The organism is Acidovorax sp. SUPP2825 (genome assembly GCF_030158995.1).
In the GTDB taxonomy this organism is placed as follows: domain Bacteria; phylum Pseudomonadota; class Gammaproteobacteria; order Burkholderiales; family Burkholderiaceae_C; genus Paracidovorax.
On the sequence record NZ_BQXK01000004.1, the window covers coordinates 166,739 to 222,460 of the forward strand.

The 55,722-nt window shown below is 65.4% G+C and carries 56 protein-coding genes (2 of these 56 only partly in view); 26 read left to right on the forward strand and 30 right to left on the reverse strand.

What is annotated here, in order from left to right:
• The 8 genes from dnaK to leuB form a co-directional block, all read left to right on the forward strand.
• Positions 1-1,858 carry the 3' portion of a molecular chaperone DnaK gene (gene dnaK, locus AVAK2825_RS07250; protein WP_284395883.1) on the forward strand. It extends 98 nt beyond the left edge of the window, so 1,858 of the gene's 1,956 nt are visible here — the last part of the coding sequence; its start codon lies off the left edge, out of view; it ends in the stop codon at positions 1,856-1,858.
• 88 nt (positions 1,859-1,946) lie between these two features.
• The gene (gene dnaJ, locus AVAK2825_RS07255; RefSeq protein ID WP_272567922.1) at positions 1,947-3,092 is read left to right on the forward strand and encodes a molecular chaperone DnaJ; all 1,146 of its coding nucleotides are present in this window, start codon (positions 1,947-1,949) and stop codon (positions 3,090-3,092) included.
• A gap of 150 nt (positions 3,093-3,242) precedes the next feature.
• Positions 3,243-4,178, forward strand: a complete 936-nt coding sequence (locus AVAK2825_RS07260; RefSeq protein ID WP_284395887.1) for a LysR family transcriptional regulator — start codon at positions 3,243-3,245, stop codon at positions 4,176-4,178.
• A 39-nt stretch (positions 4,179-4,217) separates the two neighbouring features.
• On the forward strand, positions 4,218-5,639 hold the full coding sequence (leuC, locus tag AVAK2825_RS07265) for a 3-isopropylmalate dehydratase large subunit (RefSeq protein ID WP_284395889.1): 1,422 nt from the start codon (positions 4,218-4,220) through the stop codon (positions 5,637-5,639).
• Positions 5,640-5,706: 67 nt separating this feature from the next.
• Positions 5,707-5,805 (forward strand): entericidin A/B family lipoprotein, encoded by a 99-nt coding sequence (locus AVAK2825_RS07270; RefSeq protein WP_372588273.1) that lies wholly within the window; start codon positions 5,707-5,709, stop codon positions 5,803-5,805.
• 41 nt (positions 5,806-5,846) lie between these two features.
• Positions 5,847-6,251, forward strand: a complete 405-nt coding sequence (locus AVAK2825_RS07275; RefSeq protein WP_284395893.1) for a hypothetical protein — start codon at positions 5,847-5,849, stop codon at positions 6,249-6,251.
• 38 nt (positions 6,252-6,289) lie between these two features.
• Positions 6,290-6,955 (forward strand): 3-isopropylmalate dehydratase small subunit, encoded by a 666-nt coding sequence (leuD, locus tag AVAK2825_RS07280; protein WP_284395895.1) that lies wholly within the window; start codon positions 6,290-6,292, stop codon positions 6,953-6,955.
• A 90-nt stretch (positions 6,956-7,045) separates the two neighbouring features.
• A complete protein-coding gene (gene leuB, locus AVAK2825_RS07285; RefSeq protein ID WP_284395897.1) occupies positions 7,046-8,116 on the forward strand; it encodes a 3-isopropylmalate dehydrogenase in 1,071 nt (356 codons plus the stop codon).
• A 101-nt stretch (positions 8,117-8,217) separates the two neighbouring features.
• Here leuB and AVAK2825_RS07290 read toward each other — a convergent pair whose 3' ends face one another.
• Complete coding sequence (locus tag AVAK2825_RS07290; RefSeq protein ID WP_284395901.1) at positions 8,218-9,015, reverse strand: hypothetical protein; 798 nt, start codon at positions 9,013-9,015, stop codon at positions 8,218-8,220.
• 311 nt (positions 9,016-9,326) lie between these two features.
• On the opposite strand from AVAK2825_RS07290, the gene asd reads away from it, so the two are divergent.
• From asd to accD, 7 genes are all read left to right on the forward strand, one after another.
• Positions 9,327-10,457 (forward strand): aspartate-semialdehyde dehydrogenase, encoded by a 1,131-nt coding sequence (gene asd, locus AVAK2825_RS07295; protein ID WP_284395903.1) that lies wholly within the window; start codon positions 9,327-9,329, stop codon positions 10,455-10,457.
• 263 nt (positions 10,458-10,720) lie between these two features.
• Complete coding sequence (locus AVAK2825_RS07300) at positions 10,721-13,408, forward strand: motility hub landmark protein FimV (protein WP_284395905.1); 2,688 nt, start codon at positions 10,721-10,723, stop codon at positions 13,406-13,408.
• Positions 13,409-13,457: 49 nt separating this feature from the next.
• Entirely contained in the window at positions 13,458-14,297 is an 840-nt protein-coding gene (gene truA / locus AVAK2825_RS07305; RefSeq protein ID WP_284395908.1) for a tRNA pseudouridine(38-40) synthase TruA, read from the forward strand.
• Positions 14,294-15,043 (forward strand): phosphoribosylanthranilate isomerase, encoded by a 750-nt coding sequence (locus AVAK2825_RS07310; protein WP_284395910.1) that lies wholly within the window; start codon positions 14,294-14,296, stop codon positions 15,041-15,043. Before truA ends, AVAK2825_RS07310 begins: the two co-directional genes overlap by 4 nt.
• A complete protein-coding gene (trpB, locus tag AVAK2825_RS07315; protein WP_284395912.1) occupies positions 15,043-16,311 on the forward strand; it encodes a tryptophan synthase subunit beta in 1,269 nt (422 codons plus the stop codon). Before AVAK2825_RS07310 ends, trpB begins: the two co-directional genes overlap by 1 nt.
• The gene (gene trpA / locus AVAK2825_RS07320; protein WP_284395914.1) at positions 16,308-17,129 is read left to right on the forward strand and encodes a tryptophan synthase subunit alpha; all 822 of its coding nucleotides are present in this window, start codon (positions 16,308-16,310) and stop codon (positions 17,127-17,129) included. Before trpB ends, trpA begins: the two co-directional genes overlap by 4 nt.
• Before the next feature lie 63 nt (positions 17,130-17,192).
• Positions 17,193-18,065 (forward strand): acetyl-CoA carboxylase, carboxyltransferase subunit beta, encoded by an 873-nt coding sequence (accD, locus tag AVAK2825_RS07325; protein ID WP_272567902.1) that lies wholly within the window; start codon positions 17,193-17,195, stop codon positions 18,063-18,065.
• 103 nt (positions 18,066-18,168) lie between these two features.
• Here accD and AVAK2825_RS07330 read toward each other — a convergent pair whose 3' ends face one another.
• Positions 18,169-18,717, reverse strand: coding sequence for a YggT family protein (locus AVAK2825_RS07330; protein ID WP_272567900.1), 549 nt, complete (start codon positions 18,715-18,717; stop codon positions 18,169-18,171).
• An 81-nt stretch (positions 18,718-18,798) separates the two neighbouring features.
• Here AVAK2825_RS07330 and AVAK2825_RS07335 point away from each other — a divergent pair, with 81 nt between their 5' ends.
• The 3 genes from AVAK2825_RS07335 to AVAK2825_RS07345 are packed head-to-tail and all read left to right on the forward strand — an operon-like array spanning position 18,799 to position 21,959.
• A complete protein-coding gene (locus tag AVAK2825_RS07335) occupies positions 18,799-19,467 on the forward strand; it encodes an LON peptidase substrate-binding domain-containing protein (protein WP_284395922.1) in 669 nt (222 codons plus the stop codon).
• Positions 19,468-19,507: 40 nt separating this feature from the next.
• Complete coding sequence (locus AVAK2825_RS07340) at positions 19,508-20,626, forward strand: glycosyltransferase (protein WP_284395924.1); 1,119 nt, start codon at positions 19,508-19,510, stop codon at positions 20,624-20,626.
• A 7-nt stretch (positions 20,627-20,633) separates the two neighbouring features.
• Positions 20,634-21,959 (forward strand): exopolysaccharide biosynthesis polyprenyl glycosylphosphotransferase, encoded by a 1,326-nt coding sequence (locus AVAK2825_RS07345; protein WP_284395926.1) that lies wholly within the window; start codon positions 20,634-20,636, stop codon positions 21,957-21,959.
• 13 nt (positions 21,960-21,972) lie between these two features.
• Here the strand turns inward: AVAK2825_RS07345 and AVAK2825_RS07350 are convergent, their stop codons facing one another.
• A complete protein-coding gene (locus AVAK2825_RS07350; protein WP_284395929.1) occupies positions 21,973-22,689 on the reverse strand; it encodes a class I SAM-dependent methyltransferase in 717 nt (238 codons plus the stop codon).
• Here AVAK2825_RS07350 and AVAK2825_RS07355 point away from each other — a divergent pair.
• The 6 genes from AVAK2825_RS07355 to AVAK2825_RS07380 all read left to right on the forward strand — a co-directional run bounded on the left by AVAK2825_RS07355 (position 22,688) and on the right by AVAK2825_RS07380 (position 29,214).
• Entirely contained in the window at positions 22,688-23,731 is a 1,044-nt protein-coding gene (locus AVAK2825_RS07355) for a glycosyltransferase (RefSeq protein ID WP_284395931.1), read from the forward strand. The two genes, AVAK2825_RS07350 and AVAK2825_RS07355, sit on opposite strands and share 2 nt — an antisense overlap.
• Positions 23,725-24,645, forward strand: coding sequence for a glycosyltransferase family protein (locus tag AVAK2825_RS07360; RefSeq protein WP_284395933.1), 921 nt, complete (start codon positions 23,725-23,727; stop codon positions 24,643-24,645). Before AVAK2825_RS07355 ends, AVAK2825_RS07360 begins: the two co-directional genes overlap by 7 nt.
• Positions 24,642-25,844, forward strand: coding sequence for a hypothetical protein (locus AVAK2825_RS07365; protein WP_284395935.1), 1,203 nt, complete (start codon positions 24,642-24,644; stop codon positions 25,842-25,844). The genes AVAK2825_RS07360 and AVAK2825_RS07365 overlap by 4 nt, the downstream gene beginning before the upstream one ends.
• A gap of 49 nt (positions 25,845-25,893) precedes the next feature.
• Positions 25,894-27,450, forward strand: coding sequence for a lysine--tRNA ligase (lysS, locus tag AVAK2825_RS07370; RefSeq protein WP_284395937.1), 1,557 nt, complete (start codon positions 25,894-25,896; stop codon positions 27,448-27,450).
• A 64-nt stretch (positions 27,451-27,514) separates the two neighbouring features.
• Positions 27,515-28,552, forward strand: coding sequence for a GGDEF domain-containing response regulator (locus tag AVAK2825_RS07375; protein WP_502870502.1), 1,038 nt, complete (start codon positions 27,515-27,517; stop codon positions 28,550-28,552).
• Between the two features lie 32 nt (positions 28,553-28,584).
• Entirely contained in the window at positions 28,585-29,214 is a 630-nt protein-coding gene (locus AVAK2825_RS07380) for a mechanosensitive ion channel family protein (protein WP_284396306.1), read from the forward strand.
• 75 nt (positions 29,215-29,289) lie between these two features.
• Here the strand turns inward: AVAK2825_RS07380 and AVAK2825_RS07385 are convergent, their stop codons facing one another.
• The 23 genes from AVAK2825_RS07385 to AVAK2825_RS07495 all read right to left on the reverse strand — a co-directional run bounded on the left by AVAK2825_RS07385 (position 29,290) and on the right by AVAK2825_RS07495 (position 51,292).
• Positions 29,290-31,059: a DUF3300 domain-containing protein gene (locus AVAK2825_RS07385; protein WP_284395939.1), complete on the reverse strand. Its 1,770-nt coding sequence runs from the start codon at positions 31,057-31,059 to the stop codon at positions 29,290-29,292.
• 535 nt (positions 31,060-31,594) lie between these two features.
• Positions 31,595-32,758, reverse strand: coding sequence for a beta-N-acetylhexosaminidase (gene nagZ / locus AVAK2825_RS07390; RefSeq protein ID WP_272567887.1), 1,164 nt, complete (start codon positions 32,756-32,758; stop codon positions 31,595-31,597).
• Between the two features lie 60 nt (positions 32,759-32,818).
• Positions 32,819-33,211, reverse strand: coding sequence for a holo-ACP synthase (gene acpS / locus AVAK2825_RS07395; RefSeq protein WP_284395942.1), 393 nt, complete (start codon positions 33,209-33,211; stop codon positions 32,819-32,821).
• Between the two features lie 57 nt (positions 33,212-33,268).
• Positions 33,269-34,048, reverse strand: coding sequence for a pyridoxine 5'-phosphate synthase (locus tag AVAK2825_RS07400; RefSeq protein ID WP_284395944.1), 780 nt, complete (start codon positions 34,046-34,048; stop codon positions 33,269-33,271).
• Positions 34,045-34,824, reverse strand: coding sequence for a DNA repair protein RecO (gene recO, locus AVAK2825_RS07405; protein WP_284395947.1), 780 nt, complete (start codon positions 34,822-34,824; stop codon positions 34,045-34,047). The genes AVAK2825_RS07400 and recO overlap by 4 nt, the downstream gene beginning before the upstream one ends.
• Before the next feature lie 146 nt (positions 34,825-34,970).
• Entirely contained in the window at positions 34,971-35,987 is a 1,017-nt protein-coding gene (gene era, locus AVAK2825_RS07410; RefSeq protein ID WP_284395948.1) for a GTPase Era, read from the reverse strand.
• On the reverse strand, positions 35,984-36,667 hold the full coding sequence (gene rnc / locus AVAK2825_RS07415; RefSeq protein WP_284395950.1) for a ribonuclease III: 684 nt from the start codon (positions 36,665-36,667) through the stop codon (positions 35,984-35,986). The genes era and rnc overlap by 4 nt, the downstream gene beginning before the upstream one ends.
• Before the next feature lie 3 nt (positions 36,668-36,670).
• Positions 36,671-37,036: a DUF4845 domain-containing protein gene (locus AVAK2825_RS07420; protein ID WP_284395952.1), complete on the reverse strand. Its 366-nt coding sequence runs from the start codon at positions 37,034-37,036 to the stop codon at positions 36,671-36,673.
• Positions 37,037-37,089: 53 nt separating this feature from the next.
• On the reverse strand, positions 37,090-38,064 hold the full coding sequence (gene lepB, locus AVAK2825_RS07425) for a signal peptidase I (protein WP_284395954.1): 975 nt from the start codon (positions 38,062-38,064) through the stop codon (positions 37,090-37,092).
• A gap of 1 nt (position 38,065) precedes the next feature.
• The gene (lepA, locus tag AVAK2825_RS07430) at positions 38,066-39,874 is read right to left on the reverse strand and encodes a translation elongation factor 4 (protein WP_272567874.1); all 1,809 of its coding nucleotides are present in this window, start codon (positions 39,872-39,874) and stop codon (positions 38,066-38,068) included.
• Positions 39,875-40,325: 451 nt separating this feature from the next.
• Positions 40,326-41,810: a DegQ family serine endoprotease gene (locus tag AVAK2825_RS07435; protein WP_502870503.1), complete on the reverse strand. Its 1,485-nt coding sequence runs from the start codon at positions 41,808-41,810 to the stop codon at positions 40,326-40,328.
• A gap of 141 nt (positions 41,811-41,951) precedes the next feature.
• Entirely contained in the window at positions 41,952-42,998 is a 1,047-nt protein-coding gene (locus AVAK2825_RS07440; protein WP_272567873.1) for a MucB/RseB C-terminal domain-containing protein, read from the reverse strand.
• Positions 42,999-43,068: 70 nt separating this feature from the next.
• A complete protein-coding gene (locus AVAK2825_RS07445) occupies positions 43,069-43,692 on the reverse strand; it encodes a sigma-E factor negative regulatory protein (protein ID WP_272567872.1) in 624 nt (207 codons plus the stop codon).
• Positions 43,693-43,745: 53 nt separating this feature from the next.
• Positions 43,746-44,372, reverse strand: coding sequence for an RNA polymerase sigma factor RpoE (gene rpoE, locus AVAK2825_RS07450; RefSeq protein WP_272567871.1), 627 nt, complete (start codon positions 44,370-44,372; stop codon positions 43,746-43,748).
• A 10-nt stretch (positions 44,373-44,382) separates the two neighbouring features.
• A complete protein-coding gene (locus AVAK2825_RS07455; RefSeq protein WP_284395958.1) occupies positions 44,383-44,880 on the reverse strand; it encodes a hypothetical protein in 498 nt (165 codons plus the stop codon).
• 54 nt (positions 44,881-44,934) lie between these two features.
• Positions 44,935-46,179, reverse strand: coding sequence for a beta-ketoacyl-ACP synthase II (gene fabF, locus AVAK2825_RS07460; protein ID WP_284395960.1), 1,245 nt, complete (start codon positions 46,177-46,179; stop codon positions 44,935-44,937).
• 40 nt (positions 46,180-46,219) lie between these two features.
• A complete protein-coding gene (gene acpP, locus AVAK2825_RS07465; protein ID WP_003058049.1) occupies positions 46,220-46,459 on the reverse strand; it encodes an acyl carrier protein in 240 nt (79 codons plus the stop codon).
• A gap of 103 nt (positions 46,460-46,562) precedes the next feature.
• Complete coding sequence (fabG, locus tag AVAK2825_RS07470; RefSeq protein ID WP_284396081.1) at positions 46,563-47,315, reverse strand: 3-oxoacyl-ACP reductase FabG; 753 nt, start codon at positions 47,313-47,315, stop codon at positions 46,563-46,565.
• Complete coding sequence (gene fabD / locus AVAK2825_RS07475) at positions 47,312-48,271, reverse strand: ACP S-malonyltransferase (RefSeq protein ID WP_284396084.1); 960 nt, start codon at positions 48,269-48,271, stop codon at positions 47,312-47,314. Before fabD ends, fabG begins: the two co-directional genes overlap by 4 nt.
• Positions 48,272-48,321: 50 nt before the next feature.
• Positions 48,322-49,299, reverse strand: a complete 978-nt coding sequence (locus tag AVAK2825_RS07480; protein ID WP_284396088.1) for a beta-ketoacyl-ACP synthase III — start codon at positions 49,297-49,299, stop codon at positions 48,322-48,324.
• Positions 49,299-50,351 (reverse strand): phosphate acyltransferase PlsX, encoded by a 1,053-nt coding sequence (gene plsX, locus AVAK2825_RS07485; protein ID WP_272567862.1) that lies wholly within the window; start codon positions 50,349-50,351, stop codon positions 49,299-49,301. The genes AVAK2825_RS07480 and plsX overlap by 1 nt, the downstream gene beginning before the upstream one ends.
• A 108-nt stretch (positions 50,352-50,459) precedes the next feature.
• On the reverse strand, positions 50,460-50,642 hold the full coding sequence (rpmF, locus tag AVAK2825_RS07490; RefSeq protein ID WP_092744121.1) for a 50S ribosomal protein L32: 183 nt from the start codon (positions 50,640-50,642) through the stop codon (positions 50,460-50,462).
• 98 nt (positions 50,643-50,740) lie between these two features.
• Positions 50,741-51,292, reverse strand: a complete 552-nt coding sequence (locus AVAK2825_RS07495; protein ID WP_272567859.1) for a YceD family protein — start codon at positions 51,290-51,292, stop codon at positions 50,741-50,743.
• Between the two features lie 25 nt (positions 51,293-51,317).
• On the opposite strand from AVAK2825_RS07495, the gene AVAK2825_RS07500 reads away from it, so the two are divergent.
• On the forward strand, positions 51,318-51,917 hold the full coding sequence (locus AVAK2825_RS07500) for a Maf family nucleotide pyrophosphatase (protein WP_284396095.1): 600 nt from the start codon (positions 51,318-51,320) through the stop codon (positions 51,915-51,917).
• Entirely contained in the window at positions 51,914-52,693 is a 780-nt protein-coding gene (locus AVAK2825_RS07505) for an SAM-dependent methyltransferase (protein ID WP_284396097.1), read from the forward strand. Before AVAK2825_RS07500 ends, AVAK2825_RS07505 begins: the two co-directional genes overlap by 4 nt.
• Positions 52,694-52,785: 92 nt before the next feature.
• Here AVAK2825_RS07505 and AVAK2825_RS07510 read toward each other — a convergent pair whose 3' ends face one another.
• The 4 genes in view from AVAK2825_RS07510 to AVAK2825_RS07525 are tightly spaced (at most 41 nt apart) and all read right to left on the reverse strand, a layout consistent with a single transcriptional unit that may run on beyond the window.
• The gene (locus tag AVAK2825_RS07510; protein ID WP_284396101.1) at positions 52,786-53,823 is read right to left on the reverse strand and encodes a S49 family peptidase; all 1,038 of its coding nucleotides are present in this window, start codon (positions 53,821-53,823) and stop codon (positions 52,786-52,788) included.
• A gap of 3 nt (positions 53,824-53,826) precedes the next feature.
• Positions 53,827-54,201, reverse strand: a complete 375-nt coding sequence (locus AVAK2825_RS07515; RefSeq protein WP_284396103.1) for a Rieske (2Fe-2S) protein — start codon at positions 54,199-54,201, stop codon at positions 53,827-53,829.
• Positions 54,202-54,242: 41 nt separating this feature from the next.
• Entirely contained in the window at positions 54,243-54,911 is a 669-nt protein-coding gene (locus AVAK2825_RS07520; RefSeq protein WP_284396106.1) for an HAD family hydrolase, read from the reverse strand.
• Between the two features lie 5 nt (positions 54,912-54,916).
• A protein-coding gene (locus AVAK2825_RS07525) for an RluA family pseudouridine synthase (RefSeq protein WP_284396109.1) crosses the window boundary here: on the reverse strand, positions 54,917-55,722 show its 3' portion. It continues 208 nt past the right edge of the window; 806 of the gene's 1,014 nt are visible here — the last part of the coding sequence; its start codon lies beyond the right edge, outside the window — the gene reads right to left on this strand; it ends in the stop codon at positions 54,917-54,919.

The following is a 55,722-nucleotide window of genomic DNA, read 5'->3' on the forward strand; positions in this document are numbered from 1 at the left end:
GCGCACCACGCCCTCCATCGTGGCGTACCAGGAAGACGGCGAAGTGCTGGTCGGCGCCTCGGCCAAGCGCCAGGCCGTCACCAACCCGCAGAACACGCTGTACGCGATCAAGCGGCTGATCGGCCGCAAGTTCACCGAAAAGGAAGTGCAAAAGGACATCGACCTGATGCCCTACAAGATCACGGCGGCCGACAACGGCGACGCCTGGGTCGAAGTGCGCGGCAACAAGATCTCGGCCCAGCAGGTCAGCGCCGACATCCTGCGCAAGATGAAGAAGACCGCCGAGGACTACCTGGGCGAGCCGGTGACGGAAGCCGTCATCACGGTGCCCGCGTACTTCAACGACGCCCAGCGCCAGGCCACCAAGGACGCCGGCCGCATCGCGGGCCTGGACGTCAAGCGCATCATCAACGAGCCCACGGCCGCGGCCCTAGCCTTCGGCCTGGACAAGCAGGAAAAGGGCGACCGCAAGATCGCCGTGTATGACCTGGGTGGCGGCACGTTCGACGTGTCCATCATCGAGATCGCCGACGTCGATGGCGAAAAACAGTTCGAAGTGCTGTCCACCAACGGCGACACGTTCCTGGGCGGCGAAGACTTCGACCAGCGCATCATCGACTACATCATTTCCGAGTTCAAGAAGGACCAGGGCGTCGATCTGTCCAAGGACGTGCTGGCCCTGCAGCGCCTGAAGGAAGCGGCCGAGAAGGCCAAGATCGAGCTGTCCAACAGCGCGCAGACCGACATCAACCTGCCCTACATCACGGCGGACGCCTCGGGCCCGAAGCACCTGAACATCAAGCTCACGCGTGCCAAGCTCGAAGCGCTGGTGGAAGAGCTGATCGAACGCACGATCGCCCCCTGCCGCACGGCCATCAAGGACGCCGGCATCAGCGTGTCGGACATCCATGACGTGATCCTGGTCGGCGGCATGACCCGCATGCCCAAGGTGCAGGACAAGGTCAAGGAGTTCTTCGGCAAGGACCCGCGCAAGGACGTGAACCCGGACGAAGCCGTGGCCGTGGGCGCCGCCATCCAGGGCCAGGTGCTGTCGGGCGACCGCAAGGACGTGCTGCTGCTGGACGTGACGCCGCTGTCGCTGGGCATCGAGACGCTGGGCGGCGTGATGACCAAGATGATCAGCAAGAACACCACGATCCCGACGAAGTTCGCGCAGACCTTCTCGACCGCCGACGACAACCAGCCGGCCGTGACGATCAAGGTGTTCCAGGGCGAACGCGAACTGGCCAGCGCCAACAAGCTGCTGGGCGAGTTCAACCTGGAAGGCATTCCGCCGGCAGGCCGCGGCGTGCCGCAGATCGAGGTGAGCTTCGACATCGATGCCAACGGCATCCTGCACGTGGGCGCCAAGGACAAGGGCACGGGCAAGGAAAACAAGATCACCATCAAGGCGAACTCGGGCCTGTCCGAGGAAGAGATCCAGAAGATGGTGAAGGACGCCGAACTGAACGCGGCCGACGACAAGAAGAAGCTGGAACTGGTCCAGGCGCGCAACCAGGGCGAAGCCGCCGTGCACAGCGTGACCAAGAGCCTGGCCGAGCACGGCGACAAGCTCGATGCCGCCGAGAAGGAGCAGATCGAGTCGGCCGTGAAGGCCCTGGAAGACGCGCTCAAGGGCGAGGACAAGGCCGCCATCGACGAGAAGACGACCGCGCTGATGACCGCCAGCCAGAAGCTGGGCGAGAAGATGTACGCCGAAGCGCAGGCCGCCCAGGCCGCGGCAGCAGGTGGCACGGAAGGTGCAGCGCCCCAGGGCGGTGCCTCGTCCTCCGCCGGCGCAGCACCGCACGACGACAACGTGGTGGACGCGGAAGTGAAGGAAGTGAAGAAAGGCTGAGCGCGCTCGCGTGCCCGACTAGCCGCCGCGCCGGGCCCTGCACAGGGGTCAGCGCGGCGTTCCTGTTCCAACCGAGCTCGGAAAGACCATGTCCAAGAGAGACTTTTACGAAGTTCTGGGCGTTCCAAAGAACGCCTCGGACGAAGAGATCAAGAAGGCTTATCGCAAGCTCGCGATGAAGCACCACCCTGACCGCAACCAGGGTGACGCGGCCAAGCCTGCCGAAGAGCGGTTCAAGGAAGCCAAAGAGGCTTATGAAATGCTCTCCGATCCGCAGAAGCGGGCCGCCTACGACCAGTACGGCCACGCAGGCGTGGACCCGAACATGCGCGGCCCCGGCGGCGCGGGTGCGGAAGGCTTCGGTGGCTTTGCCGAGGCCTTCGGCGACATCTTCGGCGACATGTTCGGCCAGGGCGGGGCGCGCGGGCGCGGCCAGGGCGGGCGCCAGGTCTATCGCGGCAACGACCTGAGCTACGCGATGGAGGTCACCCTCGAAGAGGCGGCCAAGGGCAAGGACGCGCAGATCCGCATTCCCTCGTGGGAATCGTGCGAGACCTGCCACGGCAGCGGCGCCAAGCCGGGCACCAGCGCCAAGACCTGCACCACCTGTGCCGGTGCCGGCACGGTGCAGATGCGCCAGGGTTTCTTCAGCGTGCAGCAGACCTGCCCGCACTGCCGCGGCACGGGCAAGATCATTCCCGAGCCCTGCACCACCTGCCACGGCCAAGGCAAGGTCAAGAAGCAGAAGACGCTGGAAGTGAAGATCCCCGCCGGCATCGACGACGGCATGCGCATCCGCAGCACCGGCAACGGCGAGCCGGGCACCAACGGCGGCCCGCCGGGGGACCTGTACATCGAGATCCGCCTGAAGAAGCACGACATCTTCGAGCGCGACGGCGACGACCTGCACTGCCAGGTGCCCGTGAGCTTCATCACGGCCGCGCTGGGCGGCGAGATCGAAGTGCCCACGCTGCAGGGCAAGGCGGCCATCGACATTCCCGAAGGCACCCAGGCCGGCAAGCAGTTCCGCCTGCGCGGCAAGGGCATCAAGGGCGTGCGGGCCAGCTACCCCGGCGACCTGTATTGCCACATCGCGGTGGAAACACCGGTCAAGTTGACCGAGCACCAGCGCAAGCTGCTGCGCGAGCTGGAGGAGTCGCTCAAGAAAGGCGGCGCCAAGCACTCTCCCAGCGGCGAGAGCTGGACCGACCGGCTGAAGAACCTGTTCAGCTGATCGCAGCGAGGCCTTCACCGCCAACGGCGCCTTCGGGCGCCGTTTTTTTGCGTGAATGGGCAGCAAAGCCATCGCATACCACGATGGCTCACGGCATTTTCATGGGAGAAAATACGGCAACTCTCTGATTCAGAGAATTCTCCAACCACGATGAAAAGCTCCGAGCGCAGTTTTGCGCGCCGAATCGACCTCACCTCGCTGCAGCTCTTCGTGGCCGTCTGCGAACTGGGAAGCATCGGCCGCGCGGCGGCGCGGGAGTTCATCGCCGCCTCCGCCGTCAGCAAGCGCCTGTCCGACCTGGAAACCGCGGTGGACACCGCCCTGCTCTACCGGCACAGCCGCGGCGTCACCCTCACGCCCGCCGGCGAAAGCCTGCTGCACCACGCCCGCACCGTGCTGTTCGGCCTGGAGCGCATGCAGGGCGAACTGAGCGAATACGCCGACGGGGTGCGCGGCCATGTGCGCATGCACGCCAACATCTCGGCCATTGTGCAGTTCCTGCCCGAGGACCTGGGGGCCTTCGCCCGCGCGCACAGCCAGGTCAAGATCGACCTGCAGGAACACCTGAGCCCCGACGTGCTGCAGGCCGTGCGCGAGGGCGCGGCCGACCTGGGGCTGTGCCACACCGGCACCGCCGCCGAACCGGAGGGCCTGCAAAGCCGCCCCTACCGCAGCGATCGTCTGGTGCTCGTCGTGCCGCAAGGGCATGCATTGTCCCGGCATGCTGCTATCAAATTTGAAGCAATCCTCGACTGCGACATCGTCGGCCTGCAGGCCAACAGCAGCATCAGCCTGGCCATGCAACAGGCGGCCGCGCAAGCCGGGCGCCCGCTGCGCCAGCGCATCCAGGTCACCGGGCTGGACGCCATGTGCCGCATGATCGACAACGGCCTGGGCGTGGGCCTGCTGCCGGACCGGGCCTTCGCGCTGATGCGCGGCGTGGGCCGGCTGCAATCCGTCGCGCTCGACGAACCCTGGGGCCAGCGCGAGCTGCGCCTGGTGGCCCGCGACTTCGACACCCTGCCGGTCACGGCCCGGCTGCTGGTCGAACACTTGGTGCCACCTGCCCTGCCCGAGCCTTCCTAAAATCATCCACCCCACCTGAAACCCACCAAAGAGACCGCCATGGGACGCACCCTGTACGACAAGATCTGGGACGAGCACGTCGTCCACACCGAAGAGGACGGCACCGCCATCCTCTACATCGACCGCCACCTGGTGCACGAAGTGACCAGCCCGCAGGCGTTCGAGGGCCTGCGCCAGGCCGGCCGCAAGGTCTGGCGCGTCAGCTCCATCGTCGCCACGGCGGACCACAACACGCCCACCACCGGCTGGGAGCGGGGCTACGACGGCATCACCGACCCGATCAGCAAGGAGCAGATCACCACGCTCGACAAGAACATCGCCGAGGTCGGCGCGGCGGCGTTCTTCCCGTTCATGAGCAAGCGCCAGGGCATCGTCCACGTGATCGGCCCCGAGAACGGCGCCACGCTGCCCGGCATGACGGTGGTGTGCGGCGACAGCCACACCAGCACGCACGGCGCCTTCGGCGCGCTGGCGCACGGCATCGGCACCAGCGAGGTCGAGCACGTCATGGCCACGCAGACCCTGCTGGCCAAGAAGGCCAAGAACATGCTCATCCGCGTGGATGGCCAGGTCGCGCCCGGCGTGACGGCCAAGGACATCGTGCTGGCCATCATCGGCAAGATCGGCACGGCGGGCGGCACGGGCTACACCATCGAGTTCGGCGGCCCGGCGATCCGCGCCCTCAGCATCGAAGGCCGCATGACGGTGTGCAACATGGCCATCGAGGCGGGCGCGCGTGCTGGCCTGGTGGCGGTGGACGACAAGACCATCGACTACGTGAAGGGCCGGCCGCTGTCGCCCTCGGGCTTGGAATGGGACCAGGCGGTGGCCTACTGGAAGACGCTGCAGTCGGACGCCGACGCGCACTTCGACACGGTGGTCACGCTGAACGCTGCGGACATCGTGCCGCAGATCACCTGGGGCACCTCGCCCGAGATGGTGCTGGGCGTGGATGCCCGCGTGCCCGATCCCGACAAGGAAAAGGACGCCAACAAGCGCGGCGCGATGGAGCGCGCGCTCACCTACATGAACCTGGAGCCCGGCAAGGCGCTGAACGACATCTTCGTGGACAAGGTGTTCATCGGCTCGTGCACCAACAGCCGCATCGAGGACATGCGCGAAGCCGCTGCCGTGGTCAAGAAGCTGGGCCAGAAGGTCGCCAAGAACATCAAGCTGGCCATGGTGGTGCCCGGCTCCGGCCTGGTGAAGGAGCAGGCCGAGCGCGAAGGCCTGCACGAGATCTTCAAGGCCGCGGGCTTCGAATGGCGCGAGCCCGGCTGCTCGATGTGCCTGGCCATGAACGCCGACCGCCTGGAGCCCGGCGAGCGCTGCGCCTCCACCAGCAACCGAAACTTCGAAGGCCGCCAGGGCGCGGGTGGACGCACCCACCTGGTCTCGCCGGCCATGGCGGCCGCGGCCGCCGTGCACGGCCACTTCGTGGACGTGCGCCAGTTCGCCTGAGCGCCACGGCTGCATTCCATTCACCCCAAGGACACTTGCCGTGAACAAGACCGCCACCCTTCTCACCCTGGCCCTCGCTTGCCTGCTGGCCGGCTGCAACACCGTCAAGGGCATGGGCCAGGACGTGCAACGCGCGGGCAGCGCCATCGAACGGGCCGCCAAATGACCGGCCGCGCCACGCCCCAGACCTCCAGAAAGGACCGCCGCATGAAAGCCGTATGGCCCCTCTTCGCTGCCTGGCTCCTGGGCGTTTCCGCCACGGCCCTGGCGGCTGACCGCGCCTGCGTGATCGAAGGCAACGTGCCCGTCGCCGGCAAAACCGTGGCGGTGAAGGACTGCATGGAGTTCACCGCCGGCATTCCGGCCGAGCAGCTCAAGGCGAGCTGCAACGGCCTGGCGCAGACCTCGGCCCAACTCGGGGGCAAGGCAGGCAAGGTGACCTTCCTCGCGCAGTGCCCCCGGCCCGCCAGTGGCGCGTGCAAGGGGCTGATGGGCCAGCCGCTGGACGCCTACTACTACAACCTGTCGCCCGAAGCCGTGCAGGAAAAACGCAAGGCCTGCGAAACATCCACCGCCGCCATCAAGGGCGGCACCTGGAGCAACGGGCAGTAACGCACCGCTGTCTTAGAGCCCTCTTCCGGACACACACCATGCAGAAATTCACCCTCCACCAAGGCCTCGTGGCCCCCATGGACCGCGAGAACGTCGATACCGACGCCATCATTCCGAAGCAGTTCCTCAAGTCGATCAAGAAGACCGGATTCGGCGTGAACCTGTTCGACGAGTGGCGCTACCTGGACCACGGCGAGCCGGGCGAGGACCCGGCGAGCCGCAAGCCCAACCCGGACTTCGTGCTCAACCAGCCCCGCTACGCCGGCGCGTCCATCCTGCTGGCGCGCAAGAATTTCGGCTGCGGATCGAGCCGAGAGCACGCGCCCTGGGCGCTGGACCAATACGGCTTTCGCGCCGTGATCGCGCCGAGCTTCGCGGACATCTTCTTCAACAACTGCTTCAAGAACGGCCTGCTGCCCATCGTGCTGCCCGAGGCCACCGTGGCGCAGCTGTTCGATGAGGTGCACGCCTTTCCCGGCTACCAGCTCACCATCGATCTGGAGCGCCAGGTGATCGTGCGCCAGAACCGCGGCGAGGTCGTGGGCGAAGAGATTCCGTTCGAGGTGAACGCCTTTCGCAAGTACTGCCTGCTCAACGGGTTCGACGACATCGGCTTGACCCTGCGGCAGTCCGACAAGATCAAGGTGTTCGAGGCCCAGCGTCTGGCCACCAAGCCCTGGCTGGCCCACACCATGGCGGGCTGATCTGCCTGCCGGCAGCCAACATCAAGTATTCAATCGGCCCGCAGCGCAATAAGCACTAGGGCATATCGCTATCAAAAGAGAAGCAAAGACATGAAAATCGCAGTTTTGCCGGGTGACGGCATCGGCACGGAAATCGTGGCAGAGGCCGTCAAGGTGCTGGATGTGCTGGGCCTTCCGTTCGAGATGGAGTCCGCCCTGGTCGGCGGCGCCGCCTACGAGGCCCACGGCCACCCGCTGCCCGAAGCCACGCTGAAGCTGGCGCAGGACGCCGACGCCGTGCTGTTCGGCGCTGTCGGCGACTGGAAGTACGACAAGCTCGACCGCCCCCTGCGCCCCGAGCAGGCCATCCTGGGCCTGCGCAAGCACCTGGGGCTGTTCGCCAACTTCCGCCCGGCCATCTGCTACGAGCAGCTGGTGGGCGCTTCGAGCCTCAAGCCCGAGCTGATCTCGGGTCTCGACATCCTCATCATCCGCGAGCTGACGGGCGACATCTACTTCGGCCAGCCGCGCGGCCGGCGCACGGCCGTGGACGGCCACTTCCCCGGTGCCGAAGAGGCCTTCGACACCATGCGCTACTCCAAGCCGGAGATCGAGCGCATCGCCCACGTGGCGTTCCAGGCCGCGCGCAAGCGCAGCAAGAAGGTCACCAGTGTGGACAAGGCCAACGTGCTGGAAACCTTCCAGTTCTGGAAGGACGTGGTCACCGAAGTGGGCCAGCAGTACCCCGACGTGGAACTGCAGCACATGTACGTGGACAACGCGGCCATGCAACTCGTGAAGGCGCCCAAGGCCTTCGACGTGGTGGTCACCGGCAACATGTTCGGCGACATCCTGTCGGACGAGGCTTCCATGCTCACCGGCTCCATCGGCATGCTGCCCTCGGCCAGCCTCAACAGCAAGAACCAGGGCCTGTACGAGCCCAGCCATGGCAGCGCGCCCGACATCGCCGGCAAGGGCGTTGCCAATCCGCTGGCCACCATCCTGAGCGCCGCGATGATGCTGCGCTTCAGCCTGAACCAGGAAGCGGCCGCCCAGCGCATCGAAGCGGCCGTGCAGAAGGTGCTGGCCCAAGGCCTGCGCACGCCGGACATCTGGAGCGAAGGCACCACGAAGGTGGGCACGGCGCAGATGGGCGACGCCGTGGTGAAGGCCCTGGGCTGACCGCTGCAGCCCGGCACGCGCTGAAGCGGGCCGTTCCTGCCCAAAAGGGTGGCCCGCCGGCCACCCTTTTTTATGGGCGCATGCGTTGGCGATCGCTGGTATCAGCGCGCGTCGGTTGCGGCCTGCGGCGCGACCGATGCCACGCGAACGAAGGACCGGCGACGCACCCAGAAGACCAGCGCCCCCAACGGCGCGGAGATGGTGAGGATGAGCGGAGCCTGGGGCCCCGCCTTCACAAAGCCCGCTCCCAGCAGCTGCAGGCTCAACCACTGCGCGGACCATGCGCCCGTGGTCCAGTCCAGATGGCACTGCACCACGCCCACCGCGACCACGGCACACCACAGCCACTTGCGCTTCGGGATCGGCGTGCGAACGCAGACCCACAGCGTATAGACGATCCCGAGCGGAATGCCGATCGCGAGCGCAAGGAACAGGTAGTGGCCCGGCGATTTGCCTTCCAGCGAAAAGCGGTGGGTGGCGGCCAGGGACTGCGACGCCGGCGTCACCTGCAGTGCATTGAAGACGACCGCGCCGTCGCGCTGCTCCAGCATGGCAGAGACGACCAGCCAGGACTGCGGATACTCGTACTCGAGCGTGAGGTGGTGGAAGGTCGCGGAATCGGTCTTCAGAACCTGAACGCCCACCGCCTCGGCGGATTGGGGCGGTCCCGGAGGGATCAATGCCGCCATCCGGCCCAGGTTCTGCCGCAGATCGGCGGTGCGCAGCCGGGGCGCCAGCCGGGCCTCGATGGCCGGGAAATCCTGGCGGGCCAGTTCATCGACGGCGTCGCGAACCCTCTGCGTCTCCTGCGGCGCGATCGATGCCGGGCTGTCCTGAGACGCATTGCAGCCGCTCAACAGGGCGGCCAGGGCAAGAAAGGCGGTGGCGACGATGCGCATGCGGTGAGGGACCTTCGGCGTGGAAAAAAGGCCGGATGTTAAACAACACCTCCCGCCGCCCCTCAAAAAACAGCACCGTCGGCAAAAGGCCTTCCGCTACAATCGCCGCCTATGTTTGCCGCCCGCCCGTTCACCCTGCTGAACACTGCACCCGCCGCCCTGGCCGGTGGGGCCGCGCGCGCAACCACCACCAAAACCACGACCATTAAGGGCTGATCCAGCCTGGTTCGTCGTGCGCCCTTCCTGGCCAGACGAGCCAGGCGAAAAGTCCCGGTCGGGTACTGTTTCTTAAACTGAATAGGGGCGTTGAAATGAGCAAGTTGGTAGGTTTGGTCGGCTGGCGCGGCATGGTCGGCTCCGTATTGATGGACCGCATGCAGGCCGAAGGCGATTTCGGTCTCATCGAGCCCGTGTTCTTCTCCACGTCGAACGCAGGCGGCAAGGCCCCGGCGCAGGCCAAGAACGAAACCACGCTCCAGGACGCCTTCGACATCAACGCCCTCAAGCGCTGCGACATCATCCTGACCGCCCAGGGCGGCGACTACACCACCGAAGTGTTTCCCAAGCTGCGCGATGCCGGCTGGAACGGCCACTGGATCGACGCCGCTTCCACGCTGCGCATGAAGGAAGACGCGGTCATCGTGCTGGACCCGGTCAACCTGCCCGTGATTCAGGACGCCCTGGCCAAAGGCGGCAAGAACTGGATCGGCGGCAACTGCACCGTGAGCTGCATGCTGATGGGCGTGGGTGCTCTGTACAAGGCCGGCCTGGTCGAGTGGATGAGCACGCAGACCTACCAGGCAGCCAGCGGCGGCGGCGCCCAGCACATGCGCGAACTGCTCACGCAATACGGCACGCTGAACGCAGAAGTGCGCTCGCTGCTGGACGATCCCAAGAGCGCCATCCTGGAAATCGATCGCAAGGTCATCGCCAAGCAACGCAGCCTGTCGGACGCGGAAACCGCCAACTTCGGCGTGCCCCTGGGCGGCAGCCTGATCCCCTGGATCGACAAGGACCTGGGCAACGGCATGTCCAAGGAAGAGTGGAAGGGCATGGCCGAGACGAACAAGATCATGGGCCAGGGCGAAGGCTTCGACACGCCCGCGGTGCCTGTGGACGGTTTTTGCGTGCGGGTGGGCGCCATGCGCTGCCACAGCCAGGCCCTGACCTTCAAGCTGAAGAAGCATGTGCCCGTGGCCGACATCGAGGCTATGATCGCTGCCGACAACGAGTGGGTGAAGGTCGTGCCCAACACGCGCGAAGCCACCTTGAAGGACCTGACCCCCGTGGCCGTCACCGGCACCATGACGATTCCCGTGGGCCGCATCCGCCAGATGGCGATGGGACCGGAATACATCGGCGCTTTCACCATCGGCGACCAACTGCTGTGGGGTGCCGCCGAACCGCTGCGCCGCATGTTGCGCATCCTGCTGGCCGAATGACGCGGCGGGCGCTGACACCGAAACGGTGCCAGCGCCTTTAAGCACCAACGTTTTGTTACTGCTCGTTGTCCTTTGACAACATTGCTGCAGTGCACATTGCCCTTCTGAAAGGCGCCCAAAGGTTGCGCCATGGCTCAGCTTGTCAGTGCAAAACATTGATGCTATTGTGCTTTTTACACATTTTCACGCTTACGCGCGGAACCAAAACTGCCTGAATCTGGCACCTTGCCAGACCGCACAATCCTCTTTTGTTGATGGCACACATGCATCGTTGGAAACTCTCAATCCTGGCCGCCGCGGCCGTCATGTCGGCCGGCCTGTATGCCACCGATGCGAATGCTCTCGCCCTGGGCCGCCTCACCGTGCAGTCCGCCCTTGGCGAGCCCCTGCGCGCCGAGATCGAGCTGCCCCAGATCACTGCCGCCGAAGCGGATTCGCTGCGAGCGGCCCCCGCGTCCCCCCAGGTGTTCCGCGCCCAGGGGATGGAAGTGTCTCCCGCACTGAACAGCCTGCGCGTGCAACTGCAGCGCCGCAGCGATGGCTCGATGGTGCTGCAACTCACCAGCGACCGCCCCATCAACGACCCCTTCGTCGACCTGGTGCTGGATGCCACCTGGAACTCCGGCCAGATCGTGCGCAGCTACACCATGCTGTTCGACCCGCCGGCCCTGCGCCGCGCGCCGGCCACCGTGACCGCATCGCCCCAGGTGACGGCGCCGTCCGCCCCGGCCGCTGCGCCGGCCCCTCGCACGCCCCGGGCTGCTGAGTCCGCTCCGTCCCAAACGGCGGCTACCGCCACGCCACGCCCGGCGCCGGCCCCCACGCCCCGCCCTGCCGCAGCACCGGCCCCGGCGGGTGCCGCCGGCTCGGTCACCGTGCAAGCCGGCGACACCGCGGGCCGCCTGGCCGCCGCCAACCGCCCCGCCGGCGTGTCGCTCGACCAGATGCTGGTGGCGATGATGCGCTCCAACCCCGACGCCTTCATCCGCGGCAACGTGAACCGGCTGAAATCGGGCGCGGTGCTGCAGCTGCCTGATGAAACGCAGGCACGGGCCACCCCCCCCGGCGAGGCACGCCAGATCATTGCCGCGCAAAGCCGCGACTTCAACGAATTCCGCCGCCGCCTGGCCGGTGCCGCACCCTCCGCTGAGGTGGCCGCCGCCGAGCGCTCGGCCAGCGGCAAGGTACAGACCCAGGTCGAGGACCGCAAGCCCGCCACGGCCGCGCCGGACAAGCTCACGCTGTCCAAGGGCGCCGTGCAAGGCCAGAAGGCCGCCGAAGACCAGGTGGCCAAGGACAAGCAGGCCAGCGCCGCGTCGGCGCGCATGGCCGAGCTGTCGAAGAACATCTCCGACCTGAACAAGCTCGGAACCGCCTCCGCGCCGGTGTCCACGGGCTCCGGCAGCGCGCCCGCAGCCACCGCCAGCGCCGCCACGGGCGCAGCCGTGGCAACAGGCGCCGTGGTACCGCCCGCTCCGGCGCCCGCGCCACAAGCCCCCGCCAGCGTGGCCAGCGCCCCTGCGCCCCCCGCTGCTGCCGTGACGCCCGCCAGCACGGCGGCAACCCCGGCATCCAGCGTGGCGAGTGCCGAGCCGACCCCGCCAGTGGTGGCAGCCCCTGCGCCAGCGCCCGTTGCCGTGCCCGCCCCAGCCCCCGACACGGAGGAGCCAGGCTTCTTCTCCAACCTGTTCGACGACCCCATGCTGCCGCTGGCCGGCGGTGCCTTGCTGGCGTTGCTGCTGGGCTACGGCGTCTACCGCACGGTCCAGAACCGCCGCAACCAGCACGCGGTGGACAGCTCGTTCATGGAAAGCAAGCTGCAGCCGGATTCGTTCTTCGGCGCCAGCGGCGGCCAGCGCGTGGACACGGCCAGCAGCCAACTGAGCACCGGTTCTTCGATGGCCTATTCGCCCAGCCAGCTCGATGCCGGCGGCGATGTCGATCCCGTGGCCGAAGCCGACGTGTATCTGGCCTATGGCCGCGACCTGCAGGCCGAAGAGATCCTCAAGGAGGCCGTGCGCCACAACCCGGACCGCACCTCGGTCCACGTCAAGCTCGGCGAGATCTACGCCAAGCGCCAGGACCGCAAGGCGCTGGAAGCCGTGGCGCAGGACGTCTTCCGGCTGACCGATGGCCAAGGCCCCGACTGGGCCCGCGTGTCCGAACTGGGCCGCGAACTCGATCCCGAGAACCCGCTGTACCAACCCGGCGGCCGCCCTGGCGTGGTCCTGGACGACGACGGCCCCAACACCGGCAATGGCTTTGCCAGCACCTTCACGGACGGCCGTCCGCAGATGGCCGGCGCCACCAGCGCGGCCCTGCCACCCGATCTGGACCTCGACCTCGATCTGGCGGACGACGCCCTGACCGAAGCGCCGCCCGCGCCACCTGCCGCACCGGGTGCCTTCGCCGCTGCGGCCGCCGCTGCCGGTGCCATGGCCGCCGCGCCGGCCTGGGCTCCCGCACCGACGCCCGCTCCCGCTGTTTCGGAGCCACCCGCACTGGACACGGGGGCCCTGGACCTGCCCGAACCATCGTGGGACAAGCCGGTGGCCACCGCGGCCGCCCCGCTGTCGCCGCCTCCGGACACCGCCGATCTGGAATTCCCGACCGACCTGCGGCTGATGGATTCCGCTCCGGCACCGCTGTCATCCGCCGAGGCCCCTCCGTCGGGCCCGGCGCCGCTCGAATTCGACCTCGGAGCGCTGTCGCTGGACCTGGACACGCCTGCCGGCAATACCAGCCCATCCGCCAGCCCAGCCGTGCAGGATCTGCCGCAAGCGACTCCGCCCCTGCCCGACGATCCGCTGGCGACCAAGCTCGCCCTGGCGGAAGAATTCAACGCCATCGGCGACAGCGAAGGCGCACGCACCCTGATCGAGGAAGTCATCGCCGAATCGTCCGGCGCGCTCAAGACACGGGCGCAACGCCTGCTGTCCGAACTGGGCTGATGCACGGCACCAGCGCAGCCACGCTCCCTGCCGCACCGGGACGCCATCCATGAGGATGGCGCTCGGCGTCAGCTACAACGGGCAGGGCTACAACGGTTGGCAAAGCCAGTCTTCCGGCAGAACCATCCAAGACCATCTGGAAGCGGCCCTCGGCCGCTTTGCCACGCAACCCGTCTCCACCATCTGCGCCGGCCGCACCGATGCGGGTGTGCACGGGCTCATGCAGGTGGTCCATTTCGATACGCCGCTCGACCGCACGCCGTTTTCCTGGGTGCGCGGCACCAACACCTTCCTGCCTGCCGACATCGCCGTGCAATGGGCGCACCCGGTGCCGGAGACGTTCCATGCGCGTTTTTGCGCCACGTCCCGCCGCTACGCCTATGTGCTGCTGCAGTCGCCCGTGCGCCCCAGCGTGGACAGCGCGCGCGTGGGCTGGGTGTTCCATCCACTGGACGGCAACGCCATGCGCGAGGCTGCCGCCCACCTGCTCGGAGAGCACGACTTCACCTCGTTCCGGGCATCGGCCTGCCAGGCCAAATCGCCCATCAAGACCTTGCAGCGCATCACGATCACGCGACGGGGCCCCGCCGAAAGCGATGCCGGCCCGCCGGCCAACGCACCGCCGCACGACTGGCAGCCCTGCTACTGGCGATTCGAGTTCGAGGGAAACGCGTTCCTGCACCACATGATCCGCAACATCATGGGCTGCCTGGTCGCGATCGGGCAGGGAAATCAGCCCGCCGGCTGGATGCAGGAGGTGTTGCTGGCCCGCTCGCGCGATGCGGCCGCGCCCACGTTTTCGCCAGACGGGCTGTACTTTCAGGGACCGCTCTACGATGCCTCATGGGGTCTGCCCCTGCGCACCGCTGCGTATGATTGGCTTCCATGAGCCGCTCCCAGCCCGCCAGCCCTCCGCCTGTCCCTATCCCTCCCCACCACCGCACCCGCGTCAAGATCTGCGGCCTCACCCGCGAGGACGATGTGGATGCGGCCGTGGCGGCCGGCGCCGATGCGGTGGGGTTCGTGCTCTACGCCGCCAGCCCGCGCGGCATCACGCCGCAACGCGCCGCGGCCCTGGCCCGCAGGCTGCCTCCGTTCGTGACGCCGGTGCTGTTGTTCGTGAATGCCACCGCTACAGAAGTGATAGCAGCCTGCACAATGATTCCGTCGGCAACGGTCCAATTTCATGGGGATGAATCGCCACAAGACTGCTGGGCGGCCACAGCGGATGGAGCCAGGCCGTTCCTGCGGGCGGCACGCATTCCCCTTGGCGACGGTGCGGCGCGGTTCGACCTCGTACAATTCGCGGCAACCCACTCCCGCGCCCAGGCCATCCTGCTCGACGCCCATGTCGAAGGTTATGGCGGTGGCGGCAAGGCATTCAATTGGTCACTTCTACCTCCAAGCGTCGGCTCTCACCTCGTTTTGTCTGGTGGACTCACGCCTGCAAACGTGACCGATGGCATCTTGCAGGTGCGACCGCGCGGCCTGTCGCTCGCGGTTGACGTCAGTTCCGGCGTGGAAGCCGATGGCCCCGACGGCAAGCCGTTGCGGGGCATCAAGGACGCCGGCAAGATCCAACGCTTCATCGCCGCCGTGCAGGCGGCCGATGCGCAATTTGCAAAGATTCATTGATGCTTTCTTACCAGCAACCCGACGCCGCCGGCCACTTCGGCCCCTATGGCGGCAGTTTCGCAAGCGAAACGCTCACCCATGCCCTGACCGAACTGCGCGAGGCTTATGCCCGCTACCAGAACGATCCGGAGTTCCTGGCCGAATTCCATTCGGAACTGAAGCACTTCGTGGGCCGCCCCTCCCCCGTCTATCACGCAGCACGCATGAGCCGCGAGATGGGCGGCGCGCAGATCTACCTCAAGCGCGAAGACCTCAACCACACCGGCGCCCACAAGATCAACAACGTGATCGGCCAGGCGATGCTTGCCCGGCGCATGGGCAAGCCGCGCATCATCGCTGAGACGGGCGCAGGCCAGCACGGCGTCGCCACGGCCACCATCTGCGCGCGCTATGGCCTCGAATGCGTGGTGTACATGGGCTCGGAGGACGTCAAGCGCCAGAGCCCCAACGTGTACCGCATGAAGCTGCTGGGCGCGACCGTCGTGCCCGTCGATTCGGGCAGCAGGACGCTCAAGGACGCGCTGAACGAAGCCATGCGCGACTGGGTGGCCCATGTGGACGACACCTTCTACATCATCGGCACGGTGGCGGGCCCGCACCCCTACCCCATGATGGTCCGCGATTTCCAGAGCGTGATCGGCACCGAGTGCCTGGAACAGATGCCGGCCATGCTGGCCGAGCAGAAGGCCAGCACCCAGCAGCCCGACGCGGTGATCGCCTGCGTGGGCGGCGGCAGCAATGCCATGGGCATCTTCCACCCCTACATTCCCCATGAAAAGACACGCCTGATCGGCGTGGAAGCCGCCGGCGAGGGGCTGGACAGCGGCAAGCACTCGGCCTCGCTGCAGCGCGGGAGCTCGGGCGTGCTGCACGGCAACCGCACGTTCATCCTGCAGGACGAGAACGGCCAGATCACCGAAACGCACAGCATCAGCGCAGGCCTGGACTACCCCGGCGTCGGGCCCGAGCACGCGTGGCTGCAGGAAATCGGTCGTGCCGAATACGTCGGCATCACCGATGCCGAGGCGCTGGCCGCCTTCCATTACCTGTGCCGCACCGAAGGCATCATTCCAGCGCTGGAATCCAGTCATGCCGTGGCCTATGCCATGAAACTGGCCAAGACCATGCCAACGGATCAGTCCATCCTGGTGAACCTTTCGGGCCGTGGGGACAAGGACATCGGCACCGTCGCCGACCTGTCGGGGGCCGATGTGTACGACCGGCCCTCCATGCGCGGCCTCGGGGTCAAGGGAGGGCCTGCCGCATGAGCTCGCCGCGCAACCGCATCGCGAATACCTTCGCAGAACTGCAGGCCAAGGGGCGCAAGGCGCTCATTCCCTATGTGACCGCCGGCTTTCCGTTCGCCGACATCACGCCGGCGCTCATGCACGGCATGGTCGAGGCCGGGGCCGACGTGATCGAACTGGGCGTGCCCTTCTCCGACCCCATGGCCGACGGCCCGGTGATCCAGAAGGCCGGGGAAAAGGCGCTCTCGCTGGGCGTGGGCATGCTGCAGGTCCTGGGCCATGTGCGCGATTTCCGCCAGCGCAACGACAAGACGCCCGTCGTGCTGATGGGCTACGCCAACCCGGTGGAGCGCTACGACCAGATCCACGGCACAGGGGCCTTCGTGCGCGATGCCGCCGATGCGGGCGTGGACGGCGTGCTCATCGTCGACTACCCGCCCGAGGAAAGCGAAGCGTTCGCCGCCAGCCTGCGCGAGCGCGGCATGGACCTGATCTTCCTGCTGGCACCCACCAGCACCGAAGAGCGTATGCAGCAGGTCGCGCGCGTGGCCAGCGGCTACGTGTACTACGTGTCCCTCAAGGGCGTGACCGGCTCGGGCGCGCTCGATACGACCGCCGTCGAGGCCATGCTGCCGGTGATCCGCCGCCATGTGCACATTCCCGTGGGCGTGGGCTTCGGCATCCGCGACGCGGCCACGGCCCAGGCGATCGGGCGCGTGGCCGATGCCGTGGTCATCGGCAGCCGCATCATCCAGTTGCTGGAAGACCAGCCGCACGAGAAGGTGGTGCCCGTCACCATCGACTTCATGCGGGGAGTGCGCAAGGCGCTGGACGCATAATTGCAGCCCGCGCGCCCGGTCCGTGGCGCGCCGGCTGAGACTTGAAGCGAAGAGGAAACCGATATGTCCTGGCTCGAAAAACTCCTGCCCTCCAAAATCCAGCAGACCGACCCGACCGAGCGCCGCCAGGTGCCGGAAGGCCTGTGGATCAAGTGCCCGAGCTGCGAGACGGTGCTGTACAAGACCGATCTGGAGCAGAACCAGAACGTCTGCCCGCACTGCAGCCACCACCATCGCATCAATGCCCGCCCCCGCCTGAACGCGTTCCTGGACGCCGAAGGCCGCTATGAAATCGGCCAGGAAGTGCTGCCGGTCGATGCGCTGAAATTCAAGGACAGCCGCAAGTACCCCGACCGCCTGAAGGAAGCCCTGGAAAATACCGGGGAAACCGATGCGCTCATCGTGATGGGCGGCTCGGTGCGCAGCATCAACATCGTGGTGGCGTGCTTCGAGTTCGACTTCATGGGCGGCAGCATGGGCAGCGTGGTGGGCGAGCGCTTCGTGCGCGGAGTGGAAACCGCCATCGAGCAGAAGGTCCCCTTCCTGTGCTTCACCGCCACGGGCGGCGCGCGCATGCAGGAAGGCCTGCTCTCGCTGATGCAGATGGCCAAGACCAACGCGGCCCTCACCCGGCTGGCCAAGAAGGGCCTGCCCTACATCAGCGTGCTGACCGACCCGACCATGGGCGGCGTCTCGGCCGGCTTTGCCTTCGTGGGCGACATCGTGATCGCCGAGCCCAAGGCACTGATCGGCTTTGCCGGACCGCGCGTGATCGAATCGACCGTGCGCGTGACGCTGCCAGAAGGCTTCCAGCGCGCTGAATTCCTGCAGACCAAGGGCGCCGTGGACTTCATCTGCGACCGCCGCGAACTGCGCGGCACCGTGGCCAAGAGCCTGGCGATGCTGCAGCGCCTACCGGCGGACTCGGTGGCCTGATCGCCCACACGCTTCGGCCCGCTACCAAAACAATAGCCGCCACCGCTGACTGGATCAGCGGTGGCGGCTATTTTTTATGGCGGGCCAATTCCGCTGCCGGCCCCTACCGCAGCACCCATCCCTGTACGTTGCCCACCACGATCAGGCACACCTGCAGCAACACCAGCACCACCAGCGGCGACAGATCCACCCCGCCGAGGAGCGGCACCACACGCCGCACGGGGCGCAGCAACGGCTCGCACAAGCGGGCAATCACGTCGGCAAGGGGTGAGCGCGTCTGCACCCATGAGAGCACGGCATAGACGATCAACAGGCCGATCAGCCCGTAGATCGCCGCGCGCACCAGACCGAACACGGCCAGCCAGAGCAGCAGCACCAGGCCCGGGCCGGCGCCCAGCAGCAGCCACAGCAACAGGTACTGCACCAGCTGGATCAAAATCGCTGCTACCAAGCTGGCCCAATCCCAGCGCCCCGTGGCAGGCACGATCCTGCGCAGGGGCAGGACCAGCCAGTCGCTCAGCGCGAAAACCAGTTGCCCGATAGGGTTGCCAAAAGGCACGCGCTGCAGCTGCATGTAAAGCCGCAGCAGGCAAGCCCCGGCCAGCAGGCCGCCCACCACGTCCAGCAGGAAAGAAGCGATCTGGTAAAGCATGAAACCTCGTGATGTGGAGAATCTGGGGCGATGGTGCGGAGGGTTCCGCCGTGGGATGATAGCGGGCCAACCCGCCTGCCTATGACCTTCGTGCCCCCACCTTCCGAGCCGTCATTGCCGCCGCTCACGCTGACCTCCCTGCCGCTCTTTCCGCTGGGGACCGTGCTGTACCCGGGCGGGATGCTCTCTCTTCGCGTCTTCGAGGTGCGCTATCTCGACATGGTGCGCAAATGCCAGCAGGCGGGCGCACCGTTCGGTGTCGTTGCCCTGACGAGCGGCCAGGAAGTGCGCCAGGCAGGTGCAGCGCCCGAGCAGTTCCACGATGCAGGAACGCTGGCGAACATTGCGGAGATCGACACATCGCACCCCGGCCTCATCGTCCTGCGTGCCGAAGGCACGGCCCGCTTTCGCATCGTGCGCCGCCACCTGCTGCCGCACGGGCTGTGGGTGGCCGACATCGAGCAGATGCCCCCGGACGTGCCCCTCCCCGTTCCGGAGGACCTGCGCAATACGGCCGCCGCGCTCGAGCAGGTGCTTGCACGCCTGCGCCACCGGGGTACGGACGACCCCTCCAGCCTCCCCGATCCCACCCCCGAGCAACTGGACGATTGCGGCTGGGTCGCCAATCGCTGGTGCGAACTTCTCCCCGTGCCGCTGGACCTGAAGCAGCAGCTCATGCAACTCGACAGCCCGCTGCTGCGCCTGGAACTCGTGGGAGACGTGCTGGAGCGCACGGGCATCGCGCCGTGAACACGAAGGGCGCAGCGGCCCGGCCTGGCGCGCCCCTGCCGTGAAGGTCCTGCAGATCATCACCAAGGGCGAGGTGGGGGGCGCGCAAAGCCATGTGCTCACCCTCTGCCGGGAACTCACCCGCCAGGGCGTCGCGGTCCAGGTGGCCATCGGCGGCGCCGACCCGCATCCGCCACTGGCCCGCGCCCTGGAGGCTTCGCACCTCGCGGTGCATCGCGTCCCCGCACTGGGCAACGCGCTCAACCCGGTGCGCGTGGTGCGCGCCGCCTGGGCCCTGCGGGGCATGGTGCGCGAACAATCTCCGGATCTGCTCCATGCCCACAGTGCGATGGCTGGCGTCGTGGCCCGGTTAGCCGGTGCGCTGACCCGCACCCCCGTGATCTACACCGTGCACGGCTTCGCCTTCAAGGCGGGACATCCCTGGAAGCGCCGCACAGTGGCCTTTGCCATGGAGTGGCTGCTGGCCCCGCTGACCCGGCGCATGATTTGTGTCTCGGACCATGAGCGCCGACTGGCGCTCATGTTGCCGCTGCCTTCGCGGCGGGTGTCCGTCATCCACAACGGCGTCGAGGATGTGGCAGTCCCGGGCAACAGCGCAGCATCGACCCCCGAAGCGGCGCCGGCGATCGCGATGGTTGCCCGCATGGCTCCGCCCAAGCGCCCGGACATCCTGCTGCACGCACTCGCCCAGTTGCGTGGTGCCCTGGGGCACGAAGTCCCCGCCACCTTTTTCGGCGGCGGCCCCGAGTTGGCAGCCCACCGCGCACTGGCCCATCGATTGGGCCTGCAAGCAGTGCGTTTCACTGGAGATGTGGATGATGTTGCGGCCCAACTGGCCCAGCATGCCATCTTCGTGCTTGCATCGGATCACGAAGGCCTGCCCATTTCGCTGATCGAGGCGATGCGTGCGGGCATGGCCATTGTGGCCAGTGATTTGCCGGGCATTCGCGAATTGCTGCCGGAGGCGGCTCATGCGCGCCTGGTACCGCCCGATCCCGCAGCATGGGCCGCGGCGTTGCGGCAACTGATAGAGTCGCCAGCACTGCGCGCCCGCATGGGCGCGGCAGCACGGCAACGCTACGAGCAGCACTACACCGCACAGCGCATGGTCCTGGCCGTGCGCTCGGTCTACGCAGCGGCGACTTCGCGCACCCACTGACGATTCCATGAACAGCATTCCACGCCGCGAGCTCGGGTCCTCCACGGCGCACCGCCAGGGTGCCGTGCTGCGCTGGGCGCTGGGTGGCACCTTGATTCTGCTGGTGAGCTATCTGGCGGGGCTCGGCCTGGAGCAGTACGACTGGGTGACCTACCAGTTTCCGCAGACGGTGCTGTGGTGCACCATCCCGTATGCTATGACAGCCCACTGGCTCTACAACGGCGCCTATCTGCCCCAGTTCGAGGGACGCCGCTTTCTCTTCGTGGCGACCGCAGCCCCCTACCTTGCCGCCCCGCTGGGTTTCGCCTTGCTGCAGCAGCCCTATTCCCGCGGCGCCGTTCTTCTCGTGTACCTGCTCTCGTCGGCATGGTTCCTGGTCGGCCATTGGCGCAACCGGCGCCACCAGGTGCTGTCCCTGGCCTATCTGGACGAAACCGTGCCCCTGCGCCTTCGGGAGCTGCTGGGCGACACGGCCCAGGCCAGCCAGCAACACATCGCGCTGCTGCCCTGGACGCCCCTGGAAGAGTCCGGCACGGACACCGGTACAACCCGCGCCACTCCCCAATGGGCCGGCGTGGTGCTGGATCGCCATGCCTCCTCGAGCGCCGCACGCGAGCGATGGATCAGCGATTTGCGCCTGCAGCATGTGCGGCTCTACAGCGTGGAGGCCGTGGCCGAACTGCTGAGCGGCCGCAAAATACTGCCCAACCAACAGACACAGGACCTGTGGACGCTGGACGGCAACCCGGCCTACGACACCTTCAAGCGGCTAACTGACCTGCTCCTCACGCTGGCAGGGTTGCCGGTGTGGCTGCCGCTGTGCTTGGCAGCCGGCCTGGCGGTTAAATTGGACTCGCCAGGGCCCATGCTTTTTTCCCAGATCCGCGTCGGCCGCAATGGCCGTGCGTTCCGCATCTGGAAGCTGCGCAGCATGCGCCATGCCGGCGACGACCGCACAGCGCGCTTTGCCCAGCCCAACGACGACCGGGTGACCTCCGTGGGCCGGTTCATCCGCCGCACCCGTTTGGACGAACTGCCCCAGCTATGGAATGTGCTGAAGGGCGAGATGAGCCTGATCGGTCCGAGGCCAGAGCAAACGGAGTTCGTGCGCGTGTTCGCCGACCGGATTCCCGCATACCCCTACCGCCACCTCGTGCGCCCCGGACTGACGGGCTGGGCCCAGGTCCAGCAGGGCTACGCCGACAGCGAGGAGCAGACCGCCATCAAGCTCAGCTATGACCTCTATTACGTGGCGCACTACTCCGTGGCCCTGGACTTGCTGATTGCGTACAAGACGCTGCGCATCGTGGCGGGCGGATTTGGCTCGCGTTAGGGGCCGCAGCGTGTCACGGAAGGGCGCGAGCAGAGCGGCGCGCACGCGCCACCAGCACATCGGCGCCCAAAGGTCGCCATTGCATCAAGCGGTGCAATATCCGCCCCTTGATGCTGCCAGGTGCGCTGACCGAGCAGCCCCGCAGTTCAATCACTTGCAATCCAGCATCCGCCAATACCTTTTGAAGGGTGTAGGGAGACAGCCACGCACGGTGGTCGGTATTGATGCGCTCAATGCCTCTGGCCGTGTGCACGATGTTGCGCAAGGACAGCCCGTTCGGCGCCGAGACGATGAATTCCGCCGCAGGAAACAATGCCGACAGCCGAGCCAGAAATGCCGAAGGGTCCGCCAGATGTTCAATGACGTCAGGCACCATCACCAAGTCGATGGGCAGCGATTGCAAAATGCCGGCAGCTTCGGGATCGTGGATGTCCAGGGCATACAGCTTTTCGAATCCCAACTGCCTCGCCGCCTCCACCGCGGCTGCATTGATGTCGATGCCATAGCATTCGCGTGCGGACCGGCTCAGACGCGCATGCAGCCAATGCCCTGCGGCAACACGCGAGGCAATCAAAGGCTGATGATCGGCAAAACCGACGTGCAATACCGACCGATCAATGCACCATCGCTCCAGAAGATCTCCACGGGAACGCACGTCGAAGGCGATATCGGGCCGATAGCTGTAATCATCATCAAACTCATCGCCGGACAGGTATTTGGAAATCTCCATGGCCGCATTATCCCCACCCGACCGTAGCGAACTGCAGGTCTGCATGATCCAGGGCGCCACAGGTGCCGGCGGCGTGGCCACGGTCGTCAAAAGTTTGGCAAACGGATTAATGCAACAAGGTTGCCATGTCGGGCAATGCGCAAGCTCACCATCCGAATGGCGATTGCTGCTGTCTGTGGCCAGGCGCAGCGACGTGCTGTTGGCCACGCATAATTTTCGCGAGGCCTACGTGGCATGGGCAATCGGCGCTTTGCTTCGCAAACCGGTCGTAGTTTGGTTTCATGGCCCATTGAGCGAAGTGCTGGCACAAGCGCGGGCAGGGTTCGCCAAGCGCCTCTGGCTGCGCTGGTTCTACCGGCGTGCGGCCTACTTCGTGTTCGTATCTGCTTCGTCCAGTCAATCGTTTGCGCAGTTCATGCAAGGGACTGCGTTGAGATCCAAGGGCCTCACGGTGATACCTAACGCACTTCCGCCCATGCCACACCCGAAAGCCCCCTTGCCACCCAAGCCGGATGGGATCGTTCGCATCGGCTATGTCGGCCGCCTGTCGCCAGAAAAGAATCCACACCTGCTGATCGGCATGCTGCGCGCCCTGCCGTCACGATTTCAGCTCACGGTGGTGGGGGATGGGCCTTTGCGCAGTGATCTGGAGGCCGCCTCCGCTGATCTTGCGCAGGCCAACCGCATCCGTTTCTTGGGCCACCGATCCGACATCGCAGCCTTCTACGGAACGCAGGATCTGACGGTGCTGACCTCGCTCTACGAAGGCTGTGCCATGGCAGTGCTGGAATCGCTGCAGGCCGGTGTGCCTTGCGTTGCGGTGCCGATTCCCAGCCTGCAGGAAATGCTGCAGGAACACGCGCCCTATCTTTTGGCGGAAACCAGCACGGCGGCAGCGCTGGCCGATGCCGTGGAAGCCACATTGCAGCACCCGGCTGCTGAGCTGGTGCAAGACCTCCAGAAGGTAATGTGCCACTACCAGTACTCCCATTTTTTGCAGCGCTGGCACACCTTGTTGAAAAGCACGGTGGCTGCATGCTGATCCATTTCATCCATCCCGGAAAGGCCTATCTGCCGGAATTGGCGGCCTACCAAAGCTTCCTGCAATCCAGAGGCCATGGCGCGCTCTTCCATACCAGCGCAGAAGAGGTGCCGACACAAGCCACCGTGCTGTGGTGGATGTGCGGTGCCGTACCTGGCAACGCCACAGGCAGGCATGCGAGTGCCTGGCATGTGCATGAATACGCTTCGGCTTCAGTGCCGCCTGCCGCCTGGGTGAAAGACAAGATCAAGTCATGGCGACAACCGCGGCCGCACTACCGGATCTTTCAGAATGCCTGGGTGAAGGACCGCATGGGGTTTTCCGACGCCGTGCCTTATGAATACCGGGACATGGGAGTTTCTCCGGAATTTCTGGACGCAAGCGCTTTGCCTCGCGCACCAAGTTTCGACTTCGTCTATCTGGGCGACATGCAACGCCTGGCAGGCTTTCGCCCTCTGCTACAGGGGCTGGAGGAGGCAGGGCGCAGCCTTTTACTGATTGGCGATGTTCCCGAAGGGTTGCGGGAGTGGCTGCATGACCGCTCTTTCGCCACGATGGCAGGGCGCGTTTCGCACGCCCAGGTACCGGCACTGCTGATCCAGGCCCGCTACGGGCTCAATCTCGTTCCGGGCCGCGCACCGTACCACCAGCAAACCTCCACGAAGCTGTTGGAGTACTGCGCCGTTGGGCTGCCAATCATCTCCACCGATTACCCCTGGGTACGCGAGTTCGAAAAAAGCGCGGGCGCCCGCTTCATCTACTTGCCCGGGGACGCAACGGTAGGTCAGTACGCACGGCTACTGGGCCCCGAGCTGGACGGTCGGTCTCACACTGCACCCGCTGTGCGACAACGCACTTGGCAAGACCTTCTGGAAGGCATGCAGATCTGGAAGTACCTGGGCTCGCAGCGATGAGCTCCATTGTCGTCACGTCCCGCATCGCCGTTGCCAGCGCTGCCTCACTGGCAGCGCAGGCGCTGTTCGGGCTTCTCATGCTGCGCCTGTTTTCCCCTTCGGACGTGGGCGCGTTCACCGTGGTGAGCCAAATCAGCTTCTTCTGGATGACCCTGGCCCTGGCCCAAAGCCCGCTGAGCTTTCTCGCCAACATTCACATTCCGCCAGCGCAGGCGCTGCGTCAAGCATTGAGGTCGAGCCTGTGGCGCTGGCTCCTGCTGTTGCCTGTGGCTGCAATGGCAGTCTGGGTGGCAAAGCTGCCTTCCTTCGTTCCATTCATGGCCTGGGCAACAGCCATGGCACTGCTGCAAATGGGCTGGTACATGGCGCAGCCCTGGGCCTTGCGAATGGCTTCCGCGCGCACTGCTGCGCTGGCCCGCGCGGTACCACCGGTCATCGCCGTCCTGATCGCGACCGCCATGGGGATTTTCTGGGCGGGCAATGGCTCGGCCGGCTTGCTGATTGCCGCTACTTGCAGTTACGGCATCGGCGCCCTTTGGCTCACGCGACGTGCAGACAGCCGTCCCACTTTGGAGTCGCCACCCACCGGCGTGGCGGCCAAGGCAGCCACCACGCAACTCGACGATCGCAGTGCAGGTTTGCGTCTGGCTCACACGGTGGCGGATGCCATCGCTGGCACTGCCGTTCTCTTGGTGTGGCAACGCGCGTACGGCCTGGCGGAGGCCAGCTATCTTGCCGTGCTGCTGCGGCTGCTCGGGCTTTTTCCGGCCGTGGTCTATGCGGCGTGGCCCCAGGTGCTTCTCTCACGCGGGCAGCAAAAAAGGAAACTGTCCCTGTGGATGGGCCTCGGAGGCGCTGGATGCGCCGCATTGGCCGGATTGATGGCCATCGGAGCTCTGCGGTCCGGCTGGTTCGCTTCCTCATGGCAAGGATTGGAGGAGTACATAGCGCCGCTGGTCATCTGGCAATGCGCCGCCTGCGTATTTGCAGCGCACGGCCATATGCCCTTTCAGCGCGGCCTGGCGCGGCCGTTTTCGTGGGCGACCATCGGCTTCAACGCGCTGCAACTGGGCGTGCTGACACTGCCTTTGGCGCTGCATTCCGTCGGCCCGACGACGCATGTCTGGTGGCTTGCAGGGACCTCGGCGCTCGGATTGCTGGCCTTGACGGTTTGGATCGCGGGCAAAAAACTAAAATAGACCGTTTCAGCTTGCCCATGGCGCATTCCGCCAATGCCTACGCACTCCTATGCTTCCCCCAAATAACGCTCCGGCAACCCCTACGCCTTCTTCCGACGACAACCAGCTCATCGCCGAGCGCCGCGAAAAACTCAAGGCCCTGCGGGAGGCCCAGGCAGCAGGCAAGGGCGTGGCGTTTCCCAACGATTTCAAGCCTGCCCACCATGTGGCGGACCTGCAGGCGCAGTACGCCGAAAGCGCGGCGGATGCACTCGAGGCGAGCCCTGTCACCGTGAGCGTCGCTGGCCGGATGATGCTCAAGCGCGTGATGGGCAAGGCCAGCTTCGCCACCGTGCAGGATGGCTCGCTGGGCACGACGGGGGGCCGCCTGCAGCTGTACGTCACGCGCGATGCGCTGGGCGAAGAGCTGTACGCCGCCTTCAAGCACTGGGACCTGGGCGACATCGTGGGTGCCGAGGGCACGCTCATGAAAACCAAGACCGGCGAGCTGTCGATCAAGGTCACCACGCTGCGCCTGCTCACCAAGAGCCTGCGGCCCATGCCGGACAAGTTCCACGGCGTGGCCGACCAGGAGGTGAAATACCGCCAGCGCTACGTGGACCTGATGACCGATGAGACCGCGCGCAGCCGTTTCATCGCCCGCAGCACGGCCGTGAGCGGCCTGCGCGAATTCATGGTGCAGCACGGCTTCCTGGAAGTGGAAACGCCCATGCTGCACCCGATTCCCGGCGGCGCGAATGCCAAGCCGTTCGTCACCCACCACAACGCGCTGGAGCAGGAGATGTACCTGCGCATCGCGCCCGAGCTGTATCTGAAGCGCCTGGTGGTGGGCGGCTTCGAGCGGGTGTTCGAGATCAACCGCAACTTTCGCAACGAAGGCATCTCGGTGCGCCACAACCCCGAGTTCACCATGATGGAGTTCTACGCGGCCTACTGGAACTACCGCGACCTGATGGACTTCACCGAACAACTGGTGCGCGATGCGGCCATGAAGGCGGCCGGCACGCTGCAGCTGACCTACGGCGGCCGCGAGGTGGACCTTTCCCAGCCGTTCCAGCGGCTGACCATCCGCGAGGCGATCTTCCAGTACACCGAAGCCGGCGCCCATGTGGACGATGCCGCCTGGCTCGTCAGCGCCCTCAAGAAGCTGGGCCTGAACGAAGAGAAGAACCAACTGACCAAGCGCACGCTGGCCAGCCTGCAGGTGCTGTACTTCGAAGAAACGGTGGAAGACAAGCTCTGGCAGCCCACCTTCATCATGGAGCACCCGACCGAGATCAGCCCCCTGGCCCGGGCCAACGACACGCGCCCTGAAGTGACCGAGCGTTTCGAACTCTACATCACCGGCCGCGAGTTCGGCAACGGCTTTTCCGAGCTGAACGACGCCGAGGACCAGGCCGCGCGCTTTCAGGCGCAGGTCGCGGCCAAGGATGGCGGCGACGACGAGGCCATGTTCTTCGACCACGACTTCGTGCGGGCGCTCGAGTACGGCATGCCTCCCACGGGTGGTTGCGGTATCGGCATCGATCGGTTGATGATGCTGCTTACCGACAGCCCCAGCATCCGCGACGTGATCCTGTTCCCCGCCCTGCGCCGCGAACATTGATCGGCTGAGGACTGCGGCCTTCGGGGCCGAAAGGCCTGCACCTGCCTCCAGGAAAGGGACCGTGATGACCACCACCCATCCCACCCCACTGCCCCCCGGTGGGGGCCGCATCGAGGACACCATGCCCTTCACCGTGCTGGTCGTGGAGGATCAGGCCTCCCTGCGCGCGGTGCTGGTGGCGGAACTGCGCCATGCCGGCGTGGTCGATGTGCTGGAGGCCGCATCGGGCGACAAGGCGCTCGACCTGTTCCAGTTGCACCGGCCGGACCTGGTGCTGCTGGACATCCGCCTGTCGGACCACAACGACGGCTATTGGGTCGCGCAGCAGATGCGCGAGGCCGAACCCGGGGGCTGGACGCCCATCATCTTTCTCTCCGGCCTGGACGGCGACCTGGACGTGTGGCGCGGCATCGAGTCGGGAGGCGACGACTACCTGGTCAAACCGGTCAAGCCGATCGTCCTCGTTGCCAAGCTTCGCGCCATGCGGCGGCTGCTGGACATGCGCCGCCGGCTGGTGTCGCTGTCGCAGGAGCTGCACCTGGCCAACCAGCGGCTCAATGAGATGGTCGAGGTGGATGCCCTGACCGGGCTGGTGAACCGCCGCGGCCTGGACCGCATCCTGCACAACGAGATCGCCGCGGCGCGGCGGGAGGGCGAGCCGCTCACCCTGATGCTGTGCGACCTGGACCACTTCAAGCGCTACAACGATTCAGCCGGCCACCTGCAGGGCGATGCCTGCCTGAAGGACGTGAGCCGCCTGCTGCGCGACGTGTGCACGCGCCCGCGGGATGTGGCGGCGCGCTACGGCGGCGAGGAGTTCGCCCTCATCCTGCCCGGCACGCCCCGCTCCGGCGCGATGACCTTTGCACGGGCGCTGGGCAAGCTGCTGTCCGTGCGCGCCTTGCCCCACCCCAATTCGCCGCTCGGCCCGACGCTCACGCTGTCCGGCGGCATCACCACCTGCATTCCTGACGAAGGCACCAGCGCGGAGGCCATGCTGATGCGCGCGGACCAGGCGCTGTATGCCGCCAAGGCCCAGGGACGCGCCCGTTTTTTCAGCTTCGAGATGCAGATGGACACCGTCGAGCAGCTGCGCGGCTGACAGGAGACCTTTTGCCGAACGACTGGACCTTCATGCTGCGCCTGCAACCTTACCTGCCCGACTGGATCCGGGACTGGCTCGACATCATCGTGCCGGGCCTGCAGATTCTCTTGATCCTGATCGTCGCCGTGGTGCTGCAGCGCACGCTGCGACGGCTGGTGGGACGTGCCGGCCACCATTACCAGTGGCCCATCGAGATGATGGTGCCGATCAACGGCCTGCTGCGCTGGATCATCATGGGCAGCGCGCTGCTGCTCGTGCTGGAGCGCCTGGGTGTCTCCGCCACCGTGCTGTGGACCGCCTTCACCGGATTCGCCACCGTGGGTGCCGTGGCCTTCTTCGCCGCGTGGAGCGTGCTGTCCAACCTGTTCTGCGCGCTGCTCATCTTCACCGTGGGGCCATTCCGGCTGGGCGACTACATCGAAGTGCTGGACACGGCGGAAAAGCCCGGCGCCAAGGGGCGCGTGATCGACATCAACCTGCTCTACACCACGCTGGAAGACTTCGACGCGGGGCCGGACGGCGCGCTACTGCAGATTCCCAATACCCTGATCTTCCAGCGCGTGGTGCGGCGTTGGAAGGGCGGGCCTCCGCGCAGGGCAGATGCTGCGCCGGAAGATGCGGCCTCGGCCGAGGCCTCTTCCAGTCTGGAAACGGTCTGACCCTGCGAGGTCTGCTGCCGGCTCACGCAAGGCCGCAGCGATTTTTCAGCGTGGCACGCATTGCGCGCCGGCCATTCAGGTTTCGCCGTGCCGGCGCCCTTCGGGCCGATGGGCCGGTTCCGGCCCGTGACCATGCTGCGCTGGCGCTGGCGCTGGCGCTGGCGAGGCATGGGGCGGCTGCACGGCGACGGGTCGGGGTGCGGCCGGCTCATGCGGCATCGCTGGCATGGGCCGCTGCATGGCGGGTGGCGGCATGCTGTGCGGGGCACGTTCCGCCGCGCCCTGAGCCGGCCCTTGCGGCGCCATGTGCTGAACATGCTCTGGCCTCGGCACGGCCCGCTGTGCCTGTGCCTGTGCCTGTGCCTGTGCCTGTGCCCCGGGACCAGCCCCCGTCTGTACGCGAGGATTCTCCCGGTGGGGCTCCCGGCTCGAAGCGCCCGGCATCGCCCCTGGTGCGGTCATCGCGTGCAGCGCCATCCCTTCCGACCTGTTGGACGGCGACGCCACCTCGCGGTGCGGCTGTGCTACCCCGGGCACTGCCCGCGGGTCTGCAGCATGGGCCTGCATTGGGGGTTGGCCAGGAACGCTGGGCAGCGCCGCCCGCGGTGCCTGCACACGCTCCTCCGCACGCCCGGCGTTCTGGAATTCACGCGCCCCCTGGGGTCGCTGCGGAGGCACCATGGCCTGGGCCTGCGGCGATGGCATCGCGGCGGGCTGGCCTGGCGGCACAAGATGCCGGTCCTGGCCCGGAGCGTGCGGCAGCATGGCCGCCTGCGCCATGGCATGGTGGTCGCGGTCCGGCGGGACGCGCGATGCCATCGGATTCATGGCCGGCATCGGAGCGGCCGGCGCTGCCGGCATCGCGGCCGCCACGGCCGCAGGACGTCCGCCGTCCGGTGCACGCTCGTAGATGTTGTTCACGGTGACGCGGTTGTGGATGTTCTCCACCACCGTGCGGGACTGCGAGATGTAGGTGTTGCCCCGGTACACCACGGCGGGACGCACCACCGGCGGCGGCGGCAAGGGCGCGCCCTGGACCCAGGCCGCGCGCTCCGGTGGCCGACCCCAGTTGACGCCCCAGGCATCCCAGCCCCAATGGTGGTGGTGCGATGCGACCGCGCCCACCAGCACGCCGGCGCCGAAGGCCAGCGCGCCCACGGCCACGGGGTCGGGCCCCACGGCCACCCCCGACGAATAGACCGGTGCGGGCGCGGCCCAGCGATAGCTCGAGTACAGCGGCACCGGCGTGCCATAGACCACCTGCGGGTCATAGCGCGGCACGTACACCGCCTGGACGTCGGCCGGTTCGATCGAGATGTAGGTGGGCGGCGGCACCACCACCGTGGGCCCGCTATACACGGCAACGGGTTGCTGCAGGTCCGCCGGCGGCGGTGGGCTCGGCGGCGCGGCCGTGACGGTCGCCACGCGCAGGTGCGGCGAGCTTTTGAGCGTGCCCGCCTTGCTGGCGCGCGAGCGCATGACCTGGATGGCATTCATCACGTCCGTCGGGTCGTTGTAGTAGGCCTTGCCCAGCGCCACCGTCCAGGGCAGGTTGGAGGCCATCTGCTCCAGCACGTTCGGGAAGGCCGTCAGCGATTTGATGCTCGGATCCCAAGGTTGCTGGTCCACCGCATCCGTCAGCGCGGCGGCCTTCAGCGACGGGTTTTGCCCCAGCCAGGTTTCCGCGGCCGTGACCTGGTCGGGGTAGGTCGCACCGGCCAGCACCTGCGCCACCAGCTTGTCCGGATACAGCGCGATAGGTGCGACCATCTGGTAGAGCGCATCCGCGCTGGGCGGCGTGTAGCGGACGGCAACGGGCGCGGCCTCCGGCGCCGGTGCAGCCACGGGCGCTGCAGCGGCGGATGGCGCGGGCGGAGGCACCCGCGGAGAAGAGTTCTGGCGATTGCAGGCACTCAGGACACAAACGGCGATGAGCGACAGCGCCATGCCACGCGATGCGCGCCGCAGGCCCGCAGTGCGGAGGGATCTGGGTGCGGTCGCCGCCGGTTGGAGCGGCGAGGCGGCGTGGGTTGGGGAAGCACGGGGGTCTGCAAGGGGCGCCATGGTTTTTCTCCTGAACCATCCACCGTGGGCCGGTGCGAAAACCCGGTCCGGCGTGCGTCGGCACCTCGTCGGCAGATGGTCTCTTCAGAACGGCACGTTATGCCTCGCGTTGACCGCCAGTTGTAGGCCAATGTTCGTCACGCGCTGTCGGCCCTCGCCCTGGTCCCAGTCACTGCGAAGGCTGGAAACAGCATTTTTCGCAGTTAACGGCAGTGCGGGAGGCGACTTTTCACTTTGAAAGCACCCAGCCAGCCACCGAACGCAGCGGTAGGCCGCACAACGATTGGTTACTAATGCGCCGGAAAACCCGCCCCGCTCACGGCAACAGTTCGAGCGCCTGCAGGTAGGCGGGCTGCAGCATCAGTTCGTCCCACGGCTGGGGCAGCGTTTCCGGCAGCAGCGCCACGCGGCGGGATTCGCTGTCGGGGCTGGCATGCCAGCGGCCATCGTCACGGGCCTGCTGCAATCCCGCCAGCAGTTCGTCCAGCGCTTCGCCTTGGCGATCGCCCTCGCCCACGAGGCTCTGGTTGCACAGCAGCACCAGGTCGCAGCCCGCATCGAGTGCCGCCACGGCCGCATCGGTGTAGCTCACCGTCTGTCCGTCGATGCGGCGCGCGCCTTCCATGCTCAGGTCGTCGCTGAAGACCGCCCCGTCGAAACGCAGTTGCTGGCGCAGGATGTCCTGCAGCCAGCGCCGCGAAAAGCCCGCCGGCCGGCTGTCCACCTTGGGGTAGATCACGTGGGCAGGCATCACGCTGGTGAGCGTGCTCGACAGCCAGGGGTACGGCGCCGCGTCGTCGGCCAGCAGGGCTTTCAGGCTGCGCGGGTCCACGGGAATGTCCGTGTGCGAATCGGCGCGAACGAAGCCATGCCCCGGAAAATGCTTGCCGCAATTGGCCATGCCCGCCTGCAGCAGGCCGTGCATGAGGCTCTTGGCCAGCAGGGCCACCACGCGCGGATCGCGGTGGAAGGCCCGGTCGCCGATCACGCTGCTGCGGGAAACACCGGGCCGTTGCACGCGTCCCGCGCTGCCTCGGGGTGCCTCATCGGACCAGTCCAGGTCCAGCACCGGCGTGAAGCTGAAGTCCACGCCGCACGACCGCAGCTCGCTGCCCAGCACGTAGCCGGCGGCGGTCGCCGCATTGGTGGCGCGCAGCGCGCCGCTGCCCGGCACGGCCTTGGCGCCCCGGCCGTCGCCCTGCATCCACAGCTCGCCGAACGCCCGCATGGGCGGCAGCTGGGTGAAGCCATCGCTGCGAAAGCGCTGCACACGGCCGCCTTCGTGGTCCACGCAGATCAGCAGATCGTCCCGCACGGCCTTGATGGCGCTGGTGAGCGCCAGCAGCTGCGCGCGGTCCTGCCAGTTGCGCGTGAACAGGATCACGCCGCCCGTGAGCGGATGCGCCAAGCGGCGGCGATCCGCCGCGGTGAGTTCGGTGCCGGCAACGTCGAGGATGAGGGGGGCGTGTTCGAAAGTCATGGCCAGGGGTTCACTCACTTTTTAATAGCAATCCAGGCAATACCGCATTGCGGTGGGGCCTTATTTCTTTTCAACCACGCAAAAGCTCGCCGCGTAGTCGGATTCGTCGGTCACGCTCAAGTGGCACTGCAGGCCCTGGGCCTCGAACCATTCCTTGAGCGCGCCGTGCAGCACGATCACCGGCTGCCCGCTGGGCAGCTTGGCCACCTCGCAGTGCCGCCAGGTCATGGGCATGCGCATCCCCATGCCGATGGCCTTGCTGAAAGCCTCCTTGGCCGAGAACCGGGTGGCGAGGTAGCGCACGCCGCGTTCGGGCCAGCGCGCGCCGCGCTCGCGCCAGGTGGACAGCTCGCCCTCGGCCAGCACCTTCTCGGCGAAGCGATCGCCGTGGCGCTCCAGGCTGGCGCGGATGCGGCGGACGTCGCAGATGTCGGTGCCGATGCCGTAGATCATGTTTCAGGGTCCAATCTGCCTCCAAGGCATGAAAATCGCCGGCATGCCGCTATTAAATCAGGAGCGCCTCGCCGCCATGCCTTCGTCGATGCAGCGCTGGTAGGCCTGCACCGTGGTGGCATAGCCCAATTCCAGCGCATCGGCGATGAGCGCGTGGCCGATGGACACCTCCAGCAATCCGGGCACGCCCTGCACGAAGGCGGCCAGGTTGTCGCGGTTCAGGTCGTGCCCGGCGTTCACGCCCAGGCCGGCATCCAGGGCGGCCTGGGCCGCTGCGCGGTAGCGCTCCAGTTCGGCGGCCTGGCGCCCCGTGCCCCAGGCGGCGGCATAGGGCTCGGTGTACAGCTCCACGCGGTCGGCGCCCACGGCGCGGGCGGCAGCCATCTGGGCGGGCAGCGGGTCCATGAACAGGCTCACGCGCACGCCCAGTCGGCGGCATTCGGCGATCAGCGGCGCCAGCCGCTCGGCATCCTGCGGAAAGCTCCAGCCGTGGTCGCTGGTGAACTGGTCTTCGCTGTCGGGCACGAAGGTGGCCTGCTGCGGCCGCACCTCGCGGATGAAATCCATGAGGTTCTGCGACGGGTTGCCCTCGATGTTGAATTCGCGGTCGGGCCAGTCCTTCATCAGCGCGGCCAGGTCGTGCACGTCGCCCGCGCGGATGTGGCGCTCGTCCGGCCGCGGATGCACCGTGATGCCCTGGGCGCCCGCCTGCAGGCACAGCAGCGAAGCGCGCGTGACGCTGGGAATGCCCAGGTGGCGCGTGTTGCGCACCAGGGCCACCTTGTTGACGTTGACCGACAGGGCGGTGCGGGCGGGAGCGGCGGAGGAAAGGGTCATAGCGATTGCAGGTCCATCATGAGCTGGCGCGTGCGCAGCACCGGGCTGCCGCAATGGTATTGCAGCAGCGTGCGCAACTGGGGTTTGAGTTCGGCCGCCATCGGCGTGCCGGCCTGGGCAATCACGCGCAGCGTGGCGGTGTAGCTGGCGCCCTCGCCCGCCTCCAGCGCGCGCTGCAGCGCCAGCCACTGCGCGCCGGCCAGCGTGGCCCGGTCGGTGGCCGTCGCGGCGCGCAGCCCGGCCTCGGGCACCAGCGTGTACCGGGTGGGTGGCTGCAGGGGCGCCAGCGTGACCGTTTCGGCGCCCAGGCTGGGCAGCAGCCCGATCTCGCGCAGCAGCAGCAGTTCGAAGCTGCGCAGCACGGGTTCGAGCGCATCGCCGTGCTCGCTGCCGAGCACCCGCACCACGCCGGCATAGGCGTCGAACAGGGGCGCATGGGCATCCTCGCGGGCCATCAGGCGCATCAGCAGTTCGTTGAGGTACAGGCCCGAAAGCAACGCATCGCCCGTGGGCATGACGTGCCCGCCCACCCACTCCGCCCCCTTGAGCGCATGGATCTCGCCCTGTCCGTCGCCCGACAGGGTGTAGTTGACCCGCAGCGGTTGCAGCGGTAGCAGCACGGGGCGAAAGTTGGAGGTGGGCTTCTTGGCGCCCTTGGCAACCAAAGCGACCCGGCCATGGTGCCGGGTGAACACGTCCAGGATCAGGCTGGACTCGCTCCAGTCGTAGCGGTGCAGCACATAGGCGGGTTCGTCGGCAATACGGCGCACAGCCATGGTTTGCTATTCTTTCAATAGCGACCAGTGCTTGATGGACAAGCGCTGGATGAGGGTTTTCTTTGGGTCGGGCACCCGGCACACGGGTGAGCCGAGCCCCGGGGTGGCCCACGGCGCCGCGGCCGCCGAAGCAGCGCAGGGCCGATTCACTCGTAGCCGAACGAGCGCACGCGCGCTTCGTCGTCGGCCCAGCCGGAACGCACCTTGACCCAGATCTCGATGAACACCTTGGCGTCCATGAGCTTTTCCAGCTCCTGCCGCGCTTCGGTGCCGATGCGCTTGAGGCGCTCGCCCTTCTCCCCGATCACCATGGCCTTGTGGCCGTCGCGCTCCACCACGATGGTGGCGGCGATGCGGATCATGCGGCTCTTGGTCTTGCCCTTTTCTTCCTCGAACTTGTCGATGACGACGGTCGAGGTGTAGGGCAACTCGTCCCCCGTGAAGCGGAACAGCTTCTCGCGCACCGTCTCCGAGGCCAGGAATTTCTCGCTGCGGTCGGTGAGCTCGTCCTCGGCATACCACCAAGCCTGCTCGGGCAGGTACTTGGCGCAGATGCCGAACAGGCGCTCGATATCGCCCTTGTTCTTGGCCGACATGGGCACGAACTCGGCGAACGGATGGCGCTCCTGCATGCCCTTGAGCCACGGGGCGATTTCCGCGCGGCGGTGCACCGTATCGAGCTTGTTGGCGATCAGCAGCGTGGGGATGCCAGGCTTGAACAGCGACAGCACCTTGGCATCGGCCAGCGTGAAACTGCCGGCCTCGACCACGAAAAGAATCAGGTCCACATCGCCGATGGCGCCCATCACCGTCTTGTTGAGCGACTTGTTGAGCGCCGTGCTGTGCTTGGTCTGGAAGCCCGGCGTGTCGACGAACACGAACTGCGTCTGCTCCATCGTACGGATGCCGGTGATCCGGTGGCGCGTGGTCTGCGCCTTGCGCGAGGTGATGCTGATCTTCTGCCCCACCAGCGCATTGAGCAGCGTGGACTTGCCCACATTGGGCTTTCCCACGATGGCGATCAGACCGCAACGCTGGCCGGTGGCATCCGCCGGGGCGCTGGCCGGCTTGGCGGCTGCCAGCATCGCTTCCAGGTCATTTTGGCCGCCAGCGCTAGATTCATCTGCGCCACCAGCTACATTTTTTGTAGCATCTTCATTCATGGATTCTTCGCTTTCAATAGGACCAGCATGGCCGCTGCCGCCGCCTGCTCGCCTGCCCGGCGTGAGCCGCCGATGCCGCGCTCGGTCAGGCCCAGTTCGGAGATTTCGCACTCCACATCGAAGGTCTGGCGGTGTGCAGCCCCCACCGTACCCACCACCCGGTACTGCGGCAACTTCATTTTGCGACCCTGCAGCCACTCCTGCAACGCGGTTTTGGGGTCCTTGGCGGCCGCCTCCATCTGCGGGTTGATCTCCACGCTCTGGAAGAGCCGGTGCACCAGGGCCTCGGCCTGCAGGTACCCGGCATCGAGGTACACCGCGCCGATGAGCGCCTCCAGCGCGTCGGCCAGGATGGATGGCCGCAGCTTGCCACCCGATTTGGCCTCGCCCTCGCCCAGGCGCAGCACGTCGGGCAGCTTCAGGCGCAATGCCAGTTCATGGAGGGTCTCCTGCCGGACCAGGTTGGCCCGCACGCGGGACAGATCGCCCTCGGGCAGATCGCGCAGGCGCTGGTACAGCAGGCTGGACACCGCCAGGCTGAGGACGGAATCGCCCAGAAACTCCAGGCGCTCGTTGTGGTCGGCGGAAAAGCTGCGGTGCGTGATGGCGCGCTGCAGCAGCGAAGGATCGGAGAAAGCATGCTGCAGGCGGTCCTGCAGTGCGGAAAGGCTGGGTTGCACCGACTACTTGGTCTGTTCTTGGAATCGATACACGAGATAGGCCGGGCCGGCCAGGGCGATCTCGCGCGAGTAGCTGAAGGACACGACGATCTTCTCGTTGCGCTTGGTCACCTCGAGGTCCTTGCCCTGGACCGAGCTGATGTTGTCGATCGACGCGGCACGGTCGAAGATGGCGCGCACGTCCGGCACCGAACTGCCTTCCCGCGCGGCCTTGTTGGCGGCCTTGCTGATGGCCTGGTACTCCAGGAAGATCGGCACCGACTGCCCGCCGATGGCAAAGGCGGCCACGGCCAGCAGGCCGATGAAAATCAGTCCGATGAACGACAGGCCGCGCTGGCGCGCGCGGCTGGCGGTACGGTGCAATGCCATGGTGATCTACCCCTCTTTGGTATTGGCGGTGGTGAAACGTGCGAAGCCGATGCTCAGCGGAACGGGCCGATGCGCTTGAGGTTGCCGAAGTTCATCCAGACGAAGAAGGCCTTGCCCACGATGTTGGCGTCCGGCACGAAGCCCCAGTAGCGCGAATCGAGGGAGTTGTCCCGGTTGTCGCCCATCATGAAATACTGGCCCTCGGGCACCTTGCACACCACACCCTCGACGCTGTAGCGGCAGTTCTGGCGGTTCGCGAAATCGCTGGCGCCCTGGACGAAGGCCGGCACGTCGGGGTTGTTGATCATGCGGTGGCGGTGGTCGCCCAGCTGCTCTTCGAACTGCTTGAAGTAGCGCATCGTGTCTTCGTCGAAGAAGTCCGGCACGGCGGAGGTTTCCACCACCTGTCCGTTCACCGTGAGGCGCTTGTTCAGGTAGGCCACTTCGTCGCCCGGCACGCCCACCACGCGCTTGATGTAGTCCATGCTGGGCTGGGGCGGGTAGCGGAACACCATCACATCGCCGCGCTGGGGCGCATTGCCCTGCGTGAGCTTGGTGTTGATGACGGGCAGGCGGATGCCGTAGGTGAACTTGTTCACCAGGATCAGGTCGCCCACCAGCAGCGTGGGAATCATCGAGCCCGAGGGAATCTTGAACGGCTCGAACAGGAACGAGCGCAGCAGGAACACCACGGCGATCACCGGGAACAGGCCGGCGGTCCAGTCCAGCCACCAAGGCTGCATCAGGATGCGGTCCTTGGCCTCCTGCACGTCGCCATCCACCTTCTGGATGCCCATGCGGTCCAGTTCGGCGCGCCGCTGCGCCGCCGCATCTTCGATCGCCTGGGCCGCCCTGCGGCGGCGTGGCAGGAAGACCAGCCGCTCAGCCAGCCAATAGGCGCCCGTCACCACGGTGGCCAGGAACAGCAGCAGGGCGAAGTTGCCTTCGATGGCCCCCATGTACCAGGCCCCGACATAGGCCACGAAGGCGGCGAGGATGACGGAGGTCACGTATTGCATGGCCTGCATCTCAGTCTTCCACCTGCAAAATGGCCAGGAACGCTTCCTGGGGCACTTCCACCGAACCGATCTGCTTCATGCGTTTCTTGCCTGCTTTTTGTTTCTCGAGAAGCTTGCGCTTGCGGCTGATGTCGCCGCCGTAGCATTTTGCCAGCACGTTCTTGCGCAGCGCCTTGATGGTTTCGCGCGCGATGATGTTCGCGCCGATGGCCGCCTGGATGGCCACGTCGTACATCTGGCGGCTGATGATCTCGCGCATCTTGGCCACCACGGCCCGGCCGCGGTACTGCGACTGCGAGCGGTGCACGATGATGGACAGCGCATCGACCTTCTCGCCGTTGAGCAGGATGTCCACCTTCACCACGTCGGAGGCGCGGTACTCCTTGAACTCGTAGTCCATCGATGCATAGCCGCGCGACACCGACTTGAGCTTGTCGAAGAAGTCCAGCACGATCTCGCCCAGCGGCATCTCGTAGGTCAGCATGACCTGGCGGCCGTGGTAGGCCATGTTCATCTGCACGCCGCGCTTCTGGTTGGCCAGCGTCATCACCGGGCCGACGTAATCTTGCGGCATGTAGAGGTGCACCGTCACGATGGGCTCGCGCACCTCCTCCAGGCGGCCCTGGTCGGGCATCTTGGAGGGATTCTCGACCATCACCACTTCGCCGTCGGCCTTCACCACCTGGTAGACCACGCTGGGCGCGGTCGTGATCAGGTCCTGGTCGAACTCGCGCTCCAGGCGTTCCTGCACGATTTCCATGTGCAACAGGCCCAGGAAGCCGCAGCGAAAGCCGAAGCCCAGCGCCTGGCTGACTTCGGGCTCGTAGTGCAAGGAGGCGTCGTTGAGCTTGAGCTTTTCCAGCGCATCGCGCAGCGAGTCGTACTCGCTCGCTTCGGTCGGGTACAGGCCGGCAAACACCTGGGGCTGGATTTCCTTGAACCCCGGCAGCGCTTCGGTCGCCGGACCGGCATTGTTGGGCAGCTTCTTTTCCAGCGTGATGGTGTCGCCCACCTTGGCGGCCTGCAGCTCCTTGATGCCGGCAATGATGTAGCCCACCTGGCCGGCGTCGAGCGAGTTGCGCGATTCGTTCGCGGGAGTGAACACGCCCAGGTTGTCAGCGTTGTACACCGCGCCGCTGGCCATCATCTTGAAGCGCTCGCCCTTCAGCAGACGGCCATCGACCACGCGCACCAGCATCACGACGCCGACGTACGGATCGAACCAACTGTCGATGATCATCGCGCGCAGCGGGCCATCGGCCTGGCCGCGCGGCGCCGGCACCTTGGCCACGATGGCTTCGAGAATTTCGTCGATGCCCATGCCCGTCTTGGCAGAGCAGGGAATCGCATCGGTCGCATCGATGCCGATCACGTCCTCGACTTCGGCCTTCGCGTTGTCGGGATCGGCGTTCGGCAGGTCCATCTTGTTCAGCACGGGCACCACCTCCACACCGAGGTCCAGCGCGGTGTAGCAGTTGGCCACAGTCTGGGCTTCCACGCCCTGCGACGCATCGACGACCAGCAACGCACCTTCGCAGGCCGAGAGCGAGCGCGAGACTTCATACGAGAAGTCCACGTGGCCCGGCGTGTCGATCAGATTGAGGTTGTAGATCTGGCCGTCTTTGGCCTTGTATTGCAGCGCCGCCGTCTGCGCCTTGATGGTTATCCCACGCTCTTTTTCGATGTCCATCGAGTCGAGCACCTGGGCTTCCATATCACGCTCGGCAAGCCCGCCACAGCGCTGAATCAAGCGATCCGCCAAGGTCGATTTGCCGTGGTCGATGTGCGCAATGATGGAAAAATTTCTGATGTGGTTCATCAAGGGAAAGCGACAAGTGATTGAATTAAAACGGAGCGCACAAGAAAAAAGGGCGCGTCAAATGGTGACGCGCCCTGAACCAACAATCATTTGGCAACTGCGATGGTTGGAACTTCATTGTAGGCAAAAAGGCCGAGAGGGAAAGTCCGCCCGACAAGGTTCAGAGGGCGTTGCCGCCTTGCAACGCGTATTTTATACACAGCTTATTCACAAAACGCTTTCGACTTCCGGAATAACTTGTGGGCACGCTGTGGATCACCTGTGCATGGTTCGAGACCATCCCACATGGTGGCGCAGAATTGAATCGATATGCAGTTAAGCTAGGAAAAGCAGTCGCCATTCTATCGAAAACGATCAATGGAAATGCCGCGCAAACGTTGAGGGACCGAACCGGATTTCTGCGCAAAGGCCCCAAACCCCACTTTGGGATGGGGCTTTGTGAGGCCACCGGTCAACGTGCCGGACGGATCAACGCGTATTGGGCCCATTCGCCACGGCGGAACAGCACGTTGATGGGCTTGCTCTTGTCCGCCTTGGCCAGGGCCGCCTCGAAGTCCTTCAGGTTGGCCACTTCGATATTGGCGATGGAAAGAATCACGTCGCCTTCGCGCAGGCCGGCACGCGCGGCCGAATCTGTGGCCGCGTTGACACGCAGCCCACCCTTGAGCTTCAGCTCCTTTTTCTGGGCGTCGGTCAGCTCGGCAACCGCCAGGCCCAGTTGCTGGGCGGCTGGAGACGGCTTGGGTTTTGCGCTTTCACGCTCGCCGCCTTTGCTCGCCACCGGCTTGTCGTCCGGCTCGATCTCGGCCACGGTGATGGAGAGATCCTTGCTGGCACCGCGGCGGAACACCGTCACCGTGCTCTTGTTGCCCGGCTTGGTATTGCCCACCAAGCGCGGCAGATCGGCGGTTTTTTCGATGGTCTTGCCGTCGAACTTCGTGATGATGTCACCCGCCTCCACGCCCGCCTTGTCGGCAGGAGACCCGGCCTCCACCCCACTCACGAGCGCCCCCTGGGGCTTGCCCAGACCGATCGACTCGGCCACATCCTTGGTGACCTGGCCGATCTGCACGCCGATGCGCCCGCGCGTCACGCGACCCGTGGCGCGCAACTGGTCGCTGACCCGAATGGCCTCATCCATCGGAATGGCGAAGGAGATCCCCATGAAGCCGCCCGAGCGAGAGTAGATCTGGCTGTTGATGCCGACGACCTCGCCACGCATGTTGATCAGCGGCCCGCCGGAGTTACCTGGGTTGATCGCGACGTCCGTCTGGATGAAGGGCAGGTAATCGCCCGTGTCGCGCTGCTTGGCACTGACGATGCCCGCGGTCACAGAGTTTTCAAGCCCGAAGGGCGAGCCGATCGCCATGACCCACTCACCGACCCGCAGCCGGTTGAGATCGCCCACCTTGACGGCCGGCAATCCGGTGGCTTCGATCTTGACCACGGCCACATCCGTGCGCTTGTCGGCGCCCACGATCTTGGCTTTGAACTCGCGCTTGTCGGTCAGGGTGACGATGACCTCGTCCGCGCCCTCCACCACGTGCGCGTTGGTCATTACATAGCCGTCTTGCGTGAGGATGAAGCCAGAGCCCACGCCGCGTGGCTGCTCTTCCTCGGGCTGTGCCCGGGGGCGCTGCTGGCGCTGCGCATTGGGCGGCACGGGCACACCGAAACGCCGGAAGAACTCGAGCATCTCCTCGTCCATGGCATTCGGGCTGGCACGCTCCGCGGCTTTTTCCAGCGTGCGGATGTTGACCACCGACGGCCCGACCTGATCCACCAGGTCCGTGAAATCCGGCAAACCCCGGACCGTGGGCGGCGGCGTTTGCGCCAACACACCGACGGGCACAGCCGCGGAGGCAGCGGTCAATGCCATCGCGACGGCCACCGCGCACGATTGCAGATTTTTCCAGTTCGTCGTCATCGGCATCATCGTTCTTTCAAAATTCAGAGGAGACATCGGGAGCAGCAAAAGAACTTCGTATTGCAAGCTTCACATTTGGTTCCCGCAACACCACCGTCAGCAGTTCATGCATCCGCCCCGGTGGGGCGGCTTGGGCAGCGGAGGCGCCACTCAACGGGCGTATTCCAGTTGCTCGGCCACCAGCCGCAAGGTTTCCTGCGGCACCTCGCCCACCGCCGTGAGCCACATGTTGCCTGAAACGCGTTGCGCCAGGGTCTGGGTCGCCCCCATGCTGCCCGCGCTCGGGCCGGCAGCATGGCGGGAGGCGTCGTAACGCTCCAGGAAGAGCGAGACCGTCGCCAGTCCATCCGAGAGCAGGCAATGCAAGGGAAGGCCCGTCTGCGCAGCAGACGCATCCTCTTGCTTATAGCAATCCCCAGGGGTGAACCCACCCACCGGCGCACGCAGGCGCCAACCTTCGGCTTGTGCCGTGGTCTTGCGCATGGCAACCGTGACCACACGGAAATCGCGCACGTCATCCATCATGCCGACGAGGCGCGCAAATGGCACCGCGTTATCCAGCTCCAGCTGAGAAAACGCCGCCTGCTCCAGCACACGTCCCCGCAGGTCGAGGGTCTGCAGCTTCAAGATCAAGCCCGAGGCTTCGGCCACCCACATGCGGTAACCGAATCGCAGCCCATCCTTGGGTCGCAGCCAGGCCACTTCGCTTTCGTGGCCCGCAACGCGTTCACTTCCCAATGTCTGCACCGTGTAGTGCGCATCCAATCCGCGATCGGCCGTTTCAGGCAACCGCGGGAACAAGCTGGGCATGTCGCGGCGATCCTCGCGCACCATGCGTGCCTGGGGCAAGAAGGTGCGGACGAGCCCCTCTCGGCGATAGACCACGCGGGGAGACCCGTTCAATGCCTCGATGCGCTCGATCTGGTCGTTTCCGTCGGCCGCATGCCAGATACGGGAACTGACCATGGCACCCGATGCGGACAACACCACGAAGGTACCGCTGTAGCTGTGCTCGCGGGAGGCACGATGGATACGCTCCAGCCATCCGGAAATGGAGCGTGTGTCGCCAGGCACCGCGGCATTGGATGCAGCAACGGCGGGCGACGGCCCGGCCAGCGCATGACCCGAAGCGGCCACGACCAGCATCCACGCCAGAGCGTGGCGCATCGAAGCCACCTTGCTCAGGTAGCCCGCCAAGGCGCGAACACCTCTGACTCGAGGCTGGTGAGCGGCGTACAAGGGGCCTTCTTGGCCTGTCTTCACGATCTCAGCGCGCCGGAGCCTCGAAGGTGGCATTGCGCAGGAAACCTGCCGGCATTTGCAGCGCCGACGTATTGCCAAACTGTTTGTGTGCCGCCAGCAACTCATCCAGCCGCGGATCGCGGATCATGACCTGCGGTGCGCTCCCTTCCGTTGCGTCTGCCACCGCCACGGCTGCAGGAGCGGCGGTCACGGGCACAGCGGAAGCCATCTGCGCACCTTCGGCGCCGGACTGAATACCTGTCATGGCCGTCCATCCAATCGCCCCAACGGCGGCGAGCGAAGCAAAACCCGCAGCCATTTTCCAGCGAAACACGGAGGCATTGGCGGCCACGGCAGGCGTCACGACCTCCGCGACAGCTCCTTGAACGACGGCACTGGCCACCAACGGAGGGCGCTGAATGCCCTCCGCTTCGATCTGGCTGCGAAGCCGATCCACCAGTGAGGAATTCACCGGACGCGCCAACTCGGAAGAGCGAAGCACGTCGCCGATCAGGTGATACATCTGCCACGTTTCGGAGCCGTCCGCATTGCTGCTGGCGTAGTCCACGGCTTGACCAAACTCCTGGCCTCGCAACTGTCCATCCGCGAGGGCAGACAAATGTTCACGCATTTTCAGATCGTCATTCATGGTCGTTCCCCAGCCATCACGTTTTGCTTCACTGCTCTGCCATTCACACCGCGCTACCAGCGCTTGCCCGACTGCTTCTCCAACAAAGGGCGGACACGGGCCGATATGGCTTCCCGCGCTCGAAAGATACGGGAACGTACGGTGCCGATGGGGCAATCCATGGCAGCCGCAATCTCCTCATAGGTCAACCCTTCTATCTCACGCAATGTCACCGCCTGGCGTAAGTCTTCAGGCAGCGCATCCATTGCCGCATTCACCGCCACCGCGATTTCCTGGGCGGCAAGCACCGTCTCGGGCGTTTCGTCGGTGGTTAGTTCATGACCCAGTCGGGAAGTTTCATCGTCGTCATCACTTCCTCGCAAAGCATTTTCCGAGATGACGGGATTGCGCTTCATGTCGACCAGCGCCTTCTTGGCGGTGTTGACCGCAATCCGATAAAGCCAGGTATAGAACTGCGCCTCTCCCCGGAATTGGTGCAGTGCGCGATACGCCCGGATGAACGTTTCCTGGGCAATGTCCTGCACGAGATCCGAGTCGCGGACCATGCGGCCAATGAGCCGCTCGATGCGCCGCTGGTACTTGATCACCAGCAGTTCATACGCCTTCTGGTCACCCGCAACCGTGCGCTCCACAAGCTGAAGGTCACTGTCGGCGGAAGGCGGGGGCATGGAAGCAGTCATGAAAAAGGGCTCACGCGTCGCCGCGCCGGACAGAGAACATGCCGTCGGCACGGGGCTCTGGCTTGGGGCGCGAATATACCGCACGGCGTAGCGCTGCCCAGGCCTCCCGTGGCCCCACACGCTCAAGGCACAGCCAGCGGGTTCGGCCATCAACGCCATGCAATTGCAGCAAGAGAAAAGACTGGAAATCCGCATGGACCACCAATTCACCTGCAACCGGTACTCCCGCACCTTGATTCAACGACCAATGCAAGCCGTCCCAATACAGGACACCTTCAGGTAGACGGAACCAAAAGCGCCAAGCCAGTCCGGCAGACGTGATCCAAAGGACGAAAAACACAGCGCTTCGAAACAGGTCACTTCCAGCAGAATGCGTGATCCACACCGCAAAGGCACCAAGACCTGCAAACAGCACACCCGCAATGAACCAGCCCAACCGGCGGCTCCTCGCCACCTCATGGCGGGTGGCTGGGGCATGAAAGGACTTGGCCGAGCGGGTCATCAACACGCCCATGCCATCACAGGTGACCAACTGGCGCCGCGCAGCGGTCTGACCACCCCGTCAAACGCGCTTGAAAACCAGCGTGCCGTTGGTGCCGCCAAAACCAAAATTGTTCTTCACCGCGATGTTCATCTTCATGTCGCGGGCGACATTGGCGCAGTAGTCCAGGTCGCATTCCGGGTCTTGCTCGAAGAGGTTGATGGTTGGGGGCGCCTTCTGGTCACGCAACGCCATCACGGTGAACACGCTTTCGATCCCACCCGCACCGCCCAGCAAATGGCCGGTCATCGACTTCGTCGAGCTGATCACCGTCTTTTTGGCATGCTCGCCCAAAGCGGCCTTGATTGCATGAGTTTCGTTCAAATCGCCCAATGGCGTGGAAGTGCCGTGGGCATTGAGGTAGTCCACATCCTCGGCGTTGACGCCGGCATTGCGCAGCGCGGCCTGCATCGCGCGGCGAGGGCCGTCCATGTTGGGCGCCGTCATGTGCCCTGCATCGGCGCTCATGCCATAGCCGGACAGTTCCGCGTAGATCTTGGCACCGCGGGCTTTTGCGTGCTCGTACTCTTCCAGCACCAGCACCCCGGCACCCTCGCCCAATACGAAGCCATCGCGGCCTTTGTCCCATGGGCGGGAGGCAGTCTTTGGATCATCGTTGCGAGTGGACAAGGCGCGCATGGCCGCAAAGCCACCCACACCCAAGGGAGAGACCGTGGCTTCCGTGCCGCCGGCAACCACCACATCGGCGTCGCCGTACTCGATCTTGCGCGCCGCCTCGCCGATGCAATGCAGGCCCGTCGTACACGCCGTCACCACGGAAAGGTTCGGGCCCTTGAAGCCAAAACGCATCGATACATGCCCCGCCACCATGTTGATGATGGATGCGGGAACGAAAAAAGGCGTAATCCGGCGGGGACCCCGGCTTTCCAGTTCTGCATGGGTGTTTTCGATCAGCGGCAAACCACCGATCCCGGATCCGATGATGCAGCCAATGCGCGTCGCCAATTCTTCGTCCAGCGCCTCACCGGTTGGAAGGCCGGCATCACGAACCGCCTCATCCGCCGCAGCGATGCCGTAATGGATGAAGGTATCCATCGTGCGTGCATCCTTGGCGCTCATGTAGGCGCCAAGATCGAATCCCTTGACCTCGCCCGCGATCTTGCAGGCAAAGTTCGAAGCATCGAACTTGGTGATGAGGTCAATGCCGGATTGACCGGCCAGGATGTTGGCCCAGGCATCTGCCACCGTGTTTCCGACGGGGGTGATGCAACCCAGGCCGGTCACGACGACGCGACGATGGCTCATGCGCTAAGACTTTCTACGGATCTGTCTGAACTGAAGGCGCTCAGGCCTTCTGATGGGTATTGGCGTAGTCGATGGCGTTTTGCACCGTGGTGATCTTCTCTGCGTCTTCGTCAGGAATCTCGATGCCGAACTCGTCTTCCAGCGCCATCACCAGCTCCACCGTGTCCAGCGAGTCAGCGCCGAGGTCGGCCACGAAAGCCTTTTCGTTGGTGACTTGCGATTCTTCAACGCCGAGTTGTTCGGCAATGATCTTTTTGACACGTGCTTCGATATCGCTCATGGTTTCCCTTTGAGGGTTGTGAATGAATCCGCGATTCTAGCTGCTTCGGGATCAGTCCCCTACCAGCCCGCCGTCGCGATGAATCGGCGCTAACTTTGCTCAATTACATGTACATGCCGCCATTGACATGCAACTCCTGGCCCGTGACATAGCCTGCCTCTGCCGACGCCAGATAGGCGACCGCATGGGCAATGTCTTCCGGGCGGCCCATGTGGCCCATTGGAATCTGCGATTGCAGCGATTGCTGCTGCTCGGCAGGGAGTTGCGCCGTCATGTCGGTCGCGATGAAACCAGGAGCCACGCAGTTCACCGTGATGCCCCGGCTGGACAGTTCACGGGCAAGGGCACGCGCCATGCCTGCCACGCCCGCCTTCGCTGCCACATAGTTGGCCTGGCCTGGATTGCCTGCCGAACCCACCACGCTGGTGATGTTGATGATGCGGCCGAAGCGCTGTTTCATCATGGGTCGAATGACGGCGCGGCTCACCTGGAACACGGCCTTCAGATTGGTGTCGATGACCGCATCCCAGTCGTCGTCCTTCATGCGCATGGACAACGTGTCACGGGTAATGCCAGCATTGTTCACCAGCACATGCAAACCGCCGTGCTGCTTCACGATGGTGTCGATCAATGCATCGACAGCCGCCACATCCGTGACGTTCAGATTCACACCCTGACCGCCGCCGGACGACAAGGCCTGAGAGATGCGCTGAGCGCCCTCATCCGTCGTCGCGGTACCGATCACCAAATAACCACGGGCCGCCAACACGGCCGCGATGGCAGCGCCGATGCCGCGCGATGCACCAGTGACCAGCGCTACCTGGGGCTTTTCATTCAACGAAGGGGTATCGCTCATGCCAACAATGCTCGTGTTTCGGCCAGCGAGGCCGGGTCATAAATAGAAGCAGCAACCAGCTCGGGGTCGATGCGCTTCGCCAAGCCCGCCAGCACCTTTCCAGGGCCGCACTCCACCAGATGCGTCACGCCGCGGCCTTTGAGCGCCTGCACGCACTCCACCCAGCGCACCGGACCGAAGGCCTGGCGGTACAGCGCATCGCAGATGCCATCTGCCTCCTGCCGGACCGCGACATCCACGTTGTTGACGACTGGGATCTGCGGAGCCGCCAAGGACAAGGCCGACAGGGCCTCCCGCAATTTCTCGGCCGCCGGCTTCATCAGGCTGGAGTGAAAAGGAGCGGATACCGGCAAGGGCAACGCACGCTTGGCGCCAGATGCCTTCAACAGTTCGCACGCCTTGTCGACGCCGGCTTTCGTGCCCGCAATCACGGTCTGGATGGGGTCATTGAAATTCACGGCCTCCACCACTTCGCCGCCATCCGCACCGAAGGATGCCGCCGCCGCAGCGCAACCTTCGATCACTTTGTGCGCATCCATGCCCAGAATGGCAGCCATCGCACCCACGCCGACGGGAACCGCTTCCTGCATGGCGGCGGCACGCAGACGCACCAACGGCGCGGCCTGCGCCAGCGTCAGCACCCCTGCAGCCACCAACGCCGAATACTCGCCGAGCGAGTGGCCGGCCACCGCAGCCGGGACGTCGCCGCCCTCCGAGATCCACGCACGCCACGCGGCCACGCCAGCGACGAGCATGACCGGCTGGGTGTTGGTCGTCAGCGAAAGCGCTTCTTTCGGGCCCTCATGAATCAAGCGTGCGATGTCTTCGCCCAGGGCGTCGGAAGCCTCCTGGAGGGTTTGCGCCACCACAGGGTGGTCACCCCATGCATCCAGCATGCCGACCGACTGGGAGCCCTGGCCGGGAAAAACAAATGCAAAAGATTTTTTGGTCGTCATAAACGAATGGTCAAAACCGCCTTCACCGCTTAATTTTTCAGCGTTTCAAGCTACAGCCTCAGGAGCACCGCACCCCATGTAAAACCGCCTCCCACGCCCTCCAGAAGCAACGTCTGTCCGGGCTTGACCTGGCCGGTGCGAACCGCATGATCGAGTGCCAGGGGAATCGACGCCGCCGAAGTGTTGCCATGTTGGTCCACGGTGACGACCACCTTGTCCATCGACAGGCCCAGCTTCTTCGCCGTACTTTGCATGATGCGGATATTGGCCTGGTGAGGGATCAGCCAGTCCACGTCCGCATCGGTCAGGCCGGCCTTCTCCAGGGCAGCACGGGCTGCTTTTTCCAGCACACCCACAGCCAGCTTGAAAACGGCCTGGCCATCCATCTTGAGCAACGGGTCACCCAGAATCTGCCCGCCATAGACGTTGCCCGGCACACACAGAATGCCCACATGCCGGCCATCGGCATGCAGATCGCTCGACAGGATGCCAGGAGTTTCCGAAGCTTCCAGTACCACAGCGCCTGCGCCGTCACCAAACAGCACGCAGGTGGTGCGGTCATCAAAATCGAGGATGCGGCTGAATACCTCCGCACCCACGACGAGGGCGCGGCGGGCGCTGCCGGATTGGATCATGGCGTCTGCCACGGCCAGCGCATAAACGAAACCACTGCAGACGGCCTGCACATCGAAAGCCGGGCATCCATTGGCCCCCAGCTTGTTTTGCAAAATGCAGGCGGTCGAAGGGAAAACCATGTCCGGCGTGGACGTGGCGACGATGATCAGATCGATGTCCCGCGGCTGAACCCCTGCCGCCTCCAGCGCATTGCGAGAAGCCTCCAGCCCCAGATCGCTGCTGCAGACATCGCGCTCCGCGAAGTGGCGGGCCCGGATGCCGGTGCGCTCGACGATCCACTCGTCCGATGTTTCCACACCGCGCTGAGCCAACTCGGCCACGAGGTCGGCATTGGTCAGACGACGAGGAGGAAGGCTGCTGCCAGTGCCTGTAATGCGGGAGTAGCGTCTCATCAATATGGGGACCCGACGGCGGTGTTGACAGGCTGGGCATCCGATGGCGCCAGCAAGGGCGCAGCATGCGCCACCCGCGTCCGGACGCGGTCGAGCAGGTTGTTGCGGGCTGCATCATACGCCCGGTTCAAAGCCTGCTCGAAGGCCATGGCGTCCGCAGATCCATGACTCTTGAACACCAATCCGCGCAGCCCGAGCAATGCCGCTCCGTTGTAGCGACGGTGATCCATTCGCTTCATAAGTGCAGATAGCACCGGATAGGCCACAACTGCCGCCAGTTTGGTAAAGATATTGCGCTTGAACTCCTGCTTGAGTCCACCGACGATCATGGAGGCCACACCTTCGCTGGCCTTGAGCGCCACATTCCCCACAAAACCGTCACAAACCACAATATCGACCGTGCCCTTGAAAATATCGTTGCCTTCCACGTTGCCAAAAAAGCGAAGATCACCCGAATTACCCACCGTACGCAACAGTTCGCCTGCTTTTTTAATCACTTCACTGCCCTTAATCGCTTCCTCGCCAATGTTGAGCAAGCCGACGGTGGGCTCCGAACCCTCTTGAAGTGCAGACACCAGCGCTGACCCCATCACTGCAAATTGCAGCAGATGCTCGGCACTGCAATCTACGTTGGCGCCCAAGTCCAGCACGGTCGTGGCACCGCCCTTGGCATTGGGTATCTGGGTTGCAATCGCAGGGCGGTCGATTCCGTCCAGGGTTTTGAGGAGATAGCGAGCGATGGCCATCAAAGCGCCCGTGTTGCCCGCAGAAATGGCGGCTTGCGCGGCCCCATCCTTGACCTGCTGAATTGCAACGCGCATGGACGAATCCTTCTTACGGCGCAAGGCAATCTCCACTGGGTCGTCCATGGTGACGACCTCGCTGGCAGGCGTGACAGCGGCCCGATCGTGCTTGAAGTCCTTGAGGCTTTCAGGTTGGCCGACAAGGAGCAAACGGGCTTCGGGATGGTTTTCTAGGAACTGGCGGCACGCCGCTAGCGTGACGCGGGGGCCGTGATCGCCCCCCATGCAGTCAACAGCCAGTGTGATCATGGGCGACTTGTCCGACCGCAGAAAACGACCGGAAATGAAAATACAGCGAACAAAACAAAGGCCCGCGCTACCAATTTCGTAGCAGCGGGCCTTGGCGCGCGAATTAAATCAGGCTTCAGACTTGTTCTTCAGCACTTGGCGGCCACGGTAGAAACCGTTAGGGCTGATGTGGTGGCGCAGATGGGCTTCGCCGGTGGTGGGCTCGACAGCCGTGCCAGGCACGTTGAGAGCATTGTGCGAACGGTGCATGCCGCGCTTGGAAGGGGATTTTTTGTTTTGCTGAACAGCCATGGTGGCTCCTGAGTCTTGAAGGGTTGGTAAAAACGCGATCAGCCCATAAAGACACGAGGGGATTCGCGCGAAGCCCTCGATTATAGCCCAAACGGTTTTCAGTCTTCTGCTTTGTCTTTTCGCAAGGCTGCCAGTGCCGCGAAAGGGTTGGGCTTTTGCGCACTGGCCTCTTCGAAATCTTCGTCGCTGGATTCCATCGGCACGGGGGCCGGGCATTCGTCGTGCCGTGGCACCAGGGGTAATGCCATGAGCAACTCGTCTTCGATCAACTCCCGCAGATTGAACTCGCGGCTCAAGGCCAGCAGATCTTCATCGCTCTCGTCGTCCAGCGCTTCCGCCGTGGCTTCATCCGCCACGAAGCGGAACTCACGCTGCACCTGAAGCGGCACATCCACCGACCCGAGGCAGCGCTGGCACGTCATGGGAAGCGCTGCGTTCACCGTGAGCCGCAGCCAGATCTGTCCGCCGATGCCATGCGTGCTGCGCACTTCGCCGTCGACCTGCCAATCCACCATGAGATCGGGGTGCAGGCCTTTGGCCTCCTGGGCCAAGCGTTCGTACTTCAAAAGGGAGTCATGGCCGGACAGGTGACCGCCCGCCTGCGCGAAGGCTTTGACATCGAGGCGCTGAGGGGAGAATTCCTTGGTCATGGCGGCAGTGTAAGAGAATCAGCGCATGCCTCAATCCCCTTCCCTGCCCCGCCGTCTGGTGCTGGGCTCGACCTCCCGTTATCGGGCCGAACTGCTCTCCCGCCTGCGCCTGCCTTTCGATGTCGCAGCGCCCGATGTCGACGAAACGCCCCGCGCCGGAGAGGCGCCCAGCGCCCTCGCCTTGCGGTTGGCCATGGCCAAGGCCCGCGCCGTCTCTGCCGCCCACCCGGACGCCGTGGTGATCGGCTCCGATCAAGTGGCGGATCTCTTGGGACAACCGCTGGGCAAGCCCGGCACACACGAGAAAGCGGTCGCCCAGCTGCAACAGATGCGGGGCCACAGCGTCGTGTTCCAGACCGCAGTGGCGGTTGTCTGCGCCGCTACGGGGTTTGAAAAGGTGGAGTTGGCACCGGTGGAAGTTCGCTTCCGCGACCTGTCCGATGCGGAGATCGAGCGCTACCTGCGCGCCGAGCAACCGTACGACTGCGCCGGCAGTGCCAAAAGCGAAGGATTGGGCATCAGCCTGCTTGACAGCATCCAAAGCGATGACCCGACAGCGCTGATCGGCCTGCCGCTGATCCGAACCTGCCGCATGTTGCGCGCCGCTGGAATGGAACTGCCATGACAGCCCCATCGACCGGCACGCTCTACCTGGTGCCCGCGCCGCTCGACTTCGGCTGCGACACCCAAGCCCCCCTGGACCAGTCCCTGCCTGCCGCGACATTGCAAGCGGCGTCGCAAATCACCCACTGGATCTGCGAGAACGCCAAGAGCACCCGCGCCTACCTCAAACGCGTCGATGCGCTATTCCCCCTGAAGCTGCCGCTGCAGTTGCAGCAGATCGACGAGTTGCCGCGCGAAGTGCACAAGAAAGGCGACCATGGTGCAGACGGCCATGTGACCTTTGATGCCCGCACGTTGCTGGAGCCCGCTTTGGCAGGCAACGACATGGGCCTGGTGAGCGAGGCGGGCATGCCTGCGGTGGCGGACCCTGGCAGCTCGGTGGTGCGTGCCGCACACGATTGCGGGCTGAGGGTGGTGCCACTGGTGGGCCCCGTGTCGCTCTTGTTGGCGCTGGCGTCGAGCGGTCTCAATGGACAGGGTTTTTCTTTTGCAGGCTATCTGCCGCAGGATTCGGCCCAGCGCACCCAGCGCATCCGCGAACTGGAGGCCCTGGCGCTCAAGCAAGGGCAAACGCAACTGTTCATCGAGACCCCGTACCGCAACGCCGCGCTGTGGCAGGCCCTGGTGCAAACCTTGCAGCCCAATACCCGGCTGGCGATTGCCAGCGGGCTCACACTGCCGCAGGCGCGCACGGCAAGCCGGCTCGTGCGCCAATGGCGACAGCAAATTGAAGTGCCCGATAACCGGATACCGGCCGTCTTTGCCATTGGGCGTTAGGCCCGATCAACAGATCTCAGGGATTCCAACCGCTGATCCGGACCACCGGGCACCGAGCCCGGGCCGGCGGCAGCCCCCCGGATGGCGAGCCCTCAGCGGATGGCCGGTGCGCCCTTGATGGCCTGCACGGCCGTCTGGCCCATGGCAGCGCCGAACTTCTTGACCAGCCGCTCGGCGACGTTGTCGCGGCGGGTGTAGTCGATGATGTCTTCCGCCTTGACGACCTCGCGTGCCACATAGTCGAGGTTGCCCAGGTGGTCGGCCAACCCCATCTCCACCGCCTGCTGGCCGGTCCAGAACAAGCCGCTGAAGGTGTCCGCCGTGGGCTTGAGCCGATCGCCGCGCCCTTCCTTGACCACATGGATGAACTGCTGGTGGATCTGGTCCAGCATGGCCTGCGCATAGGCGCGCTGCTTTTCGGTCTGCGGGCTGAACGGGTCGAGGAAGCCCTTGTTCTCGCCCGCTGTCAGCAGGCGACGCTCCACGCCCAGCTTTTCCATCGTGCCGGTGAAGCCGAAACCATCCATCAGCACGCCGATGCTGCCGACGATGCTGGCCTTGTCCACGTAGATCTCGTCGGCGGCGGCGGCGATGTAATAAGCGGCCGATGCGCAGGTTTCCTCCACCACGGCGTAGACGGGTTTGTTGTACTTGGCCTTCAGGCGAATGATCTCGTCATTGATGATGCCGGCCTGTACCGGGCTGCCGCCCGGCGAGTTGATGAGCAGCACCACGGCCTGCGATCCGGAGTCTTCGAAGGCACTGCGCATGGCCGCCACCACGAACTCGGCGCTGGCTTCGGCCCCCGCGGCGATCTCGCCCTTGATGTCCACCACCGCCGTGTGGGGCGTGCTCTTGCTCGTGCTGGTAGCGTCGCGCGCCAGCAACACCCAGGCCACGGCAATCAGGAAGACCAGCCACGCCAACCGGGTAAAAATGCGCCAGCGGCGTGCGGAGCGCTGCTCGGACAAGGTCGCGAACACCAGCTTTTCCAACACGTCACGCTCCCAGCCTGGCGCTTTCGCAGGGTCTTTTGCTTCTTTTTCAGTAGCAGTCTGCGCCCACAGGTCAGGCGCTGGCGGGGGAGTCTGCCCAGAACCAGAGGGTTCGGGCCGGGTCGGTTCGGTCATTTGTCAGAATTCGACAGGTTGCAAGTGGGAGTCAGTATGCCAGCGCACTACGCCCTGGCCTTCGGAGAGTTGGATCTTCACCAGGCCACCGCGGCACGGGCCACCTGCGCAGGCGCCCGTGTCGGGCCGATAGGCGGCGCCGTGCGTGGCGCACAGCAGCCACTGGCCGGTGTCGTCGAAGAAGCGGTCCGGCTGGTAATCCATCTCCATCGGCACGTGCGTGCACCGGTTCAGATAGGCATGCGGCCGGCCTGCGAAGCGCACGGCAAAGGCGCGGCAGGCCTGGCCGGCATACAGGACGTCGAAGGCAACGGCCTGCCCCCCGTCCACCAGATCGGCGCTGGGGCAAAGGTCGATGGGTTGCGAGGAAGAGGCCATGGGCAACGACCGGCGATGGGCTATGGCGTGCAGCGGCAGCGTCAGGCGTGCCGCAAAAGCCAGGCGTGCAGTTCCGGCACGGAATGCATCACGGCCAGGGGTTGGAGGCTTTCGAACTCGCCCGACTCGTGCGCTCCGTAGCTCACCCCCACGCTGGAGCACCCGGCCGACAGGGCCATCTGCAGGTCGTGGGTGGTGTCGCCGATCATCAACACGCGCTCCGGGGCCACATCGAACTCGGCCATCAGCTCCTGGAGCATGAGCGGGTGTGGCTTGCCGGCGGTTTCGTCGGCCGTGCGGGAACCATCGAACATGCCCCGCAGCGCCACCGTGTGCAGCACCTCGTCCAGGCCGCGCCGGCTCTTGCCGGTCGCCACCGCCAGCAAGTGGCCTCGGGCGCGCAGGTCTTCCAGCATGGGCAACACGCCGGAAAACAGGCTCAGATCGTCTTGGTGCTTGAGGTAGTGATAACGGTAGCGGTTGCCCAGTTCGGCGTGTTTTTCCGGCGGCACATCGGGTGCGGCGTGGGTCAGCGCCTGCATGAGGCCCATGCCGATCACCCAGGCCGCAGCCTGATCGGTCGGCACCGTGCCACCGACGTCGCGCACGGAGTCCTGAATGCAGCGCACGATGATGGCGGTGGAGTCGTAGAGGGTGCCGTCCCAATCGAAAGCGATGAGGTCGAAGCGGCGGCGTGGGGTCGTGGGCATGGTGTTCAGGCAGTGGCGGCGGTGAATTGCGCCAGATCAGGCGGCAACTCTGCGCGCAGTTCGATGCGCTCGCCGTGGGAGGGATGGGAGAACTGTAACCGCCACGCATGCAAGAACATGCGCTTGAGACCATGCTTGTGCAGCCGCTTGTTGAGTTCGAAGTCGCCGTATTTGTCGTCGCCCGCGATCGCATGGCCCTGGCTGGCCAGGTGCACGCGGATCTGGTGGGTGCGACCGGTCTTGATGGTGACTTCCAGCAGGCTCATGGCCGGCAGCCCCTCGGCCGCGCGCGCCGGCAGGTGGCTGCGCACTTTCACGAGGGTGATGGAGCGCATGCCGTCCGGGTCTTCCGGCGTGGTCACCCGCACCCGCCGCTCGCCATCGGCCTGCAGGTACTTGTGCAAGGGCGTGTCGATCACTTTCTTGTTGGCCGCCCAGGTGCCGGGCACCAGGGCCAGGTAGGTCTTGCCGGTCTCCCGCTCCCGGAACTGGTCCTGCAGGTGCGTGAGCGCGGAACGCTTCTTGGCCACGAGGAGGATGCCCGAGGTTTCCCGGTCCAGCCGGTGCACGAGTTCCAGGAACTTCGCCTGGGGACGGGCCTGCCGCAACTGCTCGATGACGCCGAAGCTCACGCCACTGCCGCCATGCACCGCCACGCCCGCGGGCTTGTCGATGGCGATCAGGTGGTCGTCCTCCAGCAGGATGGGGAATTCGCGGGCCGGCGCCGGGCGCTCGGCCTTCTCGGCCACCTTGTCCGAAATGCGCACGGGCGGCAGGCGCACCTGATCGCCCGTGGCGACCCGGGTGTCCG

What these genes read in the sequence shown, in the direction of transcription:
- lepB (WP_284395954.1), bottom strand. Translation starts at nt 38,064, where the DNA reads ATGCAGGCCATGCAATACGTGACCTCCGTCATCCTCGCCGCCTTCGTG.
- AVAK2825_RS07495 (WP_272567859.1), bottom strand. Translation starts at nt 51,292, where the DNA reads ATGACCAAGGAATTCTCCCCTCAGCGCCTCGATGTCAAAGCCTTCGCG.
- AVAK2825_RS07290 (WP_284395901.1), bottom strand. Translation starts at nt 9,015, where the DNA reads ATGCGCATCGTCGCCACCGCCTTTCTTGCCCTGGCCGCCCTGTTGAGC.
- fabF (WP_284395960.1), bottom strand. Translation starts at nt 46,179, where the DNA reads ATGAGCCATCGTCGCGTCGTCGTGACCGGCCTGGGTTGCATCACCCCC.
- leuC (WP_284395889.1), top strand. Translation starts at nt 4,218, where the DNA reads ATGGGACGCACCCTGTACGACAAGATCTGGGACGAGCACGTCGTCCAC.
- AVAK2825_RS07510 (WP_284396101.1), bottom strand. Translation starts at nt 53,823, where the DNA reads ATGACCGAACCGACCCGGCCCGAACCCTCTGGTTCTGGGCAGACTCCC.
- recO (WP_284395947.1), bottom strand. Translation starts at nt 34,824, where the DNA reads ATGGCTGTGCGCCGTATTGCCGACGAACCCGCCTATGTGCTGCACCGC.
- fabD (WP_284396084.1), bottom strand. Translation starts at nt 48,271, where the DNA reads ATGACGACCAAAAAATCTTTTGCATTTGTTTTTCCCGGCCAGGGCTCC.
- AVAK2825_RS07360 (WP_284395933.1), top strand. Translation starts at nt 23,725, where the DNA reads ATGCTGATCCATTTCATCCATCCCGGAAAGGCCTATCTGCCGGAATTG.
- AVAK2825_RS07500 (WP_284396095.1), top strand. Translation starts at nt 51,318, where the DNA reads ATGCCTCAATCCCCTTCCCTGCCCCGCCGTCTGGTGCTGGGCTCGACC.
- AVAK2825_RS07275 (WP_284395893.1), top strand. Translation starts at nt 5,847, where the DNA reads ATGAAAGCCGTATGGCCCCTCTTCGCTGCCTGGCTCCTGGGCGTTTCC.
- lepA (WP_272567874.1), bottom strand. Translation starts at nt 39,874, where the DNA reads ATGAACCACATCAGAAATTTTTCCATCATTGCGCACATCGACCACGGC.
- plsX (WP_272567862.1), bottom strand. Translation starts at nt 50,351, where the DNA reads ATGATCACACTGGCTGTTGACTGCATGGGGGGCGATCACGGCCCCCGC.
- AVAK2825_RS07365 (WP_284395935.1), top strand. Translation starts at nt 24,642, where the DNA reads ATGAGCTCCATTGTCGTCACGTCCCGCATCGCCGTTGCCAGCGCTGCC.
- AVAK2825_RS07480 (WP_284396088.1), bottom strand. Translation starts at nt 49,299, where the DNA reads ATGAGACGCTACTCCCGCATTACAGGCACTGGCAGCAGCCTTCCTCCT.
- nagZ (WP_272567887.1), bottom strand. Translation starts at nt 32,758, where the DNA reads ATGACTTTCGAACACGCCCCCCTCATCCTCGACGTTGCCGGCACCGAA.
- AVAK2825_RS07505 (WP_284396097.1), top strand. Translation starts at nt 51,914, where the DNA reads ATGACAGCCCCATCGACCGGCACGCTCTACCTGGTGCCCGCGCCGCTC.
- AVAK2825_RS07300 (WP_284395905.1), top strand. Translation starts at nt 10,721, where the DNA reads ATGCATCGTTGGAAACTCTCAATCCTGGCCGCCGCGGCCGTCATGTCG.
- AVAK2825_RS07350 (WP_284395929.1), bottom strand. Translation starts at nt 22,689, where the DNA reads ATGGAGATTTCCAAATACCTGTCCGGCGATGAGTTTGATGATGATTAC.
- AVAK2825_RS07420 (WP_284395952.1), bottom strand. Translation starts at nt 37,036, where the DNA reads ATGGCATTGCACCGTACCGCCAGCCGCGCGCGCCAGCGCGGCCTGTCG.
- AVAK2825_RS07335 (WP_284395922.1), top strand. Translation starts at nt 18,799, where the DNA reads ATGACCTTCGTGCCCCCACCTTCCGAGCCGTCATTGCCGCCGCTCACG.
- era (WP_284395948.1), bottom strand. Translation starts at nt 35,987, where the DNA reads ATGAATGAAGATGCTACAAAAAATGTAGCTGGTGGCGCAGATGAATCT.
- rpmF (WP_092744121.1), bottom strand. Translation starts at nt 50,642, where the DNA reads ATGGCTGTTCAGCAAAACAAAAAATCCCCTTCCAAGCGCGGCATGCAC.
- AVAK2825_RS07345 (WP_284395926.1), top strand. Translation starts at nt 20,634, where the DNA reads ATGAACAGCATTCCACGCCGCGAGCTCGGGTCCTCCACGGCGCACCGC.
- truA (WP_284395908.1), top strand. Translation starts at nt 13,458, where the DNA reads ATGAGGATGGCGCTCGGCGTCAGCTACAACGGGCAGGGCTACAACGGT.
- AVAK2825_RS07260 (WP_284395887.1), top strand. Translation starts at nt 3,243, where the DNA reads ATGAAAAGCTCCGAGCGCAGTTTTGCGCGCCGAATCGACCTCACCTCG.
- AVAK2825_RS07400 (WP_284395944.1), bottom strand. Translation starts at nt 34,048, where the DNA reads ATGACCCTTTCCTCCGCCGCTCCCGCCCGCACCGCCCTGTCGGTCAAC.
- acpS (WP_284395942.1), bottom strand. Translation starts at nt 33,211, where the DNA reads ATGATCTACGGCATCGGCACCGACATCTGCGACGTCCGCCGCATCCGC.
- AVAK2825_RS07330 (WP_272567900.1), bottom strand. Translation starts at nt 18,717, where the DNA reads ATGCTTTACCAGATCGCTTCTTTCCTGCTGGACGTGGTGGGCGGCCTG.
- acpP (WP_003058049.1), bottom strand. Translation starts at nt 46,459, where the DNA reads ATGAGCGATATCGAAGCACGTGTCAAAAAGATCATTGCCGAACAACTC.
- AVAK2825_RS07515 (WP_284396103.1), bottom strand. Translation starts at nt 54,201, where the DNA reads ATGGCCTCTTCCTCGCAACCCATCGACCTTTGCCCCAGCGCCGATCTG.
- AVAK2825_RS07380 (WP_284396306.1), top strand. Translation starts at nt 28,585, where the DNA reads ATGCTGCGCCTGCAACCTTACCTGCCCGACTGGATCCGGGACTGGCTC.
- AVAK2825_RS07310 (WP_284395910.1), top strand. Translation starts at nt 14,294, where the DNA reads ATGAGCCGCTCCCAGCCCGCCAGCCCTCCGCCTGTCCCTATCCCTCCC.
- leuD (WP_284395895.1), top strand. Translation starts at nt 6,290, where the DNA reads ATGCAGAAATTCACCCTCCACCAAGGCCTCGTGGCCCCCATGGACCGC.
- accD (WP_272567902.1), top strand. Translation starts at nt 17,193, where the DNA reads ATGTCCTGGCTCGAAAAACTCCTGCCCTCCAAAATCCAGCAGACCGAC.
- fabG (WP_284396081.1), bottom strand. Translation starts at nt 47,315, where the DNA reads ATGAGCGATACCCCTTCGTTGAATGAAAAGCCCCAGGTAGCGCTGGTC.
- trpB (WP_284395912.1), top strand. Translation starts at nt 15,043, where the DNA reads ATGCTTTCTTACCAGCAACCCGACGCCGCCGGCCACTTCGGCCCCTAT.
- rpoE (WP_272567871.1), bottom strand. Translation starts at nt 44,372, where the DNA reads ATGACTGCTTCCATGCCCCCGCCTTCCGCCGACAGTGACCTTCAGCTT.
- AVAK2825_RS07435 (WP_502870503.1), bottom strand. Translation starts at nt 41,810, where the DNA reads ATGATGCCGATGACGACGAACTGGAAAAATCTGCAATCGTGCGCGGTG.
- trpA (WP_284395914.1), top strand. Translation starts at nt 16,308, where the DNA reads ATGAGCTCGCCGCGCAACCGCATCGCGAATACCTTCGCAGAACTGCAG.
- AVAK2825_RS07520 (WP_284396106.1), bottom strand. Translation starts at nt 54,911, where the DNA reads ATGCCCACGACCCCACGCCGCCGCTTCGACCTCATCGCTTTCGATTGG.
- leuB (WP_284395897.1), top strand. Translation starts at nt 7,046, where the DNA reads ATGAAAATCGCAGTTTTGCCGGGTGACGGCATCGGCACGGAAATCGTG.
- AVAK2825_RS07355 (WP_284395931.1), top strand. Translation starts at nt 22,688, where the DNA reads ATGGCCGCATTATCCCCACCCGACCGTAGCGAACTGCAGGTCTGCATG.
- asd (WP_284395903.1), top strand. Translation starts at nt 9,327, where the DNA reads ATGAGCAAGTTGGTAGGTTTGGTCGGCTGGCGCGGCATGGTCGGCTCC.
- AVAK2825_RS07375 (WP_502870502.1), top strand. Translation starts at nt 27,515, where the DNA reads ATGACCACCACCCATCCCACCCCACTGCCCCCCGGTGGGGGCCGCATC.
- dnaJ (WP_272567922.1), top strand. Translation starts at nt 1,947, where the DNA reads ATGTCCAAGAGAGACTTTTACGAAGTTCTGGGCGTTCCAAAGAACGCC.
- AVAK2825_RS07445 (WP_272567872.1), bottom strand. Translation starts at nt 43,692, where the DNA reads ATGAATGACGATCTGAAAATGCGTGAACATTTGTCTGCCCTCGCGGAT.
- lysS (WP_284395937.1), top strand. Translation starts at nt 25,894, where the DNA reads ATGCTTCCCCCAAATAACGCTCCGGCAACCCCTACGCCTTCTTCCGAC.